Raw genomic sequence first — 55,641 nt, 5'->3', positions numbered from 1 at the left:
CGGAAGGCCCGAACATCGGCCTGATCAACTCGCTGGCGCTGTACGCACAACTGAACGACTACGGCTTCCTCGAAACGCCGTACCGCAAGGTTGAAAACAGCAAGCTGACCGATCAGGTGGATTACCTGTCGGCCATCGAGGAAGGCAAGTACGTGGTGGCGCAGGCCAACGCGACGCTGGACGAGGACGGCAACCTGATCGACGAACTGGTCTCCGCGCGTGAAGGCAGCGAGCGTGAAACCCGTATGGTCACGCCGGACCGCGTGCAGTACATCGACGTGGCACCGTCGCAGATCGTGTCGGCTGCAGCTTCGCTGGTGCCGTTCCTCGAGCACGATGATGCAAACCGTGCACTGATGGGCGCAAACATGCAACGTCAGGCCGTGCCTTGCCTGCGTGCAGACAAGCCGCTGGTGGGTACCGGCGTCGAGCGCACCGTGGCAGTGGACTCGGGTACCGCCGTGCAGGCAACCCGTGGCGGCGTGGTCGACTACGTTGACGCGAACCGCGTGGTGATCCGCGTGAACGATGCCGAAGCCGTCGCTGGTGAAGTCGGCGTGGACATCTACAACCTGATCAAGTACACGCGTTCGAACCAGAACACGAACATCAATCAGCGTCCGATGGTCAAGGTGGGCGACATCGTTGCCCGCGGCGACGTGATCGCTGACGGTGCCTCGACCGACATGGGCGAGCTGGCGCTCGGCCAGAACATGCTGGTCGCGTTCATGCCCTGGAACGGCTACAACTTCGAGGATTCGATCCTGATCTCGGAGCGCGTCGTGGCTGAAGACCGCTACACCTCGATCCACATCGAGGAGCTGTCGGTCGTTGCTCGCGACACCAAGCTCGGACCGGAAGAAATCACGCGCGACATCTCGAACCTGGCCGAAGCCCAACTGGCTCGCCTGGACGAATCGGGCATCACGTACATCGGCGCAGAAGTGGAAGCCGGCGACGTGATGGTCGGCAAGGTCACGCCCAAGGGCGAGACCCAGCTGACGCCGGAAGAGAAGCTGCTGCGTGCGATCTTCGGTGAGAAGGCGTCCGACGTGAAGGACACTTCGCTGCGCGTGCCTTCGGGCATGAGCGGTACCGTGATCGACGTGCAGGTCTTCACGCGTGAAGGCGTGGTGCGTGACAAGCGTGCCCAGTCGATCATCGACGAAGAACTGAAGCGCTACCGCCTGGACTTGAACGACCAGCTGCGTATCGTGGAAGGCGATGCCTTCCAGCGTCTGGAGCGTCTGCTGGTGGGCAAGGTTGCCAACGGCGGCCCGAAGAAGCTGGCCAAGGGCACCGCGCTCACGAAGGAATACCTGGCCGATCTGGACAAGTGGCACTGGTTCGACATCCGCCCGGCGGAAGACGAGGTCGCGCTGCAACTGGAGGCCGTGAAGGTCGCCATCGAGCAGAAGCGCCACGACTTCGACCTCGCGTTCGAAGAGAAGCGCAAGAAGCTCACGCAAGGCGACGAACTGCCGCCGGGCGTGATCAAGATGGTCAAGGTGTACCTGGCCGTGAAGCGTCGCCTGCAGCCTGGCGACAAGATGGCCGGCCGTCACGGTAACAAGGGTGTTGTGTCGAAGATCACCCCGATCGAAGACATGCCCTACATGGCCGACGGCACACCTGCCGACATCGTGCTGAACCCGCTGGGCGTGCCTTCGCGGATGAACGTGGGTCAGATTCTCGAAACCCACCTGGGCTGGGCCGCACGCGGTCTGGGCGAGCGCATCGGCAACATGCTCAAGGCGCAAGCCAAGGCTGCCGAGATCCGCAAGCTGCTGGGTCAGATCTACAACGAGAGCGGCAAGGTTGAAGATCTGGACAGCCTGTCCGACGCCGAAATCCTCGAGTTGGCCGAGAACCTGAAGAAGGGCGTGCCGTTCGCGACGCCGGTGTTCGATGGTGCGCATGAGGACGAAATCCGCCGCATGCTGGACCTCGCCTATCCGGAAGACATCGCGAAGGAGAAGGGCCTGACGGCTTCCAAGCAGCAGGTCACGCTGTTCGACGGCCGCACCGGTGAAGCCTTCGAGCGTCCGGTCACGCTGGGCGTGATGCACATGCTGAAGCTGCACCACTTGGTCGACGACAAGATGCACGCGCGTTCGACCGGTCCGTACTCGCTGGTGACGCAGCAGCCGTTGGGCGGTAAGGCTCAGTTCGGTGGCCAGCGTTTCGGTGAAATGGAAGTGTGGGCACTCGAGGCGTACGGCGCGTCCTACGTGCTGCAGGAAATGCTGACCGTGAAGTCGGATGACGTGAACGGCCGGACCAAGGTGTACGAGAACATCGTCAAGGGCGAGCACTCGATCGATGCCGGCATGCCGGAATCGTTCAACGTGCTGGTGAAGGAAATCCGCTCGCTGGGTATCGACATCGACCTCGAGCGCAACTGAGCGCCGATGCGGTGAGGGCGTGGCAGCACATCGCCATGCCCTGGTAACAGCAGCCATTGACGAAGATTTAGGGCCGGCGCCTTTGGGTTACACCAAGGCGCCAGCCTCAAACTCAAGGAGTTTGGAATGAAAGCATTGCTCGACCTATTCCGTCAGGTACAGCAAGAAGAGCAGTTTGACGCGATCAAGATCGGCCTCGCGTCGCCTGAGAAAATCCGTTCGTGGTCGTTCGGCGAAGTCAAAAAGCCCGAGACCATCAACTACCGTACGTTCAAGCCTGAGCGTGACGGTCTGTTCTGCGCCAAGATCTTCGGCCCGATCAAGGATTACGAGTGCCTGTGCGGCAAGTACAAGCGCCTGAAGCACCGTGGCGTGATCTGCGAGAAGTGCGGCGTTGAAGTGACGCTGGCCAAGGTGCGCCGTGAGCGCATGGGCCACATTGAACTGGCTGCGCCGACCGCGCACATCTGGTTCCTGAAGTCGCTGCCGTCGCGTCTGGGCATGGTGCTCGACATGACGCTTCGCGACATCGAACGCGTGCTGTACTTCGAAGCATTCGTCGTGGTTGAGCCGGGCATGACCGCGCTCAAGAAGAGCCAGATCATGTCGGAAGACGACTACCTGGCCAAGTGCGACGAGTACGGCGAAGGCGAATTCGTCGCCATGATGGGCGCCGAAGGCATTCGCGAGCTGCTGCGCGGCATCGACATCGAGAAGCAGATCGAAACGATCCGCGCTGAGCTGCAGGCCACGGGCTCGGAAGCCAAGATCAAGAAGTTCGCCAAGCGCCTGAAGGTGCTCGAGGCATTCCAGCGTTCGGGCATCAAGCCGGACTGGATGATCCTCGAAGTGCTGCCGGTGCTGCCGCCCGAGCTGCGTCCGCTGGTGCCGCTGGACGGCGGTCGTTTCGCCACGTCGGACCTGAACGACCTGTATCGCCGCGTGATCAACCGGAACAACCGTCTGAAGCGTCTGCTTGAGCTGAAGGCGCCGGAAATCATCGTGCGCAACGAAAAGCGCATGCTGCAGGAAGCAGTGGACTCGCTGCTGGACAACGGCCGTCGCGGCAAGGCGATGACCGGCGCCAACAAGCGTCCGCTGAAGTCGCTGGCTGAAATGATCAAGGGTAAGGGCGGTCGTTTCCGTCAGAACCTGCTGGGCAAGCGCGTGGACTACTCGGGCCGTTCGGTCATCGTGGTGGGCCCGACGCTGAAGCTGCACCAGTGCGGCCTGCCCAAGCTGATGGCGCTCGAACTCTTCAAGCCGTTCATCTTCCACAAGCTGGAAACGATGGGCATCGCCACCACAATCAAGGCGGCGAAGAAGGAGGTGGAAAGCCAGACGCCGGTGGTGTGGGACATCCTCGAAGAGGTGATCCGCGAGCACCCGGTGATGCTGAACCGTGCACCGACGCTGCACCGTCTGGGTATTCAGGCGTTCGAGCCGGTGCTGATCGAAGGCAAGGCTATCCAGCTGCACCCGCTCGTCTGCGCGGCGTTCAACGCCGACTTCGACGGTGACCAGATGGCTGTTCACGTTCCGCTGTCGCTCGAAGCGCAGATGGAAGCGCGCACGCTGATGCTGGCGTCGAACAACGTGCTGTTCCCGGCCAACGGCGATCCGTCGATCGTGCCGTCGCAAGACGTGGTGCTGGGTCTGTACTACACGACCCGCGACAAGATCAACGGCCGCGGTGAAGGCATGACGTTCGCCGACATCTCGGAAGTGATCCGCGCCTACGAGAACAAGGAAGTCGAACTGGCTTCGCGCGTGAACGTGCGGATCACCGAGTACGACCTGGTGAACCCGGAAGCTGACGGCGACGCCCGCTTCGCGCCGAAGATCACGCTGCAGGCCACCACGGTCGGTCGCGCGATCCTGTCGGAGATCCTGCCGAAGGGTCTGCCGTTCTCGGTGCTGAACAAGCCGCTGAAGAAGAAGGAAATCTCGCGCCTGATCAACACGGCGTTCCGCAAGTGCGGTCTGCGCGAAACCGTGATCTTTGCAGACAAGCTGCTGCAGTCGGGCTTCCGCCTGGCAACGCGCGCCGGTATCTCGATCGCCATCGACGACATGCTGGTGCCGCCGGCCAAGGAGAAGATCATCTCCGAGGCTGCCGCCAAGGTGAAGGAATACGACAAGCAGTACATGTCGGGTCTGGTGACGGACCAGGAACGTTACAACAACGTCGTGGACATCTGGGGTGCCGCTGGTGACCAGGTGGGCAAGGCGATGATGGAGCAGCTCCAGACCGAAGACGTGATCGACCGCAACGGCAAGACCGTAAAGCAAGAGTCGTTCAACTCCATCTACATGATGGCCGACTCGGGCGCACGGGGTTCCGCGGCGCAGATCCGTCAGCTGGCAGGTATGCGTGGCCTGATGGCCAAGCCGGACGGCTCGATTATCGAGACGCCGATTACCGCGAACTTCCGCGAAGGCCTGAACGTTCTGCAGTACTTCATCTCGACCCACGGCGCACGTAAGGGTCTGGCTGATACGGCACTGAAGACCGCGAACTCGGGTTACCTGACCCGTCGTCTGGTCGACGTGACGCAGGATTTGGTGGTGGTGGAAGACGATTGCGGCACCTCCAACGGCGTGGCCATGAAGGCCCTGGTCGAAGGCGGTGAAGTGATCGAAGCCCTGCGCGACCGTATCCTGGGCCGCGTGGTCGTCAACGACGTGGTGAACCCGGAAACGCAGGAAACTGCGATCGAAGCCGGTACGCTGCTCGACGAAGACATGGTGGACCTGATCGACGCGCTGGGCGTGGACGAAGTGAAGGTTCGCACGCCGCTGTCTTGCGATACGCGCTACGGCCTGTGCGCCAAGTGCTACGGTCGCGACCTCGGCCGTGGTGTGCTGGTGAACTCGGGCGAAGCTGTGGGTGTGATCGCCGCGCAGTCGATCGGTGAGCCGGGCACGCAGCTGACGATGCGTACGTTCCACATCGGTGGTGCGGCATCGCGTGCAGCAGTGGCATCGAGCGTGGAAGCGAAGGCAACCGGTACCGTGCGTTTCACGGCGACCATGCGTTACGTCACCAATGCGAAGGGCGAGCAGATCGTCATCTCGCGTTCGGGCGAAGCGCTGATCACCGACGACCACGGCCGTGAGCGTGAGCGCCACAAGATCGTGTACGGCGCGACGCTGCTGGTCAAGGATGGTCAGTCCATCAAGGCCGGCACGCAGCTCGCCACGTGGGATCCGCTGACGCGTCCGATCATTTCGGAGTACTCGGGCACCATCAAGTTCGAGAACGTCGAAGAAGGCGTGACCGTCGCCAAGCAGATGGACGAAGTGACCGGTCTGTCTACGCTGGTGGTCATCGATGCGAAGCGTCGTACCGCTGCCACGAAGGGCATCCGTCCGCAGGTGAAGCTGCTCGACTCGTCGGGCGCTGAAGTGAAGATCCCGGGCACGGACCACTCCGTGACCATCGGCTTCCAGGTGGGCGCGCTGATCACCGTGAAGGACGGTCAGCAAGTGCACGTGGGTGAAGTGCTCGCACGTATCCCGACCGAATCGCAGAAGACGCGTGACATTACCGGTGGTCTGCCGCGTGTGGCCGAGCTGTTCGAAGCGCGTTCGCCGAAGGACGCCGCCGTGCTGGCGGAAGTCACCGGTACGACTTCGTTCGGTAAGGACACCAAGGGTAAGCAGCGCCTGGTGATTACGGATCTCGACGGCAATGCCCACGAGTTCCTGATCGCCAAGGAAAAGCAGGTCTTGGTGCACGACGGCCAAGTGGTCAACAAGGGCGAAATGATCGTTGAAGGCCCGGCCGACCCGCACGACATCTTGCGTTTGAAGGGCGTGGAAGAACTGGCGACCTACATCGTCGACGAAGTGCAGGACGTGTACCGTCTGCAAGGCGTGAAGATCAACGACAAGCACATCGAAGTGATTGTTCGTCAGATGCTGCGCCGCGTGCAGATCGTCGATACCGGCGACACCCGCTTCATCCCGGGTGAACAGGTGGAGCGTTCGGACCTGCTCGACGAGAACGATAAGGTGATCGCGCTGGGCAAGCGTCCGGCGACCTACGAGAACCTGCTGCTGGGTATTACGAAGGCATCGTTGTCGACCGACAGCTTCATCTCGGCGGCGTCGTTCCAGGAAACCACGCGCGTGCTGACCGAAGCCGCCATCATGGGCAAGGTCGACGACCTGCGTGGTCTGAAGGAAAACGTCATCGTCGGCCGTCTGATCCCGGCGGGTACTGGTCTGGCTTACCACCGCGCCCGCAAGGCGAAGGAAGTGGCCGACCGCGACCGCGCTGCGGCGATTGCCGAAGAAGAAGCCGCTTCGATCTTCGAAACGCCTGCTGTTCAGCAAGAAGGCGACGCGTAAGCGAACCCAAGCAACGCCATCAAAGCCCGGCCATGTGCCGGGCTTTTTTTTTCTGCTTTTTACCCGGGCGCCGTGTGCAGACGCCAAACAACACCGGCGTTGCCCAATTCGGATTTTCTCGAAACGTTAACCCGCCTTAACATGCCAGCCGCTATGATTTCGCGGTTATAGACCGGCACTTTTTACAATCTGTTCGCCCTCCAGCGGAGCAGGTTCCAGCAAGTCGCCGGCCCCTCCAGTCTTGCCGACGATTCCTCCATGAAGCTCACACGCAAGCAGATCGCCGTTGGTGCGGTCGCCCTGGTCGTTGCCGGTGCGGTGGTGGTGCAGATGGTCTGGCACCCGTTTGGCCGCACGCGCGCGCTGCACGCTCGCCAGGTCCAGCTCGACCTGACATATCCCGATGCCCTGATCGACAGCCAAAGCCTGTCGCAACTGCCGCGCGACGTGCTGCGCGTGCCGCTGCTGCGCGATGTGCTGACCGAAGATTTCGTCGCCTATTACGAGGGCAACGAAGACCGGCTCTCGGTGGCTGGTGCGCTGCGCCGCCTGGCGTACGAGCAGAAGCTCGACCTGGCTGAGACGGTGCTCAAGCACGTGTTTGACGAGCCCGCCCGCGTGATGCTGTGGCGTGGCCCCGACGACAAGCTGCGCTACTGGGTGCTCTCGATGCAGCGCAACGGCTTGGCGAAGGCGCTCGAAGCCGTGGCCACCGTGGCTACGAGCGACACGCAGCTCACCAAAGTCGCCGATGGGCTCGGCGATTCCGGCGCGCCGGTGTATGCGCTCAGGCTCTCGGCCACGCGTTCGATCCTGATTGCCAGCAAGGGCGATCGGCTCATCGCGCTGTCCGAGCCGGGCATCCTGCTGGACAAGGACGGCAAGCCGATTTCCAAGCAGGCGAGCGCGCTGGCGGCGCTGCTGTCGGACGATGCTGGCAAGCGCAACGTGCAAGGTACGGCGTACGCGCTGCCCGCGCAGGAGCCGACGGGCCATCACGTTGTGGTGAGCGCCAACTATCTGTCGTTTGGGTATCAGCAATACTTTCCCGGCATTGAAGCGCTGCGCTTCGACTTCGGTTCGGGCAAGGACGGCGGGGGCAACGGCTGGCAGAGCGCCGCGCTCATCGACCCGAGCCGCCTGACCGGCAAGTGGGACAACGCAGGCCTGTGGCGCGCACTCCCGTCTGACCCGGCCGCGTGCGCCACGCTGCCGGTCGACTGGAAGGCTGCCCGCACGCTGCTGAAGTCCGTGGCCGGCGACGCCAAGGAGGTCAGCGAAGCCGCCGCGCACGTCGGCGACGCATTTGCGGGCCCGGCTGCAGCGTGCTGGTACGCCAAGTCGTCGCTGGTCGCGCCGCTGTTCGTGGCGAAGCTGTCGTCGGCGTCGCAGGCTGAGGCAGTCAAGCCGGCCCTGGCGGCGCTTTTCGGCCAGATCATTGGGTCGTACGAAGCCAAGGCGCAGGCGGACGACAAGTCCGGCCCGTACAAGCGCCTGCCGGTGACGACGAAGCAAGGGCCCGCCAACGCCACGCTGTGGCAGCGCCCGGTGAGCGCGCGTTACGGTACGGCGCAATCGGCGGATGCCCCGTTTGCGGCGCAGCTATCGTCGGAGCGCTACTTCCCCGTCACGCTGGCGATTGCTGGAGACGTGGTGGTGTTCTCGCCGGACGCGCGCCTCGTCGATGATGCATTGGCAGTGCTTGCCAAGCGCTTCCCGGCAGTGGCGGACAGCCTGCCGAAGGACAAGACCGATCGCATCGTGCTGACGATGACGCCCGCATCGCTCGCGCCGCTCGTCCGCCGCGAAGCCGGTGCCGCGCTGCCGGCCGACCAGGAAGCGGTGTTCCTCAACGCCGCGCAGACGCATCTGTTTCCGAAGCTCAAGGCGTTGTCGCGGTACGCGCCGGTGTCGCTGGCGCTGGATGACGGTGTGCCGTCGTCGCGTGGCTGGGTGCCGGTGACGTGGCTCTCAAGCGGACGCGGTCTGCCTGCCGGTGGCGATGGCACGCCGCCGTTGGCTGACGCGGCTGCAGCTGCAGCGTCTGCCCCGTCGGTCGATGCGCCGACCGCAGCGGCTGCGGCTTCCGCTTCCGCTTCCGAAGACAACACAAGCACGCAATGACGCTGCGCGCCCAGGCCGCCGCACTGAACCGCCGCCGTTGGTTGGCGGCGGCGGGCGCCTGCCTGCTCGCCCCGTCTGTGCATGCGTTGTCGGGCTGGGCCGACACGGCACCTGCGGATGCCGATGCACTGACGCCGGATCAATCCAGCGTGTTCCGGGCGTGGTTCGTCCGCATCGTCAACGAGCAACTCCGACAAGGCCCGACGCCGCGCTGGACGCACCGCGACTGCGCCGGCCTTGTGCGCTTCGCTGCAGGCGAGGCGCTGCGCACGCACGACGCCCGGTGGCTGCGCGCCAACGGCATGCGCGATGCGGAATCCGCGCGACACCTGCCGCCCGAGCTGAATCTCACGCCTGCCCAGCGCACGCTCACGCAGCGGTGGGCACGCTTCGATGGCAGTACCGGCGCATATGTGTCGGCGCTCGGCCTCATCCAGCAGAACAGCCGATTCATCGCAAAGGACGTCAACCAGGCGCTCCCGGGCGATCTGCTCTTCTTCGATCAAGGCGACGACCAGCATCTGATGATCTGGATGGATCGCTACATCGCTTACCACACCGGCACCGTCACCCGCACCGACAACGGCCTGCGCGCGGTCCCGGTCTCTGAACTGATGCAATGGAAAGACTCGCGCTGGCAGCCGCAGAGCGGCAACCCCAACTTCATCGGCGTGTTTCGTCTGGCCTTTTTGACACGGTAGAAAAACTCATGCGCAACCGTTGGCTGTCGTTCAATCTCGTTGCCGCCGTCAGTCTGATGGTGCTGGCGTTCGTCGCTTCGGTGCCGGCAGCGCATGCGGCCGATGCTCCAGAAACGCCGAACCCCACGCTGTTCGACGTGCCGGGCAGCGGCTACGAGCCGTTCAAGGGCCAGCCGTTCTTCCTGCTGTCGGACGCCAGCTACGGCACCGACCAGGAAGCGATGGTCCGCCTCGAGGCGCCGGGCCGCGAGTACAAGGACGAACTCTCCCGCTACGGCGGCGCCGACATCCTCGTCTACCGCGTGCCGCAGCCGTTGGAATTCTTGAAGGCGCAGAAGAACCTGCACCGCATCGACGTCAAGGCCAACTACACGGGCGAAGGCCTGGCCAACACGCTCGCCTATCTGTGGGACAACTGGACGCGCCAGGCCCGCCGCGCCTGGCAACGCGTGCTGTCGTTTGCCACGCGCAGCAAGGCCGTCGAGACCGCGCCGCAGTTCAGCATGGGCGATCAGATGACCGCGCCCACGCGCTTCTCGAACAACCCGCAATACGCACCGCTCAAGGGCTACGAACTGCTGGGCCGCTTCCGCTACCCGATCTGGGATGCCAAGCCCATCGCACCGCCCAAGGACGTGAAGCTCGAGGGCAGCAGCAGCGAATGGATGCCGCAGAACGCCGGCAACGTGATGATTCCGGTTGGCAAGCTGCCGGCGGGTCTGTACATCGTTGAAGCCGTGATCGGCGCGTACCGTGCGCACACGCTGCTGTTCGTGTCGGACACCGTGGCCGTCACCAAGGGCACCTCGCAAGGGATGATGGTGTGGACGGCCGAGCGCAAGAGCGGCAAGCCTGTCGCCGGTGCATCGGTGAGCTGGACCGACGGTGTGGGCGTGCTCGCCTCCGGCACCACCGAAGCCGACGGCACGGCCGACCTGCGCCACGTGTCGCCTGAGCGCAGCTACGTGATCGGCAATGACCGCGCGGGCGGTGTGTTCATCTCCGAGAATTTCTATTACGACAGCGAGATCTACAACACCAAGCTGTACGCCTTCACCGATCGTCCGCTGTATCGCCCGGGCGACGAAGTGAACGTCAAGTTCATCGGCCGCAACTTCAAGAACGCAACCGAATCGACCGTGCCGGCTGCCGGCGACATCAAGCTGCAAGTGCTCGACCCGAACGGCGCGCCGGTGGCCACGTCCACCACGCGTCTGGCTGGCGAGACCGGGGCTGATGCGCGCTTTACCCTGCCGACCAACGCACCGGCCGGCGGCTACTCGCTGCGCTTTGATTACAACGGCGGCACCTATGGCGGCGCTTTCCGCGTGGCCGAATACATCAAGCCGCACTTTGACGTGAACCTGTCGCTGGACAAGGCGAGCTACGGCACGGGCGAAGCGGTCAAGGGCAAGATCAGCCTGCGCTATCCGGACGGCAAGCCGGTCAAAAACGGCAAGGTATCGGTCAGCCTGCGCGCGCAACAGGTGACGATGGTGGAGGGCGAGCTGCGTTACGCGGGTCTGTTCCCCGTCAAGCTGGAGCAGCAGGAGCTGACCACCGACGGCGACGGCAACGCCAAGCTGGAACTGCCCGCCGCCAAGGAACCGAGCCGCTACGTGGTGACCGTGTTTGCCAACGACGGCGCAGCATACCGCGTGAAGGTCACGCGCGAATTGCTGATCGCACGCGGCGCCACGCCGTACAAGCTGTCGACCACGTCGAACTTCACCACGCCGGGGCAGAACGTCTCGTTCACGCTCACGCCGATGCCGGTTGTCGGTGGCGCAAGCGGAGCCAGCGCCCCGCCCGCGAAGTGGGATCTGGTACGCCTGGAAACGCGCACCCGCACCGAAGGCACGCTGGCGCCGGATGCCAAGGGCAACGCCACGTTCCCGGTCAAGTTTGACCAGCCGGGCTCGTACACGCTGTCGGTGCGCGATGCCGCCGGCAACCTGCTTGCCGCTTCGAGCCACTGGGTGGCCGGCGATGGCGTGCAGACCGTGCCGGGCAATATCGAAATGGTGTTCGACCGCGATCGCTATCAGATTGGCGACACGGCCGAAGCGCTGATCACGTTCCCGCTGCCGGTGGATGATGCGCTGCTCACGCTGGAGCGCGACAAGGTCGAGCGCCACGCGCTGCTCACGCGCGGCGGCGAATGGCTGAGCCTGCAGAAGGTCACGCCGTCGCAATACCGCGCGCGCATCAAGATCGGCGCGGAGTTCGCACCCAACATGACGTTCTCGGTGCTGTACGTGCGCGACGGCGACATGGTGTTCCAGAACGCCGGCATCGTCGTCACGCAACCGACGCTGGACTTGGGCGTCCATGCCGACAAGGCCGTCTACGCCCCGGGCGAGACCGTCACGCTGGACCTGACCAGCGCGCTGGCGGGCAAGCCCGTGCCGGCCAACCTGACTGTGTCGGTGGTCGACGAAATGATCTACGTGCTGCAGCCAGAGGTGGCGCCCAGCATCGTTGATTTCTTCTATCACCCGCGCCGCAACAGCGTGCGCACCACGTCGAGCCAGAGTTTCATCAGCTACGACCTGGCGCTCGCCTCGCTGCCGGGCAAACCGGGTGGCACGTATGGCCGCCATAACGAGCGCGGCGTGAAGGTGCTGGAGCGGCCCCGCCGCGACGAGCAGGACACCGCCGCCTGGGTCGCCAACCTGCAGACCGGCGCCGATGGCCGCGCCCGCATGACGTTCAAGATGCCGGATTCGCTGGCGCGCTGGCGCATTACTGTGCGCGCGGTGTCCACCACCGGCGCATCAGACGGCATCGTCGGCCAGCGCACCGCGAGCATCCGCTCCGACAAGCCGCTGTACCTGAAGTGGACCGGCCCGCAACGCTTCCGCGAAAGCGATCAGCCGCGTCTGGACATGGTCGCCTTCAACCAGACCGACAAGGACATCACCGCCGACTGGATCGTTTCCGGCGCTGGCCTGAACATCAACCAGCGCGTGACGCTCAAGCGCGGCGCCAACTATCTGCGTGCGCCCGTCACGGCGCTGCAGGCGGGTGTCGTGAATGCCGAGCTGAAGCAGGACGACAAGGTTTCGGACCGTCTGCAGACCACGCTCAAGCTGGATGCAACGGGCTGGCTGGCCGACCGTGAAAACGTCGTCCCGCTCACGCAGTTGCAGGGCACGCGCTTGCCGCTTGGCCTGCCGGCTGATGCGCGTGACGTGCGCCTGCGCGTGGTCGGCAACACGGCCAGTCAGTTCGCCCGCGTGGCTGATGACCTGATCGAATATCCGTACGGTTGCGCCGAGCAGACCGCCAGCCGCCTGATCCCGCTGGCGCTTGCACAGCAGAGCCTGGCTGCAACCGGCTCGCGTCTGGGTGACGGTGGCCCCGCAAGCACGCAAGGCGTCGACGCGCTGCTGCGCACGCAGCGCCAGCGTCTGGCACTGCTGGCCGGCACCAACGGCACCTTCGGCTGGTGGGGCGAGCTGACGACGAGCAGCGCGCTGATCACGTCGTATGCGTATTACGCGGATTGGCTCGCCAGCCGCTCGGTCGGCATCAGCCTGCCGGCAGACAACTGGAAGCAGGTGCTCGAAGCCTACAAGCGCACCAGCCAGAACGAGCCGCTGTTGCATCGCGCGCTCGCGCTGTGGTTTGCCAACGAGATGGGCCTGCCGGTGGCGACGCCGCTGTCGGGCGTGGCCAACGAGCTTGCACCGAGTGGCGGTAAGGCGGCCAAGGCCCCGGCCGATGCTGATCCTGCAGCGGGTGACAGCCTGATCTTCGTGGCGCCGGATTCGCCACGCGGCCGCCAGGTCGCGACGGTGCTGACGGCACAGCTGATGCGCCAAGTCGGTCAGCCGGTGCCGGAAGCGCTGGTCTCCGCCGACATTGCTGCACGCAACGCGCTCGCCGCCAACAGCTCGCCGCTGGTGCAGAGCCTGTTGCTGATGGGCGGTGGCCGCTCGGCTGCCGACCCGGCGCCGTTGCTGGCCCGCGCGAGTGCCGCCATGCCGACGATGGATCGCGCTATTGCGCTGGTCTGGCTGCAGAAGGGTCTGGGCGGCTTGCAAGGCGCCAGCGTTGCCGCTATCCAACCGGCTGTTTCGGCTGGCGGCTGGCAGGCGACGCGCTCGCCGGTGGGTGTGCCGACGTGGCGCTGGACCGGCTCGCAAGTGCCCGCCGCGTTGGACCTGACAACGGCTCCGACCGACGTGACCACGCAATCGGCCATCGTGTCGTACCGCAGCCGCGCGGCCGAGGTGTCCAAGCTGCCGATCACGGTGGAGCGCAAGCTGTACCGTCTCGAGCCGATCGACAGCGCGCCCGCCAAGGCCGATCCGAAGGCGCCCAAGCAGCCGGCGGCCGATGCCAGCAGCAGCGGCATCGCCTTTACCGCCAAGCCGGTCAAGTCGGGCGACACGCTCGACAGCAACGCGCTCTACGTTGACGAGGTGGTGCTGACGCCGCGCCAGGGCACGTACCGCTACGGCCTGGTCGAAGTCCCGCTGCCGCCGGGCGCCGAAGTGGAAGCCACCACTTGGGGCATCCAGATCGACGGCTTGAAGGGCGAACCGAACGAAGGCAACGGCGCGCAGCCGTTCGAGCGCAAGGCCGCATATGAAATGGGCCAGCTCTCGTATAACCAGCCGGTGCCCGCACTGGAGCGCCCGACCGTGCTGCGCCAGCTTGTGCGCTTCTCGCTACCGGGCCGCTTCGCGCTGCCGCCGGTGCGCTACTTCCGCATGTACCAGCCGGAAGCCAAGGCGTTCCAGGGCGACGGCAAGACGGCCAGCTATCCGTTCAAGGTGGAGTGATCTGGCGATGCGTTCCCGCCTGCTCGCGCGTGGTGTGCTGACCAGCCTATTCTGGGCTGGCGGCACCTGCGCGCTTGCCGGGCAGGCTGGGCACGCCATCGCCGCGCCGGTCGGCCAACCGCTTTCGCAGCTGCGATATGCCGCTTTGCAAGGCGACGAGGCAAAGCTCTGGCAATTCAGCGCTGACCCGGCCGGTGGCATGCCGCAAGCCGCCGCCTTGCCGCGCGCCGCCGAAACACCGCTCGGCAGCGTCTGGAAGCTCTTCGTCTACAGCTACCTCGTCTCGCGCCGCATCAACACGCCCGACTACACGTGCCACGGCAACGACGCCGAAGAGGTCTACTGCTGCACTGCCGGCAACAGCATCGACCGCGAGCGCGCACTCATCCAATCGTGCGGACGCTATTTCGAGCCCGCACGCCTCGGCCTTGATCGCGCGGATTGGCGCCGCTTCTGGCAGCAAGCCGGATCGCCCGCATGGTTGCGCGACCTGCGTGCCATGCAGCCGACGCATCGCGTGCCGGTCGCCGATCTGCTCACCGCGTTGCGGTCCGTTCCGGCCGATGGGCGCGAGACCGCGGCGCAAACGCTCGTTTCCGTGCTGACCGTCGGGCGTGGCGAGGGCACGGTATCGGATTTCGGCGGCCTGCTGCGCGCCAAAACGTGGACGATGCCTGACCCGCAGCGCCCCGGCGCGTCGATTGGCGGCGCCGCTGGCTGGCTGGCCGATGGCACGCCCGTCTGGCTGGGTGGTGTCGGATCGAGCAACCAAGTGCTGGCCGCTGCCGCACCGCGCCTCACGCCGTTGATTGAGCAGACGCCCGTGCCCGACGACGATGCCTGCGTCGCGGTGGATTTTTTCGCGCGTTACCCGATTCGGGAGGTGCGCGATGCCAGCGGCAAGCCGGTCGCCCCCGGTCGCCTCGAAGGCCGCTACGCTGTGCGCTTCGTCAACGGCAATACGCTGCCGATCGAAAGCAAGGGTGAATTGACGCTCGCGCGTCAGAACAACACGCCGGTCATCACGGGCCGCCTGGGCATGAACGATTACGTGGCGCGCGTGGTCGAGCGCGAAGGCGAACTCGCCGAGCCACAGGCCGCGCGTGCGTTGGCCGTGGCGGCGCGCAGCTATCTCGTGCAGCACGCCACGCGCGACAAGGGCTGCTACCGCATCGCTGACAGCTCGCGCACGCAGCGCGTGCTACCGCGCCCGCCGCTGGCCGCCGCACGCAACGCCGCCGAATTTACCGACACGCTGGTCCTGACCGGCCAGTCTGTGCAGTACCACGGCACCATCAGCGCGCGCGGCCAGATGAGCTGGACCGCCGCGCGTGCCGCCGCTCAGCGGGGCCAGGGGTTTGACGCGATCCTTGCGCAGTGGTGGCCGCAGGCGACGCTCACGTCGTTCCAGAGCCCGGTGGCGGGGGATTGCTCACCCGTGGCGGGCGCGCAGCAGTGGCTGCAGGCGCGCGCGCCGGGTTGGTCCGCGCGCTTGGGCGCCGAGCCCGGTTACGAGACACCGCCGCTGCCCGCCGTGTGCGTCGTACAAGAGGGCCGCCCGTACGCCGATGCGCGCCGCAACCGGCTCTACGTGCATCGGCTTGCCACCGAGGAGGACCGCATCGCGCTGACGCACGAATATCTGCATCTCGCCTTTGCGCGGCACCCGCGCGGGCAGGACGAACAGTTTGTCGAGGCGATGGCGCGTCGCCTGATCCGAGGGGAGGGTTTGCTGTGAAGAGTGGGATCACGCGCTTGGCGCTCGGGGCTGCCACGCTGCTGCTGGCCGCTTCGGCGCTGGCTGAGCCGGTGGCCGATCTGGAGGGGCCCATCGGCGGCTGGCGCAACAGCAAGCTGACCAACGAGCTGGAGCAGTACACCGCTGCGTATCCGAAACCGCCCGTGGACCGTGGCGCGCAAAAATACCGCACGCTCATCGCCGGACGCATCCGCGCGGCCGGCAAGCAGCGCCGCCCGCCGGTGCTTGTCGTCAACGGCAACGCCATGCCGCTGTATGGCGATGGCGAAGGCCGCTTTGCGCGCCCCTGGGCGTTCGGCCCGGGCTCGAACAGCGTCGAAATCGTGAGCCCCGACGGCCAGTCGCGCCAACGCCTGCAGTTCTACGAGGCCGACACCACCAAGACGTCGGCCAAGCTGCGCGCCATCCTCACGTGGGACGACCCGCGCGCCGAGGTCGACATGCACGTCATTTCGCCGATTGGCGATCACGCGTTCTGGGCGCAGCCGCTCCTGTCCGACGGCGGCGGGCTCGACGTGGACAGCGTCGACGGCGCTGGCCCCGAGATTTTCTCGACCGCCGCGCCGCGCCCTGGCGTGTGGCTGTTCTACGTGAACTACTGGGGCAACTTCAACGCCGGCGGCTACAACTTCGACGAAAAGGCGCACGACCGCGATCTCATCACCGCGCAACTGACGCTGATCTATAACGAGAACACGCCCAACGAGCGGCGCGAGTTCGTCAGCGTGCCGCTGCGCAAGATCGGTGAGCTGGCGCTGATGAAATCCATCCGCTTCTGACGTGACGCACATGATGCCTTCCACTTTCCGCCTTGCTGCTGCCATCGCGCTTGCCACGTCGGCGGCCGCTGGCGGCGTGCTCGCGCAAACCGACGCCGGGAATATCGAGATCACTGCGCCGCTCAACGGCTGGCGCAATTCGGCGGGCGACGAATCCCGCTACACACAAGACGTGCATTACCCGGCGGTGTCGGTGTCGACGCCGCAAGGGCAGGGTATCGCGTCGATAATTGCCGGGCGCATCCGCAACCAGCCGAAGACTGCCGCAGCAGCAGACGAAAGTAAGCCGCGTCGCCGTCGTGGCGCCGATGGCTCCTCGGTGGGCACGCTGATCGTCAATGGCGTGGCCATGCCGCAGCGCATCGAGGCCGACGGTACGTTCTCGCGTCCGTACGCATTTGGCGCGGGCAGCAATAGCGTCGAGGTGCGCAGCGCGCGCGGCGACGCCAAGCGCGTGCAGTTCTACGACAGCTACTCCGGCAAGCAGCGTCCGCGTTTGCGCGTTGTCCTGTCGTGGGACACCGACGGCACCGACCTCGACCTGCATGTCATCTCGCCCGATGGCCAGCATGCCTGGTACGGCAACCGCGTGGTCCAGAACGGCGGCGCGCTCGACGTGGACGTCACCACCGGCTATGGTCCTGAGATCTATTCGAACCCGGCCCCCGTGCCGGGAACGTATCTCGTCTACGTGAATTACTACGGCAGCGGCAATGACCGCAGCGCGATCACGACCGCCACCGTCACCATCATCACCGACGAGAACACGCCGTCCGAACGCCAGCAGACGTTTGTCGTGCCGATGCGCAAGGCTGGAGATCTGACGCTGTTACGCAGTTTCACGATGAAGTAGCCCACACGCTTTCGGAGCCGCCATGGATACACAGACCGTTGCCGCCTACGACACCCTTGCCGAGACCTTCGCGCAGGAGTGGCGCGAGCAGCCCGCGCCTGAAGACCTGTACGCGTTGCTGCGACGTGAGTTCAAGGAAGGTGGCGCCACCGCTGACATCGGCTGCGGCGCAGGCCGCGAGGTGGCGTGGCTCAACGCTAACGGTTATCCAGCTGTCGGTTATGACGCCTCCGCCGGGCTGCTGGAAGCGGCGCGCGAGCAGTATCCAGGGCTGTCGTTCCGGCAGGCGCTGTTGCCTGAGTTGGTCGGTATTGCCGAAGGCGCGTTCGACAACGTCCTCTGCGAGACCGTCATCATGCATTTGCCGCCCGAGCAGATTGGTGCGTCGGTGGAGCGCTTGGTGTCGCTGCTGCGCCCGGAGGGCACGCTGTACCTGAGCTGGCGCGTCACGCCAGACTCCGACCAGCGCGATGGGCGCGGCCGGCTGTTCACGTCGTTCGATGCGACGCCCGTGCGCGAGGCGCTGGCCGGCACCGAACTGGTCTTTGACGAGGCGGCTGTCAGCCAGTCGTCGGGGCGTACGATCCATCGCATCGTTGCGCGCAAGGTTTGACCGCAGCGCCACAATCCGACTGTCCTGATTGACCATCCCTCGGCGGGGTTTGTCACAATAGCGGTTTCGCCCAGCCCGCGCGTGACACTGCGCGCACCCGCCGCCCCGATGTACGACTCTCCCGCCATAGATCACGCGCTGCAAGCGTTGCCCGAAGACACTGCCGCCGCCACGCATGCGGTGCTGCACGATGTGTTCGGCTACAGCGCTTTCCGCGGCCCGCAGGCGGAAATCGTCACCCATGTGGCGGACGGCGGCGATTGCCTCGTGCTGATGCCTACCGGCGGCGGCAAATCGCTCTGCTATCAGATCCCGGCGCTCGTGCGGCACCGCCGCGGGCAGGGCGCCGGCATTGTGGTTTCGCCGCTGATCGCGCTGATGCAGGATCAGGTGGCCGCCCTGGAAGAAGCCGGTGTTCGCGCCGCGTATCTCAACTCCGCGCTGACGGGCGCCGAGGCCGCCCAGGTCGAGCGAGACCTGGCGGCAGGCCGGCTGGATCTCGTCTACGTGGCGCCCGAGCGGCTGATGACGCCGCGCTTCCTCGACTTGCTTGAGCGATCGCGCATCGGCCTGTTTGCCATCGACGAAGCGCACTGCGTGTCGCAATGGGGGCACGATTTCCGGCCAGAGTACATCCAACTTTCCGTGCTGCACGAGCGTTTCCCGCACGTGCCGCGCATTGCGCTCACCGCCACGGCCGATGCCGTCACGCGCGACGAGATCGTTGAACGGCTGGCGTTGACGGACGCGCGCGTCTTCCTCTCCAGCTTCGACCGCCCGAACATCCGCTACACCATCGTCGAGAAGGACAGCGCGCGTCAGCAGCTGCTGCGCTTCATCCGCGCCGAACACATGGACGGCGACACCTGCGACGCCGGCATCGTCTACTGCCTGTCGCGCAAAAAGGTGGAGGAGACCGCGCAGTGGCTGGCAGAGCAGGGCATCCGTGCGCTGCCATATCACGCCGGGATGGACTCTGAAGTGCGCGCCCGCCATCAGGCGATCTTCCGCAAGGAGGAGGGCGTCGTGATGGTGGCGACCATCGCTTTTGGCATGGGCATCGACAAGCCCGACGTGCGTTTCGTGGCGCATCTGGATTTGCCCAAGAGCCTGGAAGGCTATTACCAGGAAACAGGCCGCGCTGGCCGCGACGGCATGCCGGCCAACGCGTGGATGGCGTATGGCCTGTCCGACGTGGTGCAGCAGCGCCGCATGATCGACGAGTCCGATGCGGACGACGTGCACAAGCGCGTATCAACCGCCAAGCTCGAAGCGCTGCTCGGCCTGTGCGAAGCCGCTAGCTGCCGCCGCGTGGCGCTGCTTGCGTACTTTGGTGAAAGCAGCCAGCCGTGCGGCAATTGCGATACGTGCCTGACGCCGCCGCAAACCTGGGACGCCACGCGCGAGGCCCAGATGGCGCTGTCCTGCGCATACCGCGTGCAGCAGGCCAGTCGCGTGAGCTTTGGCGCCGGCCAGCTCATCGATATCCTGCGCGGCAACGCGACCGAGCGCATCAAACAGTGGCACCACGAGACGCTTTCCACCTTCGGCATCGGCAGCGATCTGTCCGAAGCCGCGTGGCGCGGCGTGTTCCGACAGTTGGTCGCGCAGGGTTTGTTTGCGGTGGATCACGGCGGCCACGGCGCGCTGATCCTGACCGACGCGGCGCGCCCCGTGCTCAAGGGCGCGCAGTCGGTGATCCTGCGGCGTCAGGCCGAGAAGGTGCGTGGCTCGTCGTCTTCGTCGACGAAGAAGGAACGTCGCGCCGATCCGGCCGCCGAGCTTTCCACCGAGGCGCAGGTGCGCTGGCAGGCGTTGCGAGCCTGGCGTACGCAGGCCGCGCGAGAGCACAGCGTGCCCGCCTATGTGATCTTCCACGACGCCACACTCGCACGCATTGCCGAGACCGATCCGGATTCGCGCGAGGCGCTTGGCGAGCTGCCGGGCATTGGCATGGCAAAGCTGGACCGCTACGGCCAGGCGCTGCTCGACGTGCTGGAGAAATGCCGCGAGCAGGCTTAAGCGGACGGCGGCAATGGCCCCATCACGCCGGTGCGGCGGATGTGGTCACCCAGAAAATCGACAAACGCCCGTACCTTCGGCAGCAGGTGCACACGCTGCGTGAAGACGGCGTGCAACGGCACCTCCCGCGCCGCGTAGTTCGTCAGCACCGCCTGCAAGCGACCGGCCGCAATATCGTCGCGCACCAGATACGCTGGCCCGAGCGATACTCCCAACCCTGAACGTGCCGCCTCTCGCAGCACGAGGCTGTTGTTGGCCAGCATCGAGCCATTCACGTGGGCGATATGGCGCTGGCCGGCGGCGTCCGTCAGCACCCAGTCGTGCGGCCCGTCGTAATTGGCGTAGACGAGGCAGTTGTGGTCGCGCAAATCCTCCGGCGATTGCGGAATGCCCCGCTCGCGAAAATACGACGGCGCCCCGTAGATGGCGTGTGCGCAACTCGCCAGCCGCCGCGCCACCAGCGAAGAGTCCTCCAGCATGCCGATGCGGATCGCCACGTCGATGCGCCCAGCGACAAGATCGGCGTAGCGGTCGTTCATATCCAGGTCGATCTGCACGGCGGGGTAGCGCGCCTGGAATGCGCCCAACAGCGGTGCCAGCAATGTCACCGCAAATGAGGCCGGCGCCGACACGCGCAGCGTGCCGCGCGCCTCATCGCGCAGGGCGGTTACGGCCTGTTCGGCCGCATCGACGAGCGCCAAACCTTCTCGGCTTTTCTCGAAGAACGCCGCGCCTGCCTCGGTGAGCGACAGGCGCCGCGTTGTCCGTTGCAGCAGACGCGTCTGCAGCCGAGCCTCCAGTCGCGCCAGCGCCTTGCTGATCACACCGCGCGACATGCCCATCGCATCCGCCGCCGCAGACAGGCTGCCGCGCTCCACTACCTGCACGAAGATCGCCACATCAGAGAGTCGGTCCATATTTGCGCGTTTACGGAAACAATATTGCGCCAAAGGCTACCTTAATCTACGCGAATCGGCTGGCTACGATGGGCGCTCCGATCCTTCGTCCTGTTCATCATGACTACCGAAGCTCCTGCTGTTGCCGTTTCCAACCCGCCAGCCACCGACCGGCTCCCCCACGGCGCCACGCCGTTGTTTGCCGCCGCCGTCGGGCTCATCGTCATCAACCTGTTCGGCATCCAGCCGCTCGTCGCCGAAATCGCCGCGAGCATTGGCTGGACCACGGCCGCAACTGGGCTGCTGGTGACCGCCACCCTTATCGGCTACGGAATCGGCCTGTTGCTGCTAATGCCGCTGACCGATCTGCAGGACAATCGCGCGCTCGCCTCGCGCACGCTGTGGGGCGCGGTGGCTTCGCTGGCGCTGACCACCGTCGCGCACAGCGGCCAGGTGCTGATGCTTGCCGCCTTTGCCATCGGCCTCACGTCGACCGTCATTCAGATGCTGATTGCGCTGGCGGGCCGCCTGGCCGCAGACCACCGGCGCGGGCGCGTGCTCGGCGACATCATGATCGGCCTGAACCTGGGCATCCTGCTGTCGCGCCCGGCGGCCAGCCTGATTGCGGCGCAGTGGGGCTGGCGAGCGTTCTACGGCGCATCGGCGGTGGCGATTGCAGTGCTGGCTGTCTTCCTGCCGCGCGTGATGCCGACCTTCGTGCCGCCGCGCACGCTGTCGTACGGCGCGCTGCTGGGCTCATACGGTCGTCTGCTGCGTAGCGAACCGTTGTTGCGCCGCCGCGCCGCCACCCAGGCCTTGCTGATGGCCGCGTTCACGCTGTTTTGGACCGCTGTGGCCCTGCGGTTGGCGGCAGCGCCGTTCCATCTTTCGCAGAACGGTATTGGCATCTTCGCGCTGTGCGGCGCGGCCGGCGTTGTGGCCGCGCCGATTGCCGGACGGCTCGCGGATCGCGGTTTGGTGCGCGTGGGTACGCTGCTCGCGCACGGCAGTGCGGCGACGGGTTTGTTGTTGGCACTGGCTTCGGCACTGTTGCCGGGGCTCAGCGTCCCCGCCATGTTGACGATGTTGGTAGCTGCGGCGCTGCTGCTCGACTTCGGTGCCATCGGCGACCAGGCGCTCGGCCGCTACATGGTCAACACGCTGTCCCCGGAGGTTCGCGGGCGCGTGAATGGTCTGTACACCGGCGCGTTCTTCTTTGGTGCAGCCGCGGGCGGTGGCTTGGCCGGCGTGGCATGGGCGGGTGGCGGATGGATCGGCGTATCCGTTCTGGCGCTTGGGTTTGTGGCGGCGGCTGCCCTCGTCTTTGTGTGGCCCGCGGGCGCGCCGCGTGCCATTGGCGCCACACCGCGCCGTTGCTGATCTACTCAGGCGTCACCAGACTGGTGGCGCGCTTGACGCTTGCAAGACAGCCCGCTATAGTGCCAGATTCGAGTTTTTGGCTTCTGGTTTCGCACGTCCGTGCCCGGCAAAGCGCTGTGCAAGACATCTGAACCAGACGGGCTCGCGCTCTTTGGTCTTGATCTGTTCCCGCAGGTCCTCCCTTCAGAGCGTTCTGCTCGCCACTTCCATAAAACCCGATTGCGCCGTCCGCCTCACAAATGAGGCGTTCACGTTATGTGAACCGGCGATTTTTCAAAAACCAAGCTGGATTGAACAATGCCAACCATCAATCAACTGGTTCGCAAGCCCCGCGTCTCGGAAAAGCTGAAGAGCAAGAGCCCGGCACTTGAGAACTGCCCGCAGCGTCGCGGCGTGTGCACCCGCGTGTACACCACGACGCCGAAGAAGCCGAACTCGGCACTGCGTAAGGTCGCCAAGGTGCGCCTGACCAACGGTTTCGAAGTCATTTCGTACATCGGCGGTGAAGGCCACAACCTGCAAGAACACAGCGTCGTGCTGATCCGCGGCGGCCGTGTGAAGGACTTGCCGGGTGTGCGTTACCACATCGTGCGCGGCTCCCTTGACCTGCAAGGCGTCAAGGACCGTAAGCAAGCGCGTTCGAAGTACGGCGCGAAGCGTCCGAAGGCGGCTTAAGTCGTCAGTGAGATCGCGCCGCTTTTGCGGTCACGGTCTTGTCATGAGCAGGCGGTACAACGGTGCGTTTTTTGACCGCACTGGCACCGTCGAGTAAGTGGTCACCCGGCTCAGATTGTTGGAAGACAAGCTAGTTGGTGGCCGGAGAACCGAAGCGGTTCTCAACTGAACAGAGAAGGAAAGAAGATGCCACGTCGTCGTGAAGTCCCCAAGCGGGAAATTCTGCCGGACCCGAAGTTCGGCAATGTGGAAGTCGCCAAGTTCATGAACGTCCTGATGCTGGACGGCAAGAAGTCGGTGGCTGAGCGTATCGTCTACGGTGCGTTCGACCAGATCGAGAAGAAAGCAGGCAAGGCGCCTATCGAGGTGTTCACGCTGGCTATCGGCAACATCAAGCCGGTGGTCGAAGTGAAGAGCCGTCGTGTTGGTGGCGCCAACTATCAGGTGCCGGTCGAAGTCCGGCCGTCGCGTCGTCTGGCATTGGCGATGCGTTGGCTGCGGGAAGCTGCGAAGAAGCGCAGCGAGAAGTCGATGGCCCTGCGTCTGGCTGGTGAGCTGCTCGAAGCCTCGGAAGGCCGCGGCGGCGCCATGAAGAAGCGCGATGAAGTGCACCGCATGGCTGAAGCCAACAAGGCGTTCTCGCACTTCCGCTTCTAAGCGACGCGAGACGTTGTTGGTTGCTGGGCGGGCTGTGTGCGCACATCTCGCCCATTTGTATTAGGGGCGCTTGGCCACGGGCCGGCGCCCCGTTGACGAATCTGAGGATTAACCGTGGCTCGTAAGACCCCCATTGAGCGCTACCGTAACATCGGTATCTCCGCTCACATCGACGCCGGCAAGACCACCACGACCGAGCGGATCCTGTTCTACACCGGTGTGAACCACAAGATCGGTGAAGTGCATGATGGCGCTGCCACCATGGACTGGATGGAGCAAGAGCAGGAGCGCGGCATCACCATCACGTCCGCTGCTACCACCGCCTTCTGGAAGGGCATGGGCGGCAACTATCCCGAGCACCGCTTCAACATCATCGACACCCCGGGCCACGTGGACTTCACCATCGAGGTGGAGCGTTCCATGCGTGTGCTGGACGGCGCGTGCATGGTGTACTGCGCAGTGGGTGGCGTGCAGCCGCAGTCGGAAACCGTCTGGCGTCAGGCCAACAAGTACAAGGTGCCGCGTCTGGCGTTCGTCAACAAGATGGACCGTACCGGCGCGAACTTCTTCAAGGTCTACGACCAGCTGAAGACCCGTCTGAAGGCCAACCCCGTGCCCGTCGTGGTGCCCATCGGCGCTGAAGATGGCTTCCAGGGCGTCGTCGATCTGCTGGAAATGAAGGCGATCATTTGGGACGAAGCCAGCCAAGGCGTGAAGTTCGAATACACCGACATCCCGGCAGAACTCGTTGACACGTGCAACGAGTGGCGCGAGAAGATGGTCGAGTCGGCCGCTGAAGCCAGCGAAGCGCTGATGGAAAAGTACCTGGGCGGCGAAGAGCTGACCCGTGCTGAGATCGTCAAGGCACTGCGCGACCGTACCATCGCCTGCGAAATCCAGCCGATGCTGTGCGGCACCGCGTTCAAGAACAAGGGCGTGCAGCGGATGCTCGACGCCGTGATCGACTTCCTGCCGTCGCCGGTCGACATTCCGCCGGTTCAAGGCATTGACGAAAACGACGAAGAGAAGAAGCTCGAGCGTAAGGCAGACGACAACGAGAAGTTCTCGGCGCTGGCGTTCAAGATCATGACCGACCCGTTCGTTGGTCAACTGATCTTCTTCCGCGTCTACTCGGGCAAGATCAACTCGGGCGACACCGTGTACAACCCGGTGAAGCAGAAGAAGGAGCGTCTGGGCCGTATTCTGCAGATGCACGCCAACCAGCGCGAAGAAATCAAGGAAGTGCTGGCAGGCGACATCGCCGCTGCAGTGGGCCTGAAGGACGCTACCACGGGTGACACGCTGTGCGACCCGAGCGCTCCGATCATTCTCGAGCGCATGGTGTTCCCGGAGCCGGTGATCTCGCAGGCTGTCGAGCCGAAGACCAAGGCTGACCAGGAAAAGATGGGTATCGCCCTGAACCGCCTGGCTGCTGAAGATCCGTCGTTCCGCGTGCGTACCGATGAAGAATCGGGCCAGACCATCATTTCGGGTATGGGTGAGCTGCACCTCGAAATTCTGGTCGATCGCATGAAGCGCGAATTCGGCGTGGAAGCCAACATCGGCGCCCCGCAAGTTGCCTACCGCGAAACCATCCGCAAGAAGGTTGAAGACGTCGAAGGCAAGTTCGTCAAGCAGTCCGGTGGTCGCGGTCAGTACGGTCACGCTGTGATCACGCTGGAACCGGCGGATGACGAGGCGAAGAAGGCTGGCAAGAACTTCGAGTTCGTCGACGCCATCAAGGGCGGTGTGATTCCTCGCGAATACATCCCGGCAGTCGAGAAGGGTATCGTCGACACGCTGCCGGCCGGTATTCTGGCGGGCTTCCCGGTGGTGGACGTGAAGGTCACGCTGACGTTCGGTTCGTACCACGACGTGGACTCGAACGAAAACGCGTTCCGCATGGCTGGCTCGATGGCTTTCAAGGAAGCCATGCGCCGCGCCACGCCGGTTCTGCTCGAGCCGATGATGGCCGTGGAAGTGGAAACGCCGGAAGACTACACGGGTACCGTGATGGGCGACTTGTCGTCCCGCCGCGGCATCGTGCAGGGCATGGACGACATGGTGGGCGGCGGCAAGATCATCAAGGCCGAAGTCCCGCTGTCGGAAATGTTCGGTTATTCGACGTCGCTGCGCTCGCAGACGCAAGGCCGCGCCACGTACACCATGGAATTCAAGCAATACGCTGAGGCACCGAAGAACATCGCCGAAGCTGTGATGGCTGCCAAGGGTACGAAGTAATCAACGTGTTTTGGGCGGCGCGCGTGTGCGTGCTGCCCGCATCCAAATCTAGTAATTAGCCGATTCCGAATTGAGGAGCTGACATGGCAAAGGAAAAGTTCGAGCGGACCAAGCCGCACGTGAACGTTGGTACGATTGGTCACGTTGACCACGGCAAGACGACGCTGACCGCAGCGATCGCAACCGTGCTGTCGAGCAAGTTCGGTGGTACCGCGAAGAAGTACGACGAAATCGACGCAGCGCCGGAAGAAAAGGCACGCGGCATCACGATCAACACCGCGCACATCGAGTACGAAACGGCTAACCGTCACTACGCGCACGTTGACTGCCCGGGCCACGCGGACTACGTCAAGAACATGATTACCGGTGCCGCCCAGATGGACGGCGCAATCCTGGTGTGCTCGGCCGCTGACGGCCCGATGCCGCAAACGCGTGAGCACATCCTGCTGGCCCGTCAGGTCGGCGTGCCGTACATCATCGTCTTCCTGAACAAGTGCGACATGGTGGACGACGCTGAGCTGCTGGAGCTGGTCGAGATGGAAGTGCGCGAACTTCTGTCGAAGTACGACTTCCCGGGCGACGACACCCCGATCATCAAGGGTTCGGCCAAGCTGGCGCTGGAAGGCGACAAGGGCGAACTGGGCGAAGTGGCCATCATGAACCTGGCCGACGCACTGGACACCTACATCCCGACGCCGGAGCGCGCTGTTGACGGCACGTTCCTGATGCCGGTGGAAGACGTGTTCTCGATCTCGGGTCGCGGCACCGTGGTGACCGGCCGTATCGAGCGCGGCGTCGTCAAGGTCGGCGAAGAAATCGAAATCGTCGGTATCGCCATGGACGGCGACAAGCCGAAGATCGACAAGACGACCTGCACGGGCGTGGAAATGTTCCGCAAGCTGCTCGACCAAGGTCAAGCAGGCGACAACGTCGGTATTCTGCTGCGCGGTACGAAGCGCGAAGACGTCCAGCGCGGCCAAGTGCTGGCAAAGCCGGGCTCGATCAAGCCGCACACGGAATTCACGGGCGAGGTCTACATCCTGTCGAAGGACGAAGGCGGCCGTCACACGCCGTTCTTCAACAACTACCGCCCGCAGTTCTACTTCCGTACGACGGACGTGACTGGCTCGATCGCCCTGCCGGAAGGCAAGGAAATGGTTATGCCGGGCGACAACGTGTCGATCACCGTCAAGCTGATCGCCCCGATCGCCATGGAAGAAGGCCTGCGCTTCGCAATCCGTGAAGGCGGCCGTACCGTGGGTGCCGGCGTCGTTGCCAAGATCCTGAAGTAAAAGGCGGATCGATGCGCTGTTCCTCGTAAGGGGTGCGGCGCATCGCTTGTTGCATCGCTCTTTCAATCTACCGGCGGCCCGGCCGCCATGCTCTTTAAGGAAACATCATGCAGAACCAGAAGATCCGTATCCGCCTGAAGGCTTTCGACTATCGCCTGATCGATCAGTCGGCCGCCGAAATCGTTGAAACCGCCAAGCGCACTGGCGCGATCGTCAAGGGCCCGGTGCCCCTGCCGACTCGCATCCAGCGTTTCGACGTTCTGCGTTCGCCGCACGTCAACAAGACCAGCCGCGACCAGTTCGAGATCCGTACGCACCAGCGTCTGATGGACATCGTCGACCCGACGGACAAGACCGTTGATGCGCTGATGAAGCTGGACCTGCCGGCTGGCGTGGACGTCGAGATCAAGCTGCAATAAGCAAGACAACGCTACCGGACCCTTCCGGTAACGGGCAAACGGCGAGCCAAGTGCTCGCCGTTTTGCTTTTGAGCGTCGGATGTTGCATTGCACACGATGTCCGGAACACCATTCGGCAATCGCTCTTGCATATTGTCCGTAACCCGGATATATTGTAGGGCTACCCCTTTAGTCAGGGGAGTGGGCGGGCCGTTTTGGCCTAGCGCTGTCTCTTTAGGCGCAGTCCAGTTCAAGATTCGTAGTATCAATCAGCCCCGGCCAATCGCAGCTGGGAATGGAGCAAACCATGAGCCTTGGCCTTGTAGGTCGCAAGGTTGGCATGACCCGTATTTTCACGGACGACGGCGATTCGATTCCCGTCACCGTGCTCGAGGTCGGCGACAACCGCGTGACGCAAATCAAGACGGACGAGACCGACGGTTATACCGCGGTTCAAGTCACCTTCGGCACCCGACGCGCCAGCCGCGTCACCAAGCCGCTGGCGGGTCATCTCGCCAAAGCCGGCGTGGAAGCGGGCGAAGTCATCAAAGAATTCCGAGTGGATGCCGCTCGTGCCGCTGAATTCCAGCCTGGTGCGAACATCAGCGTCGACCTGTTCGAAGTCGGTCAGAAGATCGACGTCCAGGGTGTGACGATTGGTAAGGGCTACGCCGGTACCATCAAGCGTTACCACTTCTCGTCGGGCCGCGCCTCGCACGGTAACTCGCGCTCGCACAACGTGCCGGGCTCGATCGGTATGGCGCAGGATCCGGGCCGCGTGTTCCCGGGCAAGCGCATGACCGGTCACATGGGTGACGTCACCCGTACCGTTCAAAACCTGGAAATCGCCAAGATTGACGCAGAGCGCAAGCTGCTGCTGGTCAAGGGTGCGATTCCGGGCGCCAAGGGCGGTCAAGTCATCGTCACGCCGGCCGTGAAGGCCCGCGCCAAGAAGGCATAAGGAGCAAACGCATGGAACTGAAGCTGCTCCAGGACAACGGTCAACTTGGCGCCGGCGTTGCTGCCTCGCCGGAAGTGTTCGGCCGTGACTACAACGAAGCCCTCGTTCACCAAGTCGTCGTCGCTTACCAGGCCAACGCTCGCAGCGGTAACCGTAAGCAGAAGGATCGTGAAGAGGTCAAGCACACGACCAAGAAGCCGTGGCGCCAAAAGGGTACGGGCCGCGCCCGTGCAGGTATGAGCTCCTCCCCGCTGTGGCGCGGGGGTGGTCGTATCTTCCCGAACAGCCCGGAAGAAAACTTCTCGCAGAAGGTCAACAAGAAGATGTACCGCGCCGGCATGCGCTCGATTTATTCGCAGCTTGCCCGTGAAGGTCGCATCAACGTCGTTGACAGCCTGTCCGTCGACGCGCCCAAAACCAAGCTGCTGGCCGACAAGTTCCGCGCCATGGGCCTGGATTCGGTGCTCGTGATTACCGATAACCTGGACGAAAACCTCTTCCTGGCATCGCGCAACCTGGCGCACGTGCTCGTGGTTGAGCCGCGTCACGCCGACCCGCTGTCGCTCGTGCACTACAAAAAGGTGCTCGTGACCAAGGCAGCCGTCGCGCAGATCGAGGAGTTGCTGAAATGACGCAAGTTGCCAAGAACGACCATCGCTTGATGCAGGTGCTGCTGGCGCCTGTGGTGTCTGAAAAGGCAACCCTGGTGGCCGAGAAGAACGAACAGGTCGTGTTCGAAGTGGCTCGCGACGCCAACAAGGGCGAAGTGAAAGCGGCTGTCGAACTGCTGTTCAAGGTCGAAGTCGAGTCCGTCCAGATCCTGAACCAGAAGGGCAAGCAAAAGCGCTTCGGTCGCTTCATGGGTCGTCGTGACCACGTGAAGAAGGCCTATGTTTCGCTGAAGCCGGGCCAGGAAATCAATTTTGAAGCGGAGGCCAAGTAATCATGGCACTCGTCAAAACCAAGCCGACATCGCCGGGCCGCCGCTCGATGGTGAAGGTCGTTAACCCCGACCTTCACAAGGGCGCGCCGCACGCCCCGCTGCTGGAAAAGCAAATCCAGAAGTCGGGCCGTAACAACAACGGCCACATCACCACCCGTCACAAGGGCGGTGGTCACAAGCATCACTATCGCGTCGTCGACTTCAAACGTAACGATAAGGACGGTATTCCGGCCAAGATCGAACGCCTGGAATACGACCCAAACCGTAGCGCCAACATCGCGCTCGTGCTGTTCGCTGACGGCGAGCGCCGCTACATCATCGCCCCGAAGGGCGCTGTGGTTGGCCAAGCCATTGCTAACGGCTCGGAAGCGCCGATCAAGGCCGGTAACAACCTGCCGATCCGCAACATTCCGGTCGGTACGACGATCCACTGCGTGGAAATCCTGCCGGGCAAGGGTGCTCAAGTTGCCCGTTCGGCCGGCACGTCCGCCGTACTGCTGGCTCGCGAAGGCATCTACGCTCAAGTGCGTCTGCGCTCGGGTGAAGTGCGCCGCGTGCACATCGAGTGCCGCGCGACCATCGGTGAAGTCGGCAACGAAGAGCACAGCCTGCGCCAGATCGGCAAGGCCGGTGCAACCCGTTGGCGCGGTATTCGCCCGACCGTTCGCGGTGTGGTGATGAACCCGGTCGATCACCCGCATGGTGGTGGTGAAGGTAAGACTGCTGCTGGCCGTGATCCGGTGTCCCCGTGGGGCACGCCGACCAAGGGCTACCGCACCCGTCGTAACAAGCGCACTGACAGCATGATCGTTCAGCGCCGTCACAAGCGTTAATCGGTAGGTAGGAGCTTAGATATGACTCGTTCCGTAAAAAAGGGTCCTTTCATTGACGCCCACCTGCTGAAGAAGGTTGAGGCGGCGGTGCAAACGAAGGACAAGAAGCCCATCAAGACTTGGTCGCGTCGTTCGACCATTCTGCCGGACTTCATCGGCTTGACGATCGCCGTTCACAACGGTCGTCAGCACGTGCCCGTGTATGTCACGGAAAACATGGTTGGCCACAAGCTCGGCGAATTTGCGCTCACGCGTACGTTCAAGGGCCACGCTGCCGACAAGAAAGCGAAGCGATAAGGGGCAATCATGGAAGTTAAAGCGATTCATCGCGGCGCCCGTATCTCCGCACAGAAAACGCGCCTGGTTGCTGACCAGATCCGCGGCCTGTCGATCGAGCGCGCGCTCAACGTGCTGACGTTCAGCCCGAAGAAGGCGGCTGGCATCGTGAAGAAGGTGGTTGAGTCCGCCATCGCGAACGCCGAGCACAATGAAGGCGCCGATATCGACGAGCTGAAGGTCAAGTCGATCTACATCGACAAGGCCACGTCGCTCAAGCGCTTCACGGCGCGTGCGAAGGGCCGTGGCAACCGCATCGAGAAACAAACCTGTCACATCACTGTGACGCTGGGCAACTAAGGGGTCACGATGGGACAGAAGATTCATCCGACTGGCTTCCGTCTGGCTGTCAGCCGTAACTGGGCATCGCGTTGGTACGCGAGCAACACCCAGTTTGCCGGCATGCTCAAGGAAGACATCGAGGTTCGCGAGTTTCTGAAGAAGAAGCTGAAGAACGCGTCGGTGGGCCGCGTGGTCATCGAACGTCCGGCCAAGAATGCTCGTATCACCATTTACAGCTCGCGTCCGGGCGTGGTGATCGGCAAGAAGGGCGAGGACATCGAGCTGCTGAAGGCTGAGCTGCAACGTCGCATGGGCGTGCCCGTGCACGTGAACATCGAAGAAATCCGCAAGCCGGAAGTCGATGCACAGCTGATCGCCGATTCGATCACGCAGCAGCTCGAGCGCCGCATCATGTTCCGTCGCGCAATGAAGCGCGCGATGCAGAACGCGATGCGTCTGGGTGCCCAGGGCATCAAGATCATGAGCTCAGGCCGTCTGAACGGCATCGAAATCGCCCGTACCGAGTGGTACCGCGAAGGCCGTGTGCCCCTGCACACGCTGCGCGCCGATATCGACTACGGCTTCTCCGAAGCGGAAACCACCTACGGCATCATCGGTGTCAAGGTGTGGGTGTACAAGGGTGACCACCTCGGTCGCAACGACGCACCCGTCGTGGAAGAGCCGCAAGAAGAGCGTCGCAAGCGTCCGGGTCGCCCGGAAGGTCGTCGCCGTGAGGGCGAAGGTCGCCCGGCCGGTCAGCGCCGCGGTGCTGGTGCAGGTGCCCGTCGTGGCGCCGACGCCAAGACTGGAGAATAAACATGCTGCAACCTAAGCGCAGGAAGTACCGCAAGGAGCAGAAGGGCCGTAACACCGGTATCGCGACGCGCGGCAACGCAGTCTCGTTCGGCGAATTCGGTCTGAAGGCGATGGGCCGTGGCCGTCTGACCGCGCGTCAGATTGAGTCGGCGCGTCGTGCGATGACCCGTCACATCAAGCGTGGCGGCCGCATTTGGATCCGGATTTTCCCGGACAAGCCGATCTCGAAGAAGCCTGCCGAAGTCCGTATGGGTAACGGTAAGGGCAACCCGGAATACTACGTGGCTGAAATTCAGCCGGGCAAGATGCTGTACGAAATGGACGGCGTTGGCGAAGAACTGGCACGCGAGGCATTTCGTCTGGCCGCTGCCAAGCTGCCGATCGCGACCAGCTTCGTGGTGCGTCAGGTCGGAACGTAAGGAGCACACACCATGAAAGCATCCGAACTGCGCGACAAAGATGTCGCCGGGCTGAACCAGGAGCTCTCCGAGCTGCTGAAGGCCCAATTTGGCCTGCGCATGCAAAAAGCGACGCAACAGCTGCAGAACACCAGCCAGCTGAAGAAGGTGCGTCGTGACATCGCGCGTGTCCGCACCGTGCTGGGCCAGAAGGGGAACCAGAAATGACTGAAGCCGCAACGTCCCTGAAGCGCACGCTCGTCGGTCGCGTTGTCAGCAACAAGATGGACAAGACCGTCACGGTCCTGATCGAAAACCGCGTCAAGCATCCGCTGTACGGCAAGTACGTGGTGCGCTCGAAGAAGTACCACGCGCACGACGAAGCCAACCAGTACAACGAAGGCGACAAGGTTGAGATCACGGAATCGCGTCCGCTTTCCCGCACCAAGTCGTGGGTGGTGTCGCGTCTGCTTGAAGCTGCACGCGTGATCTAAAACAACAGCGGAGTAGTTTGCTGTTGCAAGGCCGAGATTATGTGATATAGTCTCGGTCTTTCCCTTTAAGAGGGTGGCCAGCAAATCTGCTGGTGGCTCGGGTGAGGGGGAAAGCGAATGGGCCAGGCGGCAATCGCCGTCGGGCAGCTACCGACTTCAAGTTGATCAACCCAATCGCAGTTGGCGCAATGCCAGCAGCCGGCGGGACCAAGACTGATCGCCTCTGCGCATTGTGCGTTTGGCGAATTAAGTTGGGACGAGAACACCATGATTCAGACAGAAAGCCGGCTCGAAGTGGCCGATAACACGGGTGCGCGTGAAGTCATGTGCATCAAGGTGCTGGGCGGTTCGAAGCGCCGCTACGCCAGCGTCGGCGACATCATCAAGGTCAGCGTCAAGGATGCTGCCCCGCGTGGTCGCGTGAAGAAGGGCGATATCTACAACGCCGTGGTGGTGCGTACCGCCAAGGGCGTGCGCCGTCCTGACGGCTCGCTCATCAAGTTCGACGGCAATGCCGCCGTGCTGCTGAACACCAAGCTTGAGCCGATCGGCACCCGCATTTTCGGGCCGGTCACTCGCGAACTCCGTACCGAGCGCTTCATGAAGATCGTGTCGCTCGCGCCGGAAGTGCTGTAATCGGAGGCCGCATGAACAAGATTCGCAAGGGCGATCGCGTCATCGTCCGTACCGGTAAAGACAAGGGCAAGCAAGGTACTGTGCTGGCCGTGCTCGCCGAGCATGTGACGGTTGAAGGCGTGAACGTTGCCAAGAAGCACGTGCGCCCGAACCCGATGCTGGGTACCACGGGTGGTGTGGTCGACAAGGTCATGCCCATCCATATTTCGAACGTTGCGCTCGTGGATGCCAATGGCAAGCCGTCGCGCGTCGGCATCAAGGTTGAAGGCGGCGTGAAGACGCGCGTGCTGAAGACCACCGGTGCTGCCGTCGGCGCTTGATTCTGGGCAATAGAGAGGAGTTGAGCATGACTGCACGTCTGCAAGAGTTTTACAAAGAGAAGGTTGTGCCCGAACTGATCAAGCAGTTTGGCTACAAGTCTGTGATGGAAGTGCCGCGCATCACCAAGATCACCCTGAACATGGGTCTTGGCGAAGCCATCAATGACAAGAAAGTCATTGAGCACGCCACGGGCGACCTGATCAAGATCGCTGGTCAGAAGCCCATCGTGACGAAGGCCCGCAAGGCTATCGCCGGCTTCAAGATCCGTCAGGGTTACCCGATCGGCACGATGGTCACGCTGCGTGGCCAACGTATGTACGAATTCCTGGATCGCTTCATCACTGTGTCGCTGCCCCGCGTGCGCGACTTCCGTGGTGTGTCTGGCAAGGCGTTCGATGGTCGTGGCAACTACAACATCGGTGTGAAAGAGCAAATCATTTTCCCCGAGATTGAATACGACAAGATCGACGCACTCCGTGGTCTGAATATCAGCATCACGACGACTGCGAAGAACGACGAGGAAGCGAAGGCGCTCCTCAACGCGTTCAAGTTCCCGTTCCGTAATTAAGGGGTTACCGTGGCTAAATTGTCTCTGATCGAACGCGAGAAGAAGCGTGCCAAGCTCGTGGCCAAGTACGCTGAGAAGCGCGCCGCTCTCGAAGCCATCGTGGCCGACCAAAGCAAGTCGGAAGAAGAGCGCTACGAAGCGCGTCTGAAGTTGCAAGCGCTGCCGCGCAATGCAAATCCGACTCGTCAGCGCAACCGCTGCTCGATCACCGGTCGTCCCCGCGGTACGTTCCGTAAGTTCGGCCTGGCGCGTAACAAGCTCCGCGAGATCGCCTTCAAGGGCGAGATCCCGGGTCTGACGAAAGCCAGCTGGTAATCACGCACAGGCTACAGGAGAAACAGTATGAGCATGAGCGATCCGATCGCCGATATGCTGACGCGTATCCGCAACGCGCAAGCGGTGGAAAAAGCGTCGGTGGTCATGCCGTCGTCGAAGCTGAAGGTGGCAATCGCCAAAGTCCTGAAGGACGAAGGCTACATCGACGAATTCGCCGTGACCGAGCAGGGTGGCAAGTCCACGCTGACGATTGGTCTGAAGTACTACGCTGGCCGTCCGGTCATCGAGCGCCTGGAGCGCGTCTCGAAGCCTGGTCTGCGTGTGTACAAGGGCCGTAATGAAATCCCGCAAGTGATGAACGGCCTGGGTGTCGCCATCATCTCGACCCCCCAGGGTCTGATGACGGACCGCCGCGCCCGCGCAACCGGTGTCGGTGGCGAAGTCATTTGCTACGTCGCCTAAGGGAGGGGAACCATGTCTCGCGTAGGTAAGGCCCCCATCGCGCTGCCCAAGGGCGCAGAAGTCAATTTCGCAGGTGGTCTGCTGACCGTTAAGGGCCCGCTGGGCACTCTGACGCAGCCGATTCACTCGCTTGTCAAGGTCAACACCGACAACGGCACGATCACGTTCGCGCCGGCAGATGAGTCGCGTGAAGCCAATGCGCTGCAAGGTACGATGCGCGCCCTGACGGCCAACATGGTCAAGGGTGTGACGACGGGCTTTGAGCGCAAGTTGAACCTGGTCGGCGTGGGTTACCGTGCATCGGTTCAGGGCACTGCTCTGAAGCTGCAACTCGGTTTCTCGCACGACGTGATCCATGAGATGCCGGAAGGCGTGAAGGCGGAAACGCCGACGCAGACCGAGATCATCATCAAGGGTTCGGACAAGCAAAAAGTTGGTCAGGTCGCCGCTGAAGTGCGTGGTTATCGTCCGCCGGAGCCCTACAAGGGCAAGGGTGTGCGCTACGCAGATGAGCGTGTGATCCTGAAGGAAACCAAGAAGAAGTAAGGGTGCACATCATGAACAAAAATGACTCGCGTCTGCGCCGTGCACGTCAGACCCGCCTGAAAATTGCGGAACTGAGCGTCGCCCGTCTGGCTGTGCACCGTACGAACCTGCACATTTATGCGCAGGTCTTCTCGGAAGATGGCACCAAGGTCCTGGCTTCGGCCTCGACGGCGGAAGCCGAAGTCCGCAAGGAACTGAACGGCAACGGTGGCAACACCGCTGCTGCCACCCTGGTGGGTAAGCGTATCGCTGAGAAGGCGAAGGCTGCCGGCATCGAAGCCGTGGCGTTCGATCGCTCGGGTTTCCGTTATCACGGTCGCGTGAAGGCTCTGGCCGACGCGGCACGCGAAGCTGGCCTGAAGTTCTAAGCCGGCATAGAGGATATCGTCATGGCAAAAATTCAACCTAAGGTCCAAGGGGACGAACGCGACGACGGTCTTCGCGAGAAGATGATCGCGGTCAACCGTGTGACCAAGGTGGTCAAGGGCGGCCGGATTCTCGGTTTCGCTGCTCTGACTGTGGTCGGCGACGGCGACGGCCGTATCGGCATGGGCAAGGGTAAGGCTAAGGAAGTCCCCGTGGCCGTGCAGAAGGCAATGGACGAAGCCCGTCGCAAGATGGTCAAGGTCCCGCTGAAGAACGGTACGCTGCAGCACGAAGTGGTTGGCAAGCATGGCGCCGCAAAGGTGCAGATGATGCCCGCTAAGGACGGTACTGGCGTGATCGCCGGTGGTCCGATGCGCGCCATCTTCGAAGTGATGGGCGTGACGAACATCGTGACCAAGTCGCACGGTTCGACCAATCCTTACAACATGGTGCGCGCAACGCTGGATGGCCTGCGCAAGATGAGCACCCCGGCCGAAGTCGCCGCCAAGCGTGGCAAGTCGGTCGAAGAGATCCTCGGCTAAGCCGAAGGGATAGGTGAACGATATGTCGCAGAAAACCGTGAAAGTCCAACTCGTGCGCAGCCTGATCGGTACGCGCGAAGACCACCGCGCCACGGTGCGCGGCCTGGGCCTGCGCCGCATGAACTCGGTGTCCGAATTGCAGGACACGCCCGCAGTGCGCGGCATGATCAACAAGGTGTCCTACCTGGTCAAGGTCATCGGCTAAGGCAAGACGGAGAAGAACATGCAACTGAATAACCTGAAGCCGGCAGCCGGCTCCAAGCACGCCAAGCGCCGCGTTGGTCGCGGTATTGGTTCGGGCCTGGGCAAGACGGCTGGTCGTGGTCACAAGGGGCAGAAGTCGCGTTCGGGTGGTTTCCACAAGGTCGGCTTCGAAGGCGGCCAGATGCCCCTGCATCGTCGTCTGCCCAAGCGTGGTTTCACCTCGCTGACCAAGGAATTCACCGCTGAAGTGCGTCTGGGCGACCTCGCGGGCCTGCCGATCGAAGAAATCGATCTGCTGTCCCTCAAGCAAGCCGGCCTCGTTGGCGAGATGGTCAAGAGCGCCAAGGTGATCCTGTCGGGTGAAATCGACAAGAAGGTGACCCTGAAAGGTATCGGCGCGACGGCTGGGGCGAAAGCCGCAATCGAAGCAGCTGGTGGCTCGCTGGCCTAATAGCCTGCTGTTTCACACTGACGGAGCATCCGTTTGGCCACGGCGAAACCTAATGTGATGGCCCAAGCCAAGAACACGGCCAAGTACGGCGATCTTCGCCGTCGGCTGGTGTTCCTGGTTCTGGCACTGCTGGTGTACCGGATCGGCGCGCACATTCCTGTGCCGGGTATCGATCCGGATCAACTGGCGCAGCTTTTCCAACGGCAGTCGGGCGGCATCCTCGGGATGTTCAACCTGTTCTCCGGCGGCGCGCTGTCGCGTTTCACGGTGTTTGCGCTGGGGATCATGCCGTACATCTCGGCGTCGATCATCATGCAACTGCTGACGATCGTGCTGCCGCAGCTGGAATCGTTGAAGAAGGAAGGCCAAGCCGGCCAGCGCAAGATTACGCAGTACACGCGCTACGGTACGGTCGTCCTGGCAACGTTCCAGGCGCTGGGGATTGCAGTGGCGCTCGAAGCGCAGCCGGGTCTGGTGTTGGATCCGGGTCTGATGTTCCGGGCCACCGCAGTGATTACGCTGGTGACGGGCACGATGTTCCTGATGTGGCTGGGTGAGCAGATCACCGAGCGTGGTCTGGGCAACGGTATCTCGATCATCATTTTCGGCGGAATTGCCGCGGGACTGCCCAACGCGATCGGCGGCTTGTTCGAGCTGGTGCGTACGGGCTCGATGGGGATTTTCTCCGCGATCCTGGTGGTGGCGATTATTGGTGCGGTGACGTTTGTGGTCGTGTTCATTGAACGCGGCCAGCGCAAGATCCTCGTCAACTACGCCAAGCGGCAGGTTGGTAACAAGATTTATGGCGGACAGTCGTCGCATCTGCCGCTGAAGTTGAATATGGCTGGGGTGATTCCGCCGATCTTTGCGTCGTCGATCATTCTGTTCCCGGCCACGATCGCGGGCTGGTTTACAGCCGGCAACTCGACGAATCCGGTCGCACGGGTCGTCAAGGACCTGGCAGCAACGCTGTCGCCGGGTCAGCCGGTATACATCCTGCTGTATGCGGCGGCGATCATCTTCTTCTGTTTCTTCTACACCGCGCTGGTCTATAACAGCCGCGAAGTGGCGGATAACCTGAAGAAGAGTGGGGCGTTCATTCCGGGCATCCGTCCGGGCGAGCAAACCACGCGGTATATCGACAAGATTCTGGTGCGTTTGACCCTGGCGGGTGCGATCTACATCACGCTGGTGTGTCTGTTGCCAGAGTTCTTGGTGCTGCGCTGGAATGTGCCGTTCTACTTCGGTGGGACGTCCCTGTTGATCATCGTGGTTGTGACGATGGACTTCATGGCGCAAGTGCAGTCCTACGTGATGTCTCAGCAGTACGAGTCTTTGATGAAGAAGGCGAATTTCAAGGGAAACCTGACGCTCCGCTAGGAGTGATCGCACGAACCTGAAGGGACATGGCTAAAGATGACGTGATCCAGATGCAGGGCGAGGTAGTGGAAAATCTCCCCAACGCAACGTTTCGCGTCAAGCTGGAGAACGGCCACGTAGTGTTAGGCCATATTTCCGGCAAGATGCGCATGCATTACATCCGCATCTTGCCCGGGGACAAGGTGACGGTCGAATTGACCCCGTATGATCTGTCCCGCGCGCGCATCGTATTCCGGGCGAAGTGAGCGGACTGGAATTGAAGGAAGAGGAAAATCATGAAAGTGCTGGCTTCTGTTAAGCGCATTTGCCGCAACTGCAAAATCATCAAGCGCAAGGGCGTGGTGCGTGTGATCTGCTCGTCGGACCCGCGTCATAAGCAGCGCCAAGGCTAATTTCGCAAAGAGGATTGACGAATGGCACGTATCGCAGGGGTCAACATCCCCAACCACAAACATACCGTGATTGGCCTGACGGCGATCTACGGTATCGGCCGCTCGCGCGCTCAGAAGATTTGCGAGGCTACTGGCATCCCGACCGACAAGAAGGTCAAGGACCTGACGGATCCGGACCAGGACGCGCTGCGTAAGGAAATCGAGAAGTTCCTCGTCGAAGGCGATCTGCGCCGTGAAACGACGATGAACATCAAGCGCCTGATGGATCTGGGCTGCTACCGTGGCGTGCGCCATCGCAAGGGCCTGCCGATGCGTGGTCAGCGCACCCGCACCAATGCCCGTACCCGTAAGGGTCCGCGCAAGGCCGGCGTCGCGCTCAAGAAGTAATCCGTCGGGTAAAGGATAGGAACTATGGCAAAAGCAGCGAATACCGCCGCCCAGCGCGCGCGCAAGAAGGTTCGCAAGAACGTCGCCGACGGCATCGCGCACGTTCACGCGTCGTTCAACAACACGATCATCACGATCACCGACCGTCAGGGCAATGCTCTGTCGTGGGCGACGTCGGGTGGCCAAGGCTTCAAGGGCTCGCGTAAGTCGACCCCGTTCGCCGCTCAGGTAGCTGCTGAGAGTGCCGGCCGCGTGGCCCAGGACCAAGGCATCAAGAACCTGGAAGTGCGCATCAAGGGCCCGGGCCCGGGTCGTGAATCGGCGGTCCGTGCTCTGAACAACCTGGGTATCAAGATCCAGTTGATCGAAGACGTGACGCCGGTGCCGCACAACGGTTGCCGTCCGCCGAAGCGTCGTCGCATCTAAGTGATTCGACCGACCGCGCCAGTTGCTGGCGAGGTCGGTCTGCGGGTGCTATACTTGCCCGCTTGCCTGTCTTCCGGATTTCCCGGAAGGCGGGTTTCGTCTTTTCATAAGCCCACTGTTCGCTGCAGTCCTGTTGTTAGGGCTGAGCAGGCGGACCATCCGCGGCCATGCGCCACGGATGACTGATAACGAAGGAACATAACGTGGCACGCTATACCGGTCCCAAGGCGAAACTGTCTCGCCGCGAAGGTACAGACCTTTTCCTGAAGAGCGCACGCCGCTCGCTCGCCGACAAGTGCAAGCTGGACAGCAAGCCTGGTCAGCATGGCCGCACGTCCGGTGCCCGCACCTCCGACTACGGCAACCAGCTGCGTGAAAAGCAGAAGGTCAAGCGCATCTACGGCGTGCTGGAGCGTCAATTCCGCCGTTACTTCGCTGAAGCCGATCGCCGCAAGGGCAACACGGGTGAAACCCTGCTGCAACTGCTGGAATCGCGCCTGGACAACGTCGTCTATCGCATGGGCTTCGGCTCGACCCGCGCTGAAGCACGCCAGCTGGTGTCGCACAAAGCGATCCTGGTGAACGGTCAAGCTCTGAACGTGCCGTCGGCTCAAGTCAAGTCGGGCGACGTGATTGCTATCCGCGAGAAGTCGAAGAAGCAAGTGCGTATTGCCGAATCGCTGACGCTGGCTGAGCAGAGTGGCTTCCCGATCTGGGTTGCTGTGGACGCCAAGAAGATGGAAGGCACCTTCAAGCAAGCCCCGGATCGCGCGGATATCGCTGGCGATATCAACGAAAGCCTGATCGTCGAACTGTATTCGCGTTAATGACGACGCCCGTACTGCAAAGTGCGGGCTCGTGCGCCTTTTGGGGACGCTCATCGTCAACGATATTGTGTTCGCGCGCCTGCAATACCCGGGCGCCGATCCAATCCGAATCGTTACGTGCCGCAACGCGATTGCGGCACGTGCGTCTTCCGTCGCTACATTCGCGATGGAACCTTTCCAGTCCAATCCGTCAGCCTTATCGGTGTAACGAGCCGAGGGTATTGAAATAGGACAACCTAATGCAAACAGCACTCCTGAAGCCCAAAATTATTGCGGTTGAGCCGCTTGGCGATCATCACGCGAAGGTCGTCATGGAACCGTTCGAGCGCGGCTATGGCCACACGCTCGGTAACGCGCTGCGCCGCGTGCTGCTGTCGTCGATGGTCGGCTATGCCCCGACCGAAGTCACGATCGCTGGGGTCGTCCACGAATATTCCACCATCGATGGCGTGCAGGAAGACGTCGTCAACCTGCTGCTGAACCTGAAGGGCGTGGTGTTCAAGCTGCACAACCGTGATGAAGTCACGGTGTCGCTGCGCAAGGAAGGCGAGGGTGTGGTGACCGCCGCCGATATCGAACTGCCGCACGATGTCGAGATCATCAATCCGGGTCACGTGATCGCCAACCTGTCGGCTGGTGGCAAGCTGGATCTGCAGTTGAAGGTCGAGCAAGGCCGCGGCTATGTGCCGGGCAACGTGCGCAAGTTCGGCGATGAGTCGAGCAAGGTCATCGGCCGCATCGTGCTGGACGCCTCGTTCGCACCGGTGCGCCGTGTGTCGTACGCGGTTGAGTCTGCACGTGTGGAGCAGCGTACCGACCTCGACAAGCTGGTGATGAACATCGAGACCAACGGCGTGATCTCGCCGGAAGAAGCGATTCGCCAGTCGGCTCGCATCCTGGTTGATCAGCTGTCGGTGTTCGCCGCGCTGGAAGGCACCGAAAGCGCCGCCGAGGCCGCCGCCGCCCGCGCACCGCAGATCGATCCGATCCTGCTGCGTCCGGTGGACGACCTTGAACTGACGGTGCGTTCGGCCAACTGCCTGAAGGCCGAGAACATCTACTACATCGGCGACCTGATCCAACGTACCGAGAACGAACTGCTCAAGACCCCGAACCTGGGTCGCAAGTCGCTCAACGAGATCAAGGAAGTCCTCGCATCGCGTGGCCTGACGCTCGGCATGAAGCTCGAGAACTGGCCGCCGGCAGGTCTCGAGAAGTAAGTTGCAATTGTCGGCCGGTGCGCAGGCATCGGCCGGTTTTCCTGCCATTGCTGTTTGGGTGGCTTATTGTTAAAGCTACCGGCCCGCGCCTCGCAGCGTTTGTACACGCGGCGGCGATAGAAGAGCTGGTCAAACACTCCTAAGAAGGAATCATCATGCGTCACCGTCATGGTTTGCGGAAACTGAACCGCACCTCGTCGCACCGTCTCGCGATGCTGCGCAACATGTCCAACTCGCTGCTGCAGCACGAGCTGATCAAGACCACGCTGCCGAAGGCCAAGGAACTGCGCAAGGTTGTCGAGCCGCTGATCACGCTGGCCAAGAAGGACACCGTCGCCAACCGCCGTCTGGCATTCGCCCGCCTGCGCGATCGCGACATGGTCACCAAGCTGTTCAACGAACTGGGCCCGCGTTTCGCGACCCGTCCGGGCGGCTACACTCGTATCCTGAAGTTCGGCTTCCGCCAGGGCGACAATGCGCCGATGGCGCTGGTCGAGCTGCTCGATCGTCCGGAAGTTGCCGAGGCTGTGGAAGTCGACGGCGCTGCCGAGTAAGGTCAGGCCAAGCTTGCCGGTGTGACATGACGTCGCGTTGGCCAAGCCCCAGAATGCGTGCTGCGGCGCGCATTACAATGAAGCCAGGATTCGCATCCTGGCTTTTTTGTTGCCCGCTTTCGGTGTTCTGGCTGTCAGCGTGCATCCTTGGAGTATCTATGTCCGCCGGAACTGAAGTGCTGCTGGTACTGACCAACCTACCCGATGCCGAAAGTGCGGATCGCGTAACTAAGGTCCTGCTGGAATCTCGGACGGCGGCGTGCGTCAATCGCTTGCCGGCTTGTGCGTCGACGTATTGGTGGAATGGTGCGATCGAGCATGCCGCCGAGATCCCGTTGCTGATCAAGACCACGCGGGCAGCTTACCCGGCGCTGGAAGTCGCGCTACGCGAGGCGCATCCGTACGAGGTCCCTGAGATCATCGCTGTGCCGGTAGCTATTGGCTTGCCGGCGTATCTTGCCTGGGTGGCCGACGAAACGCGCCTGCCTTCCAATTGATGTTTGATGCCGTTGATATGACCTTCTCTTCGTTCGTGTCCGTGCGACGTGTCGTGCAGTTGGTAATATTGTTCGTCGCAGTGGCGACGCTGCCCATGCGCGCGCTTGCTGCTGACGATTTCCTGCCGCCCGAGCAGGCGTTCCGCTTCTCCGCCACGCAGGTCGACGGCCAGACTGTCGAAGTCAAGTTCGCCATTGCCGACGGCTACTACATGTACCGTGAGCGCTTCGCAGTGGCTGCGGATCCGGCAACCGTCACGCTGGCGCCTCCTGACATGCCGGCAGGCAAGGTCAAGTTTGACGAGACGTTCAATAAGGACGTCGAGACCTATCGGCATGACGTCGCATTCCGTGTGAAGGCGCAGAACGCCAAGGCGCCTTTCACGTTGATCGTCACGTCGCAAGGGTGTGCGGATCAGGGCCTGTGCTATCCGCCCATGAAGAGCCGTTTTCTGGTGGAGTCCGCTGCGGCCTCGCCCGGCGCGTCGACCACAGGTGGTAACGGCGCCAGCTCCGGTGACGCCCTCGGCCGTATCGCCAGCACGCTCGGCAGCGGCAATGTGGGAGCGATTGCGGCGATGTTCTTTGGGCTCGGGCTGTTGCTGACCTTCACGCCGTGCGTGCTGCCGATGCTGCCGATCCTGTCGGCGATCGTGGTCGGCGAACACGCGACGCGCTCGCGCGCAGCAATCGTGTCGCTTGCTTACGTGTTCGGTATGGCCGTCGTCTATACCACCGTGGGTGTGGCAGCCGGTTTGGCCGGGCAGGGGTTGCAGGCCGCGCTGCAGAACGCGTGGGTGCTGGGCGCGTTTGCTGTCTTGATGGTGGCGCTGTCGCTGTCGATGTTCGGCCTGTATGAACTGCAATTGCCGGCGGCTTGGCGCGATCACCTGACAAAAGCTTCCAGCAAGCATGGAGGCGGCGAGATTGTGGGAGCCGTCGTGATGGGTGCGCTGTCGGCGTTGATTGTGTCCCCGTGTGTGACGCCAGCGTTGGCGGGCGCGCTGGCCTATATCGCGCAGACCGGCAACGCCGCCATCGGCGGCATGGCGTTGTTTGCGATGTCGATCGGCATGGGCGTGCCGCTTGTGCTTGTAGGTGTGGGGGCGGGCAACTTGCTGCCGCGCGCTGGTCACTGGTTGATCGTTACCAAAGAGGTGTTCGGTTTCATCCTGCTGGCTGTGGCGCTGTGGATCGTGCAGCCGGTGTTGCCGGCCTGGGCCGTGATGGTTGCGTGGGGTGGGTTGCTGATCGGCGCGGCCGTATTTCTGCGGACATTTGATTCGCTGCCGGATGGCGCGGGCAACGTGCAACGTTTAGGCAAGGTCGCGGGTGTGGTGCTCGCGCTGGCGGGTGCGGCGCAGCTGGTCGGTGTCGCCGCCGGCGGCCGCGATCCGCTGCAACCGCTGGGCGGACTGATTCGCGCATCGGCGGGCACGTCCGCGCAAGCAGAAGCACACGGCGTGACATTCAAGCGCGTGAAGAGCATCGCCGAACTCGATTCCGAAGTGCGCAACGCGAGCGCGTCAGGGCGTGCGGTGATGCTCGATTTCTACGCCGACTGGTGCGTCAGCTGCAAAGAGATGGAGCGCCTGACCTTTACCGATGCGCGGGTGCACAGGGCACTTGCCGATGTGGTGCTGCTGCAGGCCGACGTGACGGCCAACAACGCTGATGACCAAGCGCTGCTCAAGCGTTTTGGCCTGTTCGGCCCGCCCGGCACGATCTTCTTCGATGCGCAGGGTCGCGAACTGAAGGCGCGTGTGGTTGGCTTTGAGCGCGCTGACACCTTCCTGGAAAGCCTGCGCCGCGCGATCGGCGCGACGCAGGCAGTCAAGCCGACGGCCTGATTACGCGCGCAGCAGGCGAGCGGCGTCCAACGCGAAATACGTCAGGATGCCGTTCGCGCCGGCGCGCTTGAATGCCAGCAGCGATTCCAGCACGACCTTGTCGTGATCCAGCCAACCGTTCTGCGCGGCGGCTTTTAGCATCGCGTATTCACCGCTGACCTGATAGACGTAGGTCGGAAAGCGAAACTCGTCCTTCACGCGGCGAACGATGTCGAGATACGGCATGCCGGGCTTGACCATCACCATGTCGGCCCCTTCGGCGATGTCGAGCGCCACTTCGCGCAGCGCTTCGTCCGAGTTTGCCGGGTCCATCTGGTAAGTCATCTTGTTGCTCTTGCCCAGATTGGCCGCCGAGCCCACCGCGTCACGGAACGGGCCGTAGAAGGCCGAAGCGTACTTCGCCGCGTAGGCCATGATGCGCGTGTGGATGTGGTCGTCATTCTCCAGCGCCAGGCGGATCGAGCCAATACGGCCGTCCATCATGTCGGATGGCGCGACGATGTCCACGCCGGCCTCGGCTTGCACCAGGGCCTGGCGCATCAGAATATCCACCGTCTCTTCGTTGAGCACGTAGCCGTTGGCGTCGAGCACGCCGTCCTGGCCATGGCTCGTGTACGGATCGAGCGCCACATCGGTCAGGATGCCCAATTCAGGGAAGCGCGCCTTGAGCGCCTTTACCGCGCGCGGGATCAAGCCATCGGCATTGGTGGCCTCGATACCATCCGGCGTTTTGAGCGAGGGCTCGATAACGGGGAAGAGTGCCAGCACCGGAACGCCAAGCTGCACGCACTGCTCGGCCACGCTCAGCAATACATCGATCGACACGCGCTCGACACCTGGCATCGACGGCACGGCCTGTCGCACATTGGTGCCTTCGAGGATGAAGACCGGGTAGATCAGGTCGTCGGGAGTGAGGCGCGATTCGCGCATCATGCGGCGGGAGAAATCGTCGCGGCGCATGCGGCGCGGACGATGGTCGGGGAAGCTCGCGATCATTTCAGCAGACCCTAAGAACACACTGTGAAGTTTCGAAACCTTTGTCGCGATTATCCATCCTATGCACGGACAATGCGCCAGCGACGCTGATGCAGCGTCCCCCGCGGCTCCTCCCTGACGCGGGTTCCCATCGATGGCTCGATGGGGTCGTTACCCCCGTTGCGTGTTTGGCGACGGGGTTTTTTTTGCCTGCTCGGCTTGCGGCTCCGGTTCCAGCGCTTCGGGCAGGCACAGCCAGCCTGCGACAATTCGCTGCGCCTCTTCGATGCCGCGACGCTTCAGGCTGGAGAACAACTGCACCGTGAGCGACACATCGCCGTCGATCTGCGCGCGGTAATCGGCCAGCACCTTGCGTGCCGCCATGAGCGCGCGCGAGGCATCGTTGTTGGTCAGCTTGTCCGCTTTCGTGAGCAGCACGTGGATCGGCTTGCCTGTCGGCAGGAACCATTCGACCATCTGGCAGTCGAGGTCGGTAAACGGACGGCGCGCGTCCATCATGATGACGAGGCCGGCGAGCTGTTGGCGCGCCTTGACGTAGTCGCCCAGAAGGTGAACCCAGTGCGATTTGGTCTCGCCGGGTGCTTCGGCATAGCCGTAACCGGGCAGGTCGACCAGGAAGCCGAGCGGGTCTTCCGCCTTGGCGGGCATCACCGAGAAATAGTTGATGTGCTGGGTGCGGCCGGGCGTCTTACTGGAAAACGCCAGCCGCTTCTGATTGCACAGGATGTTGATCGCGGTGGATTTGCCTGCGTTGGAGCGGCCCGCAAACGCAACTTCCGGCACGGCGGTCGCCGGTAAATCACGCAGATGATTGACGGTGATGAAGAAACGGGCTTGATGCAGGAGCGACATGCGCGGCAGTACCTGTAAACTGCAGTTCAGAACTGCGTGGTTGCTGCGCCGCGAGGTCGCATTGCAGAGGTGTTATTGTACAATACGCCGGTTTACGGACGTCCCCACCAGATCCGTCGCAGGACCGCCCCGAGGCCCGGGCCGGTCCGTTTTCATGCGCTGGTCTGGCACGAGGAGAAGGGGATGCCCGGCGCCGCAGGGTCCCGCATTGGGCGGCGCACGCAGCATTCGAAAACAATCTAAACAAGGTGTGCGAATGAACCGCATCGCGAACGTTTTTGCTGTCGCAGCGCTGTCCCTGGCATCGGTCCTCTCCATGGCCCATGCCGAAGAGCAAAAAGTCGCCAAGGGCGACGCCGCACGCGGCGAAACGATCTTCAACACCGGTGTGCCCGCCAATGGCGTGCCCGCGTGTGCCAGTTGTCACGGCGCCGGCGGCAACAGCGCCATGAACGTCAACCCGAAGCTGGCTGGCCAGCACGCCGAATACATCGAAAAGCAGCTCAAGGATTTCAAGGCCAAGACCGACCGTAACCAGCCGGTCATGTCGCTGTACGCCGGCGCGCTGTCGGATCAGGACATGAAGGACATTGGCGCCTACCTGGGCAAGCAAGCGGCTTGGAAGCCTGGTTCGGCCAAGAGCAAGGACACCATCGAGCTGGGCCAGAAGCTGTATCGCGGCGGCGACGCCAAGCGCGGTATCGCAGCGTGCGCCGGCTGTCACGGCCCGACGGGTGCCGGCATTCCGGCGCAGTATCCGCGTATCGCTGGTCAATTCTCTGAATACACAGAAGCTCAACTGGTTGCGTTCCAAAGCGGCACCCGCAAGAACAGCGTACAGATGCGCGATCTAGCCGGTCGCATGACGGCCCAGCAGATCAAGGCGGTGGCCGACTACATTGCGGGCCTGCGCTAATCTGCCGCACCTGGCCGTCATGTGACGGTCGCACAATCAACAAGAAGAACGGGGTGGCAATGCGCCTGGCATCGCCACCCTGTTTTCGTTTCTGAACAGGTTGTCTTCCCGCATGTCTTCGGTCTCCACTTCCGGCGTCCAGATTCGCTCCCGCCGCCGCGCACTGCGCGAGGCGGTCGAGCTGCTGTCGTCGATGCGCTTTGCCATCAGCCTGCTGACGGTGATCGCCATTGCCAGCGTGATCGGCACGGTGCTCAAGCAGAACGATCCGTACCCGAACTACGTTAACCAGTTCGGGCCGTTCTGGGCCGATGTGTTCCGCTCGCTGACGCTGCCCACCGTCTATAGCGCGTGGTGGTTTCTGTTGATCCTGGCATTCCTGGTGGTGTCCACCTCGCTGTGCATCGTGCGCAATGCTCCCAAGATGCTGGCCGACATGCGCTCCTGGCGCGAAAACGTGCGCGAAGGCAGCCTGCGCGCGTTCCATCATCGGGACGAATTTGATTCCACCGTCGACGCCGCAACCGTGACCGCACGCCTGGCCGCGCTCGCCCAGAACCGCGGTTTCCGCATCAAGGCGTTCGCGCGCGAGGGTGGTGCGACGCTGATCACCGCAAAGGCGGGGGCGGGCAACAGGATCGGCTACATCCTGGCGCACACGGCCATCGTCGTGATCTGCATCGGCGGGCTGCTCGACGGCGACATGATGATCCGCGCGCAGATGTGGTTTGGCGGCAAATCGCCCATCAAGGGCAATGCGGTCATTAGCGACATCGGGTCGGAGCATCGGCTCTCGACGTCGAACCCGGGTTTCCGCGGTAATGCGTTCGTGCCGGAAGGTTCGAGCGTCAGCACGGCCATCCTGAACATCGCCGATGGCGCGTTGATCCAGGACTTGCCGTTCATGATCACGCTCAAGAAGTTCACCGTTGAGCATTATTCGACGGGCATGCCAAAGCTGTTCGCCAGCGACATCGTCGTGACCGACCGTCGTACCGGCAAGCAGACCGCCGCGCGCGTGGAGGTGAACAAGCCGTTCGTGTATGACGGCGTGGCGATCTACCAGTCTAGCTTCGAAGATGGCGGCTCGAAACTCAAGCTGACCGGCTTCCCGATGCAAGGTGATAACGCCAAGACGTTCGACTTGTCGGGCGTCGTGGGCGAAAGCTCCAAGCTCACCGGCAAGGGTGGCGACTACACGGTCGAGTTCTCCGACTTCCGCCTGATGAATGTCGAAACGGTGACGGACGCCTCGGGCAAGCAGGACGCTCGCGGCGTCGGCAAGAAGGGCGGTGCGGAAAGTGGTCTGCGCGCGGAGCTTGGCAACGTGACCAAGATGACGCGCGACCGCGACCTGCGCAACGTCGGCCCCTCGGTGCAGTACAAGCTGCGCGACGCCAACGGCCAGGCGCACGAGTTCAGCAATTACATGCAGCCGGTTACGCTGGACGGGCAGTCGGTGTTCCTTGCCGGCATGCGCTCACAGCCCGACGAGCCATTCCGCTACCTGCGCATTCCTGCGGACGCACAGGGCACCGTCGGCGACTGGATGCGCCTGCGCGCCGCGCTGCAAAATCCGGCGATGCGGGGCGAAGCGGCGCGCCGGTTTGCGCTGCTCTCCATGCCCGGCGAGCAGCGTGCGGAACTGCGCAACCAGTTGATGGAAAGCGCCCGTCGTGCGCTCGACCTCTTTGCTGGCGCTGCCGATGTAAAGGACGGCACCGCAGGTGCACAGGGCGGCTTTGCCGCGGTTGCCACATTCCTGCAGAAATCGGTGCCCGAAGGCGAGCGCGAGAAGGCTGCCGATGTGCTGATGAAGATCATCAACAGCTCGATGTGGGAGTTGTGGCAACTGGCCCGCGCGCAGGACGGCCAACCGGCACCCATCGTGGATGCCGCCAGCAGCCAGTGGTTGCAAAGCGCCATCAACGCGCTGTCGGACAACGCCTTCTACGGTGCACCGGTGTATCTGCAGCTGACCGACTTCCAGCAAGTGCAGGCCAGCGTGTTCCAGCTCACACGTGCGCCGGGCAAAAACATCGTGTATCTTGGGTCGTTGCTGCTGGTGCTGGGCGTGTTCTCGATGTTTTACGTGCGAGAGCGCCGCTGGTGGCTGTGGATCCGACCGCAATCCGGACAAGCCAACGAAAGCGCCTCCGGCGCACATGTGCTGACCGCCATGTCGACCATGCGCCGCACGCTCGACTTTGACCGCGAGTTCGAGCGCCTCAAGCACGACATCCGCGCCGCAGCAGGAGCCCCAAGCGCCCCCGATGCCGCCGGTGCAGCGAGCGTCGACCCCAAACCAACGAAGTGAGCCGGTGATGGAAGCGAGCAATCCCCAAACGACCATGGCGAGCGCCGATCTGGGCGCGCTGCAACGCCCATCGTATTTCCGCCGCCTAGGCTGGTTTGACTGGCTGTTTGCTGCAATGCTGGCGGCCGGCGCCGGTTATGCCTTCTCGCGCTATGGCGCATACATGGACGGCTACGAGCGCGGCATTCTCGTCGCGGCCGTACCCGCGTTCGCATGGCTGGGCTGGACGTGGAAGCCGGTGCGCGTGCTGATGATTGGCATCGCCGTGTTGGCGCTGTTCAGTATCTCGCAATACGCCGGCGCCAATGGCCCGGATCTCGCCCGCGCCGAGCACGCTTTCTTCCTCAAGTATTTCCTTGCCAGCCAGTCGGCCATCCTGTGGATGAGCGCACTGATCTTCCTGTCCACGCTGTTTTTCTGGACGGGTTTTCTGCTGCGCTGGGAAGCAGGTGGATCGATCGGCAGCAAGCTGTGCTGGGCAGCCGTGGTGCTCGGCCTGACCGGCATGCTGGTGCGGTGGTATGAGTCGTACCTGGTGGGTGCAGACATTGGCCACATCCCCATCTCGAATCTGTACGAGGTGTTCATCCTCTTTACGCTGATCACGTCGTTGTTCTATCTGTACTACGAGCAGCGTTACAAGACGCGCGCGCTGGGGCCGTTCGTGATGCTGGTGGTGTCGGCGGCGGTGGGTTTTCTGCTGTGGTACACGGTGTCGCGCAGCGCGCAGGAGATCCAGCCGCTGGTACCGGCACTGCAGAGTTGGTGGATGAAGATCCACGTACCGGCCAATTTCATCGGTTACGGCACGTTCGCGCTGTCGGCCATGGTCGGTGCGGCTTATTTGCTGAAGGAGCGCGGCGTGTTGGCCGATCGCCTCCCGTCGCTCGAAGTGCTGGACGACGTGATGTACAAGGCCATCACCGTGGGCTTTGCGTTCTTCACCATCGCCACGATTCTCGGTGCGCTGTGGGCGGCTGACGCCTGGGGCGGCTACTGGAGCTGGGATCCGAAGGAAACCTGGGCGCTGATCGTTTGGCTGAACTACGCCGCGTGGCTGCACATGCGCCTGATGAAAGGGCTGCGTGGTCGCATGGCGGCCTGGTGGGCGCTGATTGGCCTGTTGGTCACGACGTTCGCCTTCTTGGGCGTGAACATGTTCCTCTCGGGCCTGCACAGCTACGGCGAACTGTAAGCCGTCAGTCACAAAAAATTCTCGGCGGACTGGAATAAAGACGCGCCTAGCGTGTTTACTGCTCAGTGAGGGCGCGATCGGCGCGCCCCTCCATCCAAGGAGAACAAGATGAGCCAGTCTGCAGCTTCCCAGAAGTTGTTCAATCCGCGCGCCGCGTTGGCCGGTGCCGTGCTGCTTGCCGCATTCGGTTTGGCGGGCTGCAGCGGCATGGGCATGGGTGCGTCGTCGACGCCATCGGCCGTCAAGGTGACCAACGGCGCGCTCACGGATCAGCACGGCATGGCGCTTTACACGTTCGACCGTGACGCCATGGCCGGCAAGAGCGCCTGCAACGGCAAGTGCGCTGAGAACTGGCCGCCGCTGGCTGCCAATGACGCCGACAAGCCGTCCGGCGATTACACCATCATCACGCGCGACGACGGCAAGAAGCAGTGGGCCTATCGCGGCAAGCCGCTCTACCTCTGGACCAAGGACAAGATGCCGGGCGACCAGACCGGAGACGGTTTCATGAACGTTTGGCACGTCGCCAAACCGTAAGCACGCCGCCTTCGCTCGCGCCCCTATGTCCGACCTGGCCAGCCGGCTGATCGCGCTCACGCCACGCCTGCGCCGACACGCGCGCGGCCTGATGCGTGATGCCAGCCGTGCAGACGATCTTGTCCAGGACACGCTGGAACGCGCCTGGCGTTACCGCTGGCGGTTCCAGCTGCGGCCCAGGCTTGGGCCGATCGGGCAGATTGGCGCAAAGGGCGAGGGCGACGGGTTGTTTGCCTGGCTGCTCACCATCATGCATCGGCTGCACCTGAACGCCGTGCGCCGGCCCGATCGGATCGAGCTGAGCGACTCACCCCCCGAGATCCCCGTCGACGACGACCCCGGTTTGCGCCGTGATCTGCTGCGTGCGCTGGCGACGCTTCCCGAAGACCAGCGGGCGGTACTGCTGCTCGTCGGTCTGGAGCAGTTTGCCTACAAGGAAGCAGCCGACGTGCTGGGCGTGCCTGTGGGCACGGTGATGTCGCGGCTGTCGCGGGCGCGTGAGCGGATGCGCGTGGCGCTCAATGGTTCGCCCGAAGCGTCGCGGGCACCTGCGGCATCTGGCGACGGCAGCAGCGCTGCGCTGCACCGCGTGAAGTGAGGCTCGCCATGTCCTCCAATTCCATTCATATCGACGAGCTCCACGCCTATGCCGACGGCCGCTTGCCCGCGGCGCGACGCGCTGTCGTGGAGGCCTACCTTGCTGCGCACCCAGGCGCCGCCGCCGAGGTCGCGGGCTGGCGCAAGACGGACGCGCAATTGCACCACGCGCTCGATCCGCTGCTCAACGAACCCGTGCCGCAGCGTCGCATTCCGGCGGAGATCCTCGCGGCAGCACGTCGCCCCGCGGCCAGCGGCTTTGGCGCGATGCGTGGCTGGAGTGTCGTGGCGCTGGGTGTTGCATGCCTGGCCATTGGCTCGGGCGCCGGTTGGCTGGGTCGAGGTGCCGTCGAGCGCACCATGCCCATGCAGCGTTTCGCCAACGATGCACTTGTATCGCACGTCGTCTTTTCTCCAGAGTCGAAACACATGGTGGAGGTGCCGGCCAATGAAGAGGCGCATCTCGTCACATGGTTGTCGCGGCGGCTCGATGCGCAGTTGCGTGTTCCCGACCTGACGTCGCTCGGCTACCGGCTCATCGGCGGGCGCCAGACGGTGGTGGCTGATGCGCCCACGGCCATGCTGATGTACGAAGGGCCCGGCGGCACGCGTATCTCCGTGCAGTTGCGGCGCATGCCGAACAACCGCGATACCGGCTTCCGGCTGGAGACGCTCGCCCCCGACAACCGCGTGCTGCAGGCGATTCATCCTGCGGTGGATCACCCGCCACCGATGGCGTTCTATTGGGCGGATCGCGGCCTGGGGTTTGCGGTCGCCGGCCCGCTGGCGCGGACGCAGTTGCTGGAAGTGGCCCAGGTGGTCTATCGGCAGTACAGCGAATTCACCGGGCCAGCGCCCCGCAAGGAATAGCGCCATATTTTTTTCCCGCGCACTGTCAGGTTGGCGGCGCGGGCACGACCAACGCACATGGGACAGCGCTCCCGCACAACGAGGACCACGAATCATGTTGATCAAGACTGACCGCTGGCTGCGTGGCGACGACATCCCCGCCAGCGAGATCACACCTCAGCACATCTTCGAGCAGCGCCGTCGCTTTTTGGCCGCTGCCGCCATGGGCGCCGCCGGCGCAACGCTGGCGCCGTGGGCGTCGCGCGAGGCCTTCGCCGCCAACCCGTCGCTGGCCAAGTTGGCCGGCAAGCCGAATCCCGCGTACACGACCGTGGAGAAAGCCACCCCGTACGACCAAGTCACCACGTACAACAACTTCTACGAGTTCGGCACCGACAAGGCCGACCCGGCGCGCTATGCCAGCACGCTGCGCCCGCATCCGTGGCAAGTCAGCGTGGAGGGCTTGGTGAAGACGCCCAAAACCTACGACCTGGACGACCTGATGAAGCTCGCGCCAATGGAAGAACGCGTCTACCGTCTGCGTTGCGTCGAGGGCTGGTCGATGGTGATTCCCTGGGTGGGCTTTCCGCTGGCCGAGTTGATCAAGCGGGTGGAACCCCAGGGCAGCGCCAAGTACATCCAGTTCATCTCGCTGGCCGACAAGCGGCAGATGCCCGGCATCAGCAGCCCCGTCCTGGAGTGGCCGTATAGCGAAGGCCTGCGCCTGGACGAGGCAATGCACCCCTTGGCATTGCTCACCTTCGGGCTCTACGGCCAGGTGCTGCCGAACCAGAACGGTGCGCCCGTGCGCGTGGTCGTGCCGTGGAAGTACGGCTTCAAGAGCGCGAAGTCCATCGTCAAGATCCGCTTTGTCGACAAGCAGCCGCCGACGAGCTGGAACCTTGCTGCGGCCAACGAATATGGCTTCTATTCCAACGTGAACCCGACCGTGGATCACCCGCGCTGGAGCCAGGCCACCGAACGCCGCATCGGCGAGGACAAAGGCGGCTTCGGCGGCCTGTTCGCGCCCAAGCGCAAGACGCTGATGTTCAATGGCTACGAGCAGGTCGCCCCGCTCTACGCGGGCATGGACCTGCGCAAGAACTTCTGAGGCCGACATGACACTGCTGCCGCTGATGTTGCCGCCCAAGCAGTTGCGTGTGTTGAAGGCGATCGTGTGGGTCGTTGCGCTCGTGCCGTTCCTGCGCATCGTCTTTCTGGGCGCGACCGATCAGTTCGGGCCGAATCCCCTGGAGTTCGTCACGCGCTCGACCGGTACTTGGACGCTGGTGCTGCTGTGCTGCACGCTGGCCATCACGCCGCTGCGCCGAATCACGGGTATGAACTGGTTGATCCGGCTTCGCCGCATGCTTGGGCTGTACACGTTCTTCTACGGCTCGATCCACTTCCTGATCTGGTTGCTGGTCGATCGCGGGCTTGATCCGGCGTCGATGCTCAAGGACATCGTCAAGCGGCCTTTCATCACCGTTGGTTTCGCGGCGTTCGTGCTGATGATTCCGCTGGCCGCCACGTCGACCAACGCGATGGTGCGCAGGCTTGGCGGCAAGCGTTGGCAGTGGCTGCACCGGCTTGTCTACGTGACGGGAGTGCTGGGCATCCTGCACTACTGGTGGCACAAGGCCGGGAAGCACGACTTTGCGGAGGTGTCGATCTACGCGGCAGTGATGGCGGTGCTGCTTGGGTTGCGGGTCTGGTGGGCGTGGCGCTCGCCACGCACTGCGATGGCCGGAGCAGCCATGCCAGCGCGCGATTGATGTTGGTCGCGCCCATGAAAAAAGCCGACGTTTGTGCGTCGGCTTTTTCTTTGCGGTGGGGGCTTACACCGGGAAGAGATGCTCTCCGCGGATCAGATCCTCAAAGCACTCCCGCTCGCGTGCCAGGTGCACATTGTCGCCATCGACGATGACCTCGGCGGCGCGATTGCGCGTGTTGTAGTTCGAACTCATCGTGAAGCCGTACGCGCCGGCCGACAGGATCGCGAGCACGTCGCCCGGCTGCACCGCCAGCGAACGGTCGCGGCCGAGCCAGTCCCCCGATTCGCATACCGGGCCCACCACGTCGTAGACGACCGGCGCGCTCTGGCCTTCGCGCACCGGCACGATGTGGTGATACGCCTCATACATCGCCGGGCGGGCGAGGTCATTCATGGCCGCATCGACGATGCAGAAATTTTTGCTCGCGCCGGGCTTGAGGTATTCGACGCGCGTGAGCAGCAGGCCGGCGTTACCCACCAGCGAGCGGCCCGGCTCGAACAGCACGGTGCGATCGCCAAAGCCGCGTTGCTCAACGCGGTCGAGCAGCGTGCGCGCGAAGGCGGTGATGTCCGGAGGCGTCTCGTCTGTGTAAGTGATGCCCAGGCCACCGCCGACATCGATGTGCGACAGGCGGATGCCCTCGGCGTCCAGTTGCGTCACCACGTCAAGCACCTTGTCCAGCGCATCCAGATACG

58 protein-coding genes (2 of these 58 running past the window's edge) are annotated in these 55,641 nt (G+C 63.2%); 54 read left to right on the top strand and 4 right to left on the bottom strand.

What is annotated here, in order from left to right; all coding sequences use genetic code 11:
- The 10 genes from rpoB to recQ form a co-directional block, all read left to right on the top strand.
- Positions 1-2,405: the 3' portion of a DNA-directed RNA polymerase subunit beta gene (gene rpoB / locus ACCD03_RS07445; RefSeq protein ID WP_253541810.1), read on the top strand. Its footprint begins 1,702 nt before the window's first position; 2,405 of the gene's 4,107 nt are visible here — the last part of the coding sequence; its start codon lies off the left edge, out of view; its stop codon occupies positions 2,403-2,405.
- A gap of 126 nt (positions 2,406-2,531) precedes the next feature.
- A complete protein-coding gene (gene rpoC, locus ACCD03_RS07440) occupies positions 2,532-6,761 on the top strand; it encodes a DNA-directed RNA polymerase subunit beta' (protein WP_045202998.1) in 4,230 nt (1,409 codons plus the stop codon).
- A 258-nt stretch (positions 6,762-7,019) separates the two neighbouring features.
- A complete protein-coding gene (locus ACCD03_RS07435; RefSeq protein ID WP_413411210.1) occupies positions 7,020-8,885 on the top strand; it encodes a DUF2138 domain-containing protein in 1,866 nt (621 codons plus the stop codon).
- Positions 8,882-9,586: a DUF1175 domain-containing protein gene (locus ACCD03_RS07430; RefSeq protein WP_413411209.1), complete on the top strand. Its 705-nt coding sequence runs from the start codon at positions 8,882-8,884 to the stop codon at positions 9,584-9,586. Before ACCD03_RS07435 ends, ACCD03_RS07430 begins: the two co-directional genes overlap by 4 nt.
- 8 nt (positions 9,587-9,594) lie before the next feature.
- Positions 9,595-14,379 carry an alpha-2-macroglobulin family protein gene (locus tag ACCD03_RS07425; protein WP_413411208.1) on the top strand — a complete coding sequence of 1,595 codons (4,785 nt, stop codon included), beginning with the start codon at positions 9,595-9,597 and terminating at the stop codon, positions 14,377-14,379.
- Positions 14,380-14,386: 7 nt separating this feature from the next.
- On the top strand, positions 14,387-16,117 hold the full coding sequence (locus ACCD03_RS07420; RefSeq protein WP_413411207.1) for a YfaQ family protein: 1,731 nt from the start codon (positions 14,387-14,389) through the stop codon (positions 16,115-16,117).
- The gene (locus tag ACCD03_RS07415; RefSeq protein ID WP_325649146.1) at positions 16,114-16,917 is read left to right on the top strand and encodes a YfaP family protein; all 804 of its coding nucleotides are present in this window, start codon (positions 16,114-16,116) and stop codon (positions 16,915-16,917) included. The genes ACCD03_RS07420 and ACCD03_RS07415 overlap by 4 nt, the downstream gene beginning before the upstream one ends.
- A 10-nt stretch (positions 16,918-16,927) precedes the next feature.
- Positions 16,928-17,770: a YfaP family protein gene (locus ACCD03_RS07410; protein WP_325649148.1), complete on the top strand. Its 843-nt coding sequence runs from the start codon at positions 16,928-16,930 to the stop codon at positions 17,768-17,770.
- 22 nt (positions 17,771-17,792) lie between these two features.
- Positions 17,793-18,383, top strand: a complete 591-nt coding sequence (locus ACCD03_RS07405) for a class I SAM-dependent methyltransferase (RefSeq protein ID WP_045203004.1) — start codon at positions 17,793-17,795, stop codon at positions 18,381-18,383.
- 108 nt (positions 18,384-18,491) lie between these two features.
- Complete coding sequence (recQ, locus tag ACCD03_RS07400; RefSeq protein ID WP_413411206.1) at positions 18,492-20,405, top strand: DNA helicase RecQ; 1,914 nt, start codon at positions 18,492-18,494, stop codon at positions 20,403-20,405.
- Here recQ and ACCD03_RS07395 read toward each other — a convergent pair.
- Positions 20,402-21,322, bottom strand: coding sequence for a LysR family transcriptional regulator (locus ACCD03_RS07395; protein WP_413411205.1), 921 nt, complete (start codon positions 21,320-21,322; stop codon positions 20,402-20,404). The genes recQ and ACCD03_RS07395 overlap by 4 nt on opposite strands.
- A 99-nt stretch (positions 21,323-21,421) precedes the next feature.
- Here ACCD03_RS07395 and ACCD03_RS07390 point away from each other — a divergent pair, with 99 nt between their 5' ends.
- From ACCD03_RS07390 to dsbD, 36 genes are all read left to right on the top strand, one after another.
- Positions 21,422-22,681 (top strand): MFS transporter, encoded by a 1,260-nt coding sequence (locus ACCD03_RS07390; protein ID WP_325649152.1) that lies wholly within the window; start codon positions 21,422-21,424, stop codon positions 22,679-22,681.
- Between the two features lie 297 nt (positions 22,682-22,978).
- Entirely contained in the window at positions 22,979-23,356 is a 378-nt protein-coding gene (gene rpsL / locus ACCD03_RS07385; RefSeq protein WP_003265519.1) for a 30S ribosomal protein S12, read from the top strand.
- A gap of 186 nt (positions 23,357-23,542) precedes the next feature.
- Complete coding sequence (gene rpsG, locus ACCD03_RS07380; protein ID WP_004634470.1) at positions 23,543-24,013, top strand: 30S ribosomal protein S7; 471 nt, start codon at positions 23,543-23,545, stop codon at positions 24,011-24,013.
- 114 nt (positions 24,014-24,127) lie between these two features.
- On the top strand, positions 24,128-26,254 hold the full coding sequence (fusA, locus tag ACCD03_RS07375; RefSeq protein ID WP_045203008.1) for an elongation factor G: 2,127 nt from the start codon (positions 24,128-24,130) through the stop codon (positions 26,252-26,254).
- Between the two features lie 83 nt (positions 26,255-26,337).
- Positions 26,338-27,546, top strand: a complete 1,209-nt coding sequence (tuf, locus tag ACCD03_RS07370) for an elongation factor Tu (RefSeq protein WP_024977884.1) — start codon at positions 26,338-26,340, stop codon at positions 27,544-27,546.
- A 107-nt stretch (positions 27,547-27,653) separates the two neighbouring features.
- Positions 27,654-27,965 carry a 30S ribosomal protein S10 gene (gene rpsJ / locus ACCD03_RS07365; RefSeq protein WP_004634473.1) on the top strand — a complete coding sequence of 104 codons (312 nt, stop codon included), beginning with the start codon at positions 27,654-27,656 and terminating at the stop codon, positions 27,963-27,965.
- Between the two features lie 286 nt (positions 27,966-28,251).
- Positions 28,252-28,905, top strand: coding sequence for a 50S ribosomal protein L3 (gene rplC, locus ACCD03_RS07360; protein WP_024977883.1), 654 nt, complete (start codon positions 28,252-28,254; stop codon positions 28,903-28,905).
- 11 nt (positions 28,906-28,916) lie between these two features.
- A complete protein-coding gene (rplD, locus tag ACCD03_RS07355) occupies positions 28,917-29,537 on the top strand; it encodes a 50S ribosomal protein L4 (protein ID WP_004634475.1) in 621 nt (206 codons plus the stop codon).
- Positions 29,534-29,848 carry a 50S ribosomal protein L23 gene (rplW, locus tag ACCD03_RS07350; RefSeq protein ID WP_004634476.1) on the top strand — a complete coding sequence of 105 codons (315 nt, stop codon included), beginning with the start codon at positions 29,534-29,536 and terminating at the stop codon, positions 29,846-29,848. The genes rplD and rplW overlap by 4 nt, the downstream gene beginning before the upstream one ends.
- 2 nt (positions 29,849-29,850) lie before the next feature.
- A complete protein-coding gene (rplB, locus tag ACCD03_RS07345; protein WP_004634477.1) occupies positions 29,851-30,681 on the top strand; it encodes a 50S ribosomal protein L2 in 831 nt (276 codons plus the stop codon).
- 21 nt (positions 30,682-30,702) lie between these two features.
- Entirely contained in the window at positions 30,703-30,978 is a 276-nt protein-coding gene (rpsS, locus tag ACCD03_RS07340; RefSeq protein ID WP_004634478.1) for a 30S ribosomal protein S19, read from the top strand.
- 9 nt (positions 30,979-30,987) lie between these two features.
- Complete coding sequence (gene rplV / locus ACCD03_RS07335; protein WP_004634479.1) at positions 30,988-31,317, top strand: 50S ribosomal protein L22; 330 nt, start codon at positions 30,988-30,990, stop codon at positions 31,315-31,317.
- A 9-nt stretch (positions 31,318-31,326) separates the two neighbouring features.
- Positions 31,327-32,115: a 30S ribosomal protein S3 gene (gene rpsC / locus ACCD03_RS07330; RefSeq protein WP_009241892.1), complete on the top strand. Its 789-nt coding sequence runs from the start codon at positions 31,327-31,329 to the stop codon at positions 32,113-32,115.
- Positions 32,116-32,117: 2 nt separating this feature from the next.
- Entirely contained in the window at positions 32,118-32,534 is a 417-nt protein-coding gene (gene rplP / locus ACCD03_RS07325) for a 50S ribosomal protein L16 (protein ID WP_003264123.1), read from the top strand.
- Between the two features lie 12 nt (positions 32,535-32,546).
- Positions 32,547-32,741 (top strand): 50S ribosomal protein L29, encoded by a 195-nt coding sequence (gene rpmC, locus ACCD03_RS07320; protein WP_004634481.1) that lies wholly within the window; start codon positions 32,547-32,549, stop codon positions 32,739-32,741.
- Entirely contained in the window at positions 32,738-33,007 is a 270-nt protein-coding gene (rpsQ, locus tag ACCD03_RS07315) for a 30S ribosomal protein S17 (RefSeq protein WP_004634482.1), read from the top strand. Before rpmC ends, rpsQ begins: the two co-directional genes overlap by 4 nt.
- Positions 33,008-33,274: 267 nt before the next feature.
- Entirely contained in the window at positions 33,275-33,643 is a 369-nt protein-coding gene (gene rplN / locus ACCD03_RS07310) for a 50S ribosomal protein L14 (protein WP_003264129.1), read from the top strand.
- 11 nt (positions 33,644-33,654) lie between these two features.
- The gene (gene rplX / locus ACCD03_RS07305) at positions 33,655-33,963 is read left to right on the top strand and encodes a 50S ribosomal protein L24 (protein ID WP_009241893.1); all 309 of its coding nucleotides are present in this window, start codon (positions 33,655-33,657) and stop codon (positions 33,961-33,963) included.
- Between the two features lie 26 nt (positions 33,964-33,989).
- Positions 33,990-34,532, top strand: a complete 543-nt coding sequence (rplE, locus tag ACCD03_RS07300) for a 50S ribosomal protein L5 (RefSeq protein WP_009241894.1) — start codon at positions 33,990-33,992, stop codon at positions 34,530-34,532.
- 9 nt (positions 34,533-34,541) lie between these two features.
- Entirely contained in the window at positions 34,542-34,847 is a 306-nt protein-coding gene (rpsN, locus tag ACCD03_RS07295) for a 30S ribosomal protein S14 (protein ID WP_004634486.1), read from the top strand.
- A gap of 27 nt (positions 34,848-34,874) precedes the next feature.
- Positions 34,875-35,270 carry a 30S ribosomal protein S8 gene (gene rpsH, locus ACCD03_RS07290; RefSeq protein WP_004634489.1) on the top strand — a complete coding sequence of 132 codons (396 nt, stop codon included), beginning with the start codon at positions 34,875-34,877 and terminating at the stop codon, positions 35,268-35,270.
- A 12-nt stretch (positions 35,271-35,282) separates the two neighbouring features.
- A complete protein-coding gene (gene rplF, locus ACCD03_RS07285; protein WP_004634491.1) occupies positions 35,283-35,816 on the top strand; it encodes a 50S ribosomal protein L6 in 534 nt (177 codons plus the stop codon).
- 11 nt (positions 35,817-35,827) lie between these two features.
- Complete coding sequence (gene rplR / locus ACCD03_RS07280; RefSeq protein WP_004634492.1) at positions 35,828-36,184, top strand: 50S ribosomal protein L18; 357 nt, start codon at positions 35,828-35,830, stop codon at positions 36,182-36,184.
- Between the two features lie 21 nt (positions 36,185-36,205).
- Entirely contained in the window at positions 36,206-36,724 is a 519-nt protein-coding gene (gene rpsE / locus ACCD03_RS07275; protein WP_004634493.1) for a 30S ribosomal protein S5, read from the top strand.
- A gap of 22 nt (positions 36,725-36,746) precedes the next feature.
- Positions 36,747-36,929 carry a 50S ribosomal protein L30 gene (gene rpmD, locus ACCD03_RS07270; RefSeq protein ID WP_003264137.1) on the top strand — a complete coding sequence of 61 codons (183 nt, stop codon included), beginning with the start codon at positions 36,747-36,749 and terminating at the stop codon, positions 36,927-36,929.
- An 18-nt stretch (positions 36,930-36,947) separates the two neighbouring features.
- Positions 36,948-37,379, top strand: coding sequence for a 50S ribosomal protein L15 (gene rplO / locus ACCD03_RS07265; protein WP_024977880.1), 432 nt, complete (start codon positions 36,948-36,950; stop codon positions 37,377-37,379).
- Between the two features lie 57 nt (positions 37,380-37,436).
- Positions 37,437-38,759 carry a preprotein translocase subunit SecY gene (gene secY, locus ACCD03_RS07260; RefSeq protein ID WP_009277656.1) on the top strand — a complete coding sequence of 441 codons (1,323 nt, stop codon included), beginning with the start codon at positions 37,437-37,439 and terminating at the stop codon, positions 38,757-38,759.
- A 26-nt stretch (positions 38,760-38,785) separates the two neighbouring features.
- Complete coding sequence (infA, locus tag ACCD03_RS07255; RefSeq protein WP_012734373.1) at positions 38,786-39,004, top strand: translation initiation factor IF-1; 219 nt, start codon at positions 38,786-38,788, stop codon at positions 39,002-39,004.
- A gap of 30 nt (positions 39,005-39,034) precedes the next feature.
- Positions 39,035-39,151, top strand: a complete 117-nt coding sequence (rpmJ, locus tag ACCD03_RS07250) for a 50S ribosomal protein L36 (protein ID WP_003264141.1) — start codon at positions 39,035-39,037, stop codon at positions 39,149-39,151.
- Positions 39,152-39,172: 21 nt separating this feature from the next.
- Positions 39,173-39,538, top strand: coding sequence for a 30S ribosomal protein S13 (rpsM, locus tag ACCD03_RS07245; protein WP_004634501.1), 366 nt, complete (start codon positions 39,173-39,175; stop codon positions 39,536-39,538).
- Positions 39,539-39,562: 24 nt separating this feature from the next.
- A complete protein-coding gene (gene rpsK, locus ACCD03_RS07240) occupies positions 39,563-39,964 on the top strand; it encodes a 30S ribosomal protein S11 (protein ID WP_003264143.1) in 402 nt (133 codons plus the stop codon).
- 203 nt (positions 39,965-40,167) lie between these two features.
- The gene (rpsD, locus tag ACCD03_RS07235) at positions 40,168-40,791 is read left to right on the top strand and encodes a 30S ribosomal protein S4 (protein WP_004634505.1); all 624 of its coding nucleotides are present in this window, start codon (positions 40,168-40,170) and stop codon (positions 40,789-40,791) included.
- Between the two features lie 239 nt (positions 40,792-41,030).
- On the top strand, positions 41,031-42,011 hold the full coding sequence (locus ACCD03_RS07230) for a DNA-directed RNA polymerase subunit alpha (RefSeq protein ID WP_004634508.1): 981 nt from the start codon (positions 41,031-41,033) through the stop codon (positions 42,009-42,011).
- Positions 42,012-42,166: 155 nt separating this feature from the next.
- On the top strand, positions 42,167-42,565 hold the full coding sequence (gene rplQ, locus ACCD03_RS07225) for a 50S ribosomal protein L17 (protein ID WP_024977878.1): 399 nt from the start codon (positions 42,167-42,169) through the stop codon (positions 42,563-42,565).
- Positions 42,566-42,723: 158 nt separating this feature from the next.
- Positions 42,724-43,062, top strand: coding sequence for a divalent-cation tolerance protein CutA (gene cutA / locus ACCD03_RS07220; RefSeq protein WP_413411203.1), 339 nt, complete (start codon positions 42,724-42,726; stop codon positions 43,060-43,062).
- 17 nt (positions 43,063-43,079) lie between these two features.
- Complete coding sequence (gene dsbD / locus ACCD03_RS07215; protein ID WP_413411202.1) at positions 43,080-44,912, top strand: protein-disulfide reductase DsbD; 1,833 nt, start codon at positions 43,080-43,082, stop codon at positions 44,910-44,912.
- Here dsbD and hemB read toward each other — a convergent pair whose 3' ends face one another.
- Together hemB and yihA are read right to left on the bottom strand one after the other, a co-directional pair.
- Entirely contained in the window at positions 44,913-45,908 is a 996-nt protein-coding gene (gene hemB, locus ACCD03_RS07210) for a porphobilinogen synthase (protein WP_325648695.1), read from the bottom strand. It abuts the gene before it with no gap.
- Positions 45,909-46,058: 150 nt separating this feature from the next.
- Positions 46,059-46,760 carry a ribosome biogenesis GTP-binding protein YihA/YsxC gene (gene yihA, locus ACCD03_RS07205; protein ID WP_045203015.1) on the bottom strand — a complete coding sequence of 234 codons (702 nt, stop codon included), beginning with the start codon at positions 46,758-46,760 and terminating at the stop codon, positions 46,059-46,061.
- Between the two features lie 256 nt (positions 46,761-47,016).
- Here yihA and ACCD03_RS07200 point away from each other — a divergent pair, with 256 nt between their 5' ends.
- From ACCD03_RS07200 to msrQ, 8 genes are all read left to right on the top strand, one after another.
- Positions 47,017-47,676, top strand: coding sequence for a c-type cytochrome (locus ACCD03_RS07200; RefSeq protein ID WP_325648698.1), 660 nt, complete (start codon positions 47,017-47,019; stop codon positions 47,674-47,676).
- Between the two features lie 112 nt (positions 47,677-47,788).
- Positions 47,789-49,993, top strand: a complete 2,205-nt coding sequence (locus ACCD03_RS07195) for a cytochrome c biogenesis protein ResB (protein ID WP_325648700.1) — start codon at positions 47,789-47,791, stop codon at positions 49,991-49,993.
- 34 nt (positions 49,994-50,027) lie between these two features.
- Positions 50,028-51,188 carry a c-type cytochrome biogenesis protein CcsB gene (gene ccsB, locus ACCD03_RS07190; RefSeq protein ID WP_394373673.1) on the top strand — a complete coding sequence of 387 codons (1,161 nt, stop codon included), beginning with the start codon at positions 50,028-50,030 and terminating at the stop codon, positions 51,186-51,188.
- Positions 51,189-51,296: 108 nt separating this feature from the next.
- Positions 51,297-51,725 (top strand): ATP-binding protein, encoded by a 429-nt coding sequence (locus ACCD03_RS07185; RefSeq protein WP_325648702.1) that lies wholly within the window; start codon positions 51,297-51,299, stop codon positions 51,723-51,725.
- 25 nt (positions 51,726-51,750) lie between these two features.
- Positions 51,751-52,323, top strand: coding sequence for an RNA polymerase sigma factor (locus ACCD03_RS07180; RefSeq protein WP_045203020.1), 573 nt, complete (start codon positions 51,751-51,753; stop codon positions 52,321-52,323).
- A gap of 8 nt (positions 52,324-52,331) precedes the next feature.
- Positions 52,332-53,192 (top strand): anti-sigma factor family protein, encoded by an 861-nt coding sequence (locus ACCD03_RS07175; protein WP_045203021.1) that lies wholly within the window; start codon positions 52,332-52,334, stop codon positions 53,190-53,192.
- Between the two features lie 94 nt (positions 53,193-53,286).
- Entirely contained in the window at positions 53,287-54,282 is a 996-nt protein-coding gene (gene msrP / locus ACCD03_RS07170; protein WP_413411201.1) for a protein-methionine-sulfoxide reductase catalytic subunit MsrP, read from the top strand.
- A 7-nt stretch (positions 54,283-54,289) separates the two neighbouring features.
- Positions 54,290-54,946 (top strand): protein-methionine-sulfoxide reductase heme-binding subunit MsrQ, encoded by a 657-nt coding sequence (gene msrQ, locus ACCD03_RS07165; protein WP_413411200.1) that lies wholly within the window; start codon positions 54,290-54,292, stop codon positions 54,944-54,946.
- Positions 54,947-55,009: 63 nt separating this feature from the next.
- Here msrQ and lysA read toward each other — a convergent pair whose 3' ends face one another.
- Positions 55,010-55,641, bottom strand: partial view of a diaminopimelate decarboxylase gene (lysA, locus tag ACCD03_RS07160; RefSeq protein ID WP_253541862.1) — the 3' portion only. Its footprint extends 628 nt past the window's final position; only the last 632 of its 1,260 coding nucleotides appear in the window; the start codon falls outside the window, past its right edge; it ends in the stop codon at positions 55,010-55,012.

Origin of the sequence: Ralstonia sp. Ralssp135 (assembly GCF_047304345.1) — a bacterium.
In the GTDB taxonomy this organism is placed as follows: domain Bacteria; phylum Pseudomonadota; class Gammaproteobacteria; order Burkholderiales; family Burkholderiaceae; genus Ralstonia; species Ralstonia chuxiongensis.
The sequence above is the reverse complement of the archived record's forward strand: the minus strand, read 5'-3'. Positions and strand labels throughout refer to the sequence as shown.

What these genes read in the sequence shown, in the direction of transcription:
- ACCD03_RS07180 (WP_045203020.1), top strand. Translation starts at nt 51,751, where the DNA reads ATGTCCGACCTGGCCAGCCGGCTGATCGCGCTCACGCCACGCCTGCGC.
- rplR (WP_004634492.1), top strand. Translation starts at nt 35,828, where the DNA reads ATGAACAAAAATGACTCGCGTCTGCGCCGTGCACGTCAGACCCGCCTG.
- ACCD03_RS07195 (WP_325648700.1), top strand. Translation starts at nt 47,789, where the DNA reads ATGTCTTCGGTCTCCACTTCCGGCGTCCAGATTCGCTCCCGCCGCCGC.
- yihA (WP_045203015.1), bottom strand. Translation starts at nt 46,760, where the DNA reads ATGTCGCTCCTGCATCAAGCCCGTTTCTTCATCACCGTCAATCATCTG.
- ACCD03_RS07410 (WP_325649148.1), top strand. Translation starts at nt 16,928, where the DNA reads ATGATGCCTTCCACTTTCCGCCTTGCTGCTGCCATCGCGCTTGCCACG.
- ACCD03_RS07420 (WP_413411207.1), top strand. Translation starts at nt 14,387, where the DNA reads ATGCGTTCCCGCCTGCTCGCGCGTGGTGTGCTGACCAGCCTATTCTGG.
- ACCD03_RS07425 (WP_413411208.1), top strand. Translation starts at nt 9,595, where the DNA reads ATGCGCAACCGTTGGCTGTCGTTCAATCTCGTTGCCGCCGTCAGTCTG.
- rpsH (WP_004634489.1), top strand. Translation starts at nt 34,875, where the DNA reads ATGAGCATGAGCGATCCGATCGCCGATATGCTGACGCGTATCCGCAAC.
- ACCD03_RS07175 (WP_045203021.1), top strand. Translation starts at nt 52,332, where the DNA reads ATGTCCTCCAATTCCATTCATATCGACGAGCTCCACGCCTATGCCGAC.
- msrQ (WP_413411200.1), top strand. Translation starts at nt 54,290, where the DNA reads ATGACACTGCTGCCGCTGATGTTGCCGCCCAAGCAGTTGCGTGTGTTG.
- rplQ (WP_024977878.1), top strand. Translation starts at nt 42,167, where the DNA reads ATGCGTCACCGTCATGGTTTGCGGAAACTGAACCGCACCTCGTCGCAC.
- rpsC (WP_009241892.1), top strand. Translation starts at nt 31,327, where the DNA reads ATGGGACAGAAGATTCATCCGACTGGCTTCCGTCTGGCTGTCAGCCGT.
- rplO (WP_024977880.1), top strand. Translation starts at nt 36,948, where the DNA reads ATGCAACTGAATAACCTGAAGCCGGCAGCCGGCTCCAAGCACGCCAAG.
- rpsG (WP_004634470.1), top strand. Translation starts at nt 23,543, where the DNA reads ATGCCACGTCGTCGTGAAGTCCCCAAGCGGGAAATTCTGCCGGACCCG.
- ACCD03_RS07230 (WP_004634508.1), top strand. Translation starts at nt 41,031, where the DNA reads ATGCAAACAGCACTCCTGAAGCCCAAAATTATTGCGGTTGAGCCGCTT.
- rplD (WP_004634475.1), top strand. Translation starts at nt 28,917, where the DNA reads ATGGAACTGAAGCTGCTCCAGGACAACGGTCAACTTGGCGCCGGCGTT.
- rplW (WP_004634476.1), top strand. Translation starts at nt 29,534, where the DNA reads ATGACGCAAGTTGCCAAGAACGACCATCGCTTGATGCAGGTGCTGCTG.
- rpmJ (WP_003264141.1), top strand. Translation starts at nt 39,035, where the DNA reads ATGAAAGTGCTGGCTTCTGTTAAGCGCATTTGCCGCAACTGCAAAATC.
- rpsQ (WP_004634482.1), top strand. Translation starts at nt 32,738, where the DNA reads ATGACTGAAGCCGCAACGTCCCTGAAGCGCACGCTCGTCGGTCGCGTT.
- hemB (WP_325648695.1), bottom strand. Translation starts at nt 45,908, where the DNA reads ATGATCGCGAGCTTCCCCGACCATCGTCCGCGCCGCATGCGCCGCGAC.
- recQ (WP_413411206.1), top strand. Translation starts at nt 18,492, where the DNA reads ATGTACGACTCTCCCGCCATAGATCACGCGCTGCAAGCGTTGCCCGAA.
- rpsM (WP_004634501.1), top strand. Translation starts at nt 39,173, where the DNA reads ATGGCACGTATCGCAGGGGTCAACATCCCCAACCACAAACATACCGTG.
- ACCD03_RS07430 (WP_413411209.1), top strand. Translation starts at nt 8,882, where the DNA reads ATGACGCTGCGCGCCCAGGCCGCCGCACTGAACCGCCGCCGTTGGTTG.
- msrP (WP_413411201.1), top strand. Translation starts at nt 53,287, where the DNA reads ATGTTGATCAAGACTGACCGCTGGCTGCGTGGCGACGACATCCCCGCC.
- rplN (WP_003264129.1), top strand. Translation starts at nt 33,275, where the DNA reads ATGATTCAGACAGAAAGCCGGCTCGAAGTGGCCGATAACACGGGTGCG.
- rpoC (WP_045202998.1), top strand. Translation starts at nt 2,532, where the DNA reads ATGAAAGCATTGCTCGACCTATTCCGTCAGGTACAGCAAGAAGAGCAG.
- rpsK (WP_003264143.1), top strand. Translation starts at nt 39,563, where the DNA reads ATGGCAAAAGCAGCGAATACCGCCGCCCAGCGCGCGCGCAAGAAGGTT.
- rplF (WP_004634491.1), top strand. Translation starts at nt 35,283, where the DNA reads ATGTCTCGCGTAGGTAAGGCCCCCATCGCGCTGCCCAAGGGCGCAGAA.
- infA (WP_012734373.1), top strand. Translation starts at nt 38,786, where the DNA reads ATGGCTAAAGATGACGTGATCCAGATGCAGGGCGAGGTAGTGGAAAAT.
- rpsE (WP_004634493.1), top strand. Translation starts at nt 36,206, where the DNA reads ATGGCAAAAATTCAACCTAAGGTCCAAGGGGACGAACGCGACGACGGT.
- ACCD03_RS07405 (WP_045203004.1), top strand. Translation starts at nt 17,793, where the DNA reads ATGGATACACAGACCGTTGCCGCCTACGACACCCTTGCCGAGACCTTC.
- rpmC (WP_004634481.1), top strand. Translation starts at nt 32,547, where the DNA reads ATGAAAGCATCCGAACTGCGCGACAAAGATGTCGCCGGGCTGAACCAG.
- rpmD (WP_003264137.1), top strand. Translation starts at nt 36,747, where the DNA reads ATGTCGCAGAAAACCGTGAAAGTCCAACTCGTGCGCAGCCTGATCGGT.
- ACCD03_RS07435 (WP_413411210.1), top strand. Translation starts at nt 7,020, where the DNA reads ATGAAGCTCACACGCAAGCAGATCGCCGTTGGTGCGGTCGCCCTGGTC.
- rpsJ (WP_004634473.1), top strand. Translation starts at nt 27,654, where the DNA reads ATGCAGAACCAGAAGATCCGTATCCGCCTGAAGGCTTTCGACTATCGC.
- tuf (WP_024977884.1), top strand. Translation starts at nt 26,338, where the DNA reads ATGGCAAAGGAAAAGTTCGAGCGGACCAAGCCGCACGTGAACGTTGGT.
- rpsS (WP_004634478.1), top strand. Translation starts at nt 30,703, where the DNA reads ATGACTCGTTCCGTAAAAAAGGGTCCTTTCATTGACGCCCACCTGCTG.
- dsbD (WP_413411202.1), top strand. Translation starts at nt 43,080, where the DNA reads ATGACCTTCTCTTCGTTCGTGTCCGTGCGACGTGTCGTGCAGTTGGTA.
- rplV (WP_004634479.1), top strand. Translation starts at nt 30,988, where the DNA reads ATGGAAGTTAAAGCGATTCATCGCGGCGCCCGTATCTCCGCACAGAAA.
- ACCD03_RS07390 (WP_325649152.1), top strand. Translation starts at nt 21,422, where the DNA reads ATGACTACCGAAGCTCCTGCTGTTGCCGTTTCCAACCCGCCAGCCACC.
- rplC (WP_024977883.1), top strand. Translation starts at nt 28,252, where the DNA reads ATGAGCCTTGGCCTTGTAGGTCGCAAGGTTGGCATGACCCGTATTTTC.
- ACCD03_RS07395 (WP_413411205.1), bottom strand. Translation starts at nt 21,322, where the DNA reads ATGGACCGACTCTCTGATGTGGCGATCTTCGTGCAGGTAGTGGAGCGC.
- secY (WP_009277656.1), top strand. Translation starts at nt 37,437, where the DNA reads ATGGCCCAAGCCAAGAACACGGCCAAGTACGGCGATCTTCGCCGTCGG.
- rplB (WP_004634477.1), top strand. Translation starts at nt 29,851, where the DNA reads ATGGCACTCGTCAAAACCAAGCCGACATCGCCGGGCCGCCGCTCGATG.
- cutA (WP_413411203.1), top strand. Translation starts at nt 42,724, where the DNA reads ATGTCCGCCGGAACTGAAGTGCTGCTGGTACTGACCAACCTACCCGAT.
- rpsL (WP_003265519.1), top strand. Translation starts at nt 22,979, where the DNA reads ATGCCAACCATCAATCAACTGGTTCGCAAGCCCCGCGTCTCGGAAAAG.
- ACCD03_RS07185 (WP_325648702.1), top strand. Translation starts at nt 51,297, where the DNA reads ATGAGCCAGTCTGCAGCTTCCCAGAAGTTGTTCAATCCGCGCGCCGCG.
- rplX (WP_009241893.1), top strand. Translation starts at nt 33,655, where the DNA reads ATGAACAAGATTCGCAAGGGCGATCGCGTCATCGTCCGTACCGGTAAA.
- rplE (WP_009241894.1), top strand. Translation starts at nt 33,990, where the DNA reads ATGACTGCACGTCTGCAAGAGTTTTACAAAGAGAAGGTTGTGCCCGAA.
- ccsB (WP_394373673.1), top strand. Translation starts at nt 50,028, where the DNA reads ATGGCGAGCGCCGATCTGGGCGCGCTGCAACGCCCATCGTATTTCCGC.
- rplP (WP_003264123.1), top strand. Translation starts at nt 32,118, where the DNA reads ATGCTGCAACCTAAGCGCAGGAAGTACCGCAAGGAGCAGAAGGGCCGT.
- ACCD03_RS07200 (WP_325648698.1), top strand. Translation starts at nt 47,017, where the DNA reads ATGAACCGCATCGCGAACGTTTTTGCTGTCGCAGCGCTGTCCCTGGCA.